We start from the raw sequence: 57671 nt of genomic DNA, 5'->3' as shown, positions 1-57671 counted from the left end.
CACGTGCGACAGCATCTGTTGCCGGGTGAGCACCTGGCCCGGGTGCCGCATCAGCAGTTCCAGCAGGGCGAACTCGCGTGCCGTCAGGTCCGTCGCGGTCCCGTCCACCGCCACCCGGCGGGTGCGCAGGTCCAGGGAGAGCCCGCCCGCCTCCAGCACGGTCAGGGCGCCGGGCCGCTCGGTCCGCATCCGGAGCCGGACCCGGGCCAGCAGTTCCTCGAAGCGGAACGGTTTGGTGACGTAGTCGTCGGCGCCGGTCTCCAGTCCGGTGACCGTGTCGCGCACGCCGTCGCGGGCGGTGAGGATCACCACGGGGATGTCCACCCCCAGCGCACGCACACGGCGCAGGACGTCGAAGCCGTCGGTGTCGGGCAGCCCCAGGTCCAGGAGCATGAGGTCGAACCCCCCGGTGACCGCGTAGTCGACGGCCTCGCTCCCGGTACCGACGACCGTCGCGGTGAAGCCGCTGGCGGTCAGCCCCTTGCGGACGAAGGAGGCGATCCTCTCCTCGTCCTCGACGATCAGGACACGGCTCACGCGAGCTCCTTCCGGCGGGGGATGACCAGGGTGAAGGTGGATCCGGCGCCGGGTGCGGAGCGCAGGTCGACGCGCCCCTGGTGGGCCTCGGCGATGGCGCGGACGATCGCCAGTCCCAGGCCGGCGCCCCGGTCGCCGCGGGCCGAGCCGCCGCCCCGGGAGAAGCGCTCGAAGATCCGGCCGTGCTCCTCGGCGGGGATCCCCGGGCCCTGGTCGGCGACCCAGAACAGGACGTGGTCACGGTCGAGCGCGGAGCCGATCCGCACGGCCGACCCCGGCTCGGTGTGGCGTACCGCGTTCGCGGCGAGCTGGACGACGGCCTGGGCCACCCGCTGGGCGTCGAGGTCGCCGTGGCCCTCCGCGACCGACTCCAGCCGCCAGTCGCGGTCGCCGAGCCTGCGCACGTTGGCGTCGATGTCGCTGGTCAGCTCCGCGAGGGAGACCGGTGCCGCGCGCACGAAGTCGGGCTGCTGGGCCTTGGCGAGCAGGAGCAGGTCCTCCACGATCCGGCCCATGCGGTCGAGTTCGTCGGTGACCAGGCGGACGACCTCGCGGCGCTCGTCGGGCCCGTCGCCCATCAGCTCCAGGTGGCCGCGCACGATCGTGATGGGGGTCCGCAGCTCGTGGCCGGCGTCGTCGACGAATCTGCGCTGCTCGGTGAACGCGCCCTCCAACCGGTCCAGCATGCTGTTGAACTGTTCGGCGAGCGCCGCGATGTCGTCGCGCCCGGACACGGCGATGCGCCGGGTGAGGTCCTCCTCGGTGATGTGCGCGGCGGCCTGGCGGACCAGGCGCACGGGGGCCAGGACCCGGCCCGCCACCCACCACGCGGCGGTCGCCGCGGCGAGCAGCCCGACCGCGCTGACCAGGGCGACCGTGCCCGTGGTGGACGCGACGACCTCCCGGTCTTCCTGGGTGAAGTAGCCGATGACGAACCAGCCGTCGGCGCCCTCGTCCGGGAGCACGACGCGGATCCGTTGCCACTCCACGGTCCCCGCGGGGGTCTGTGTCCGGCCGCGGGCGTCGGGGGCGCCGAGGATCTCGGCGACCATGTCCGGCTCGGCGGACAGGTCGAAGGGCGGTTCCTGTCCCTGCCGGATCCGCCCGTCCCCGTCGGCGGGTGGTCCGCCCGTACCGTGGGCGGACCCGGGCGCGTCGCCCACCCAGCCGAAGAGGATCTCGGAGTCGTCGGGGTACTGGTGGGCCAGATAGGCGCTGAGCAGGGTCGGGACGTCGGTGAAGGGCGCACCGGATTCGGGGTCGGTGCCGGCCTGGGCGAACTCCTGGAACTCGCCGATCTCCTGGTTCAGGGCGCGGTCGACGCGTTCGCCGACCTTCGCGTCGACCGCGCGCCAGGTGATGACGGTGACCAGGGCCAGGACGGCGGCCATGAGCAGCACCACCCAGGCCGTGATGAGCAGCCGGGCCGGGATCCGGCGCCGCTGGCGCGGTTCGGGCAGGGGCCCGCGCAGGACCATGGTGGGAAAGAGCGCCGTGTCGCTCGCGTCGGTGCCGGGCGCGGACTCAGTCGTCATCGTCGTCCGCTCCGCAGTCGTCGTCATCCTCGTCGTCATCGTCGTCGTCATCGTCGTCGCACACGGGAGCGGGCGGACCGGTCGCGTCCGGGCCGGAACCGGTCGGCCGGTCGGTGGCGCCGGACGGCTCCGTGCCGTCGGTGACCGGGGGCGGCACGGGCACGACGCCACCGCCCGGACCTCCGGGAGAGGGCGGACGGGGGTCGCCCGGGCCGGACCGCTCCTCCCCGGACGACTCACCCACCACGACCTCCTCCGGAAGGCTGGACACGGACTCCGACGGGGCCAGCCACCACGCCAGCGCCGCCACGGCCACGAGGGCCGTGACGGCCACCGCGAGCAGCGGCAGGAAGGGTGATCTCATACTCGCCGAGCCTGCCGCACGCCGTCGGCGCGCAGATGAAACGAGGATGAGGCTTCCTTCATCTTCGCAGCTCGGGGCCGGAGGATCAGGCCGACGGCGGTGCAACGGAGGCGCGCGGCCGATCGCGCCGACGGCGGAGGAGCCCGATGGCCGCGTCCACGGCGAGGAAGCACAGCAGCGACACCCCCAGCACCGGGACCAGGACGCCGACCCCCACCGCGCACACGGCCACCAGGACCAGGCACCACCAGGGCAGGGCGCGTCCGGCACCCCGCGGGACCGGGCGGCCCAGCGCGAGGGCGCCGCCCCGGGCCGGGCGGCGCTGCCACCACATCCGGTAGCCCCAGAACACCATGGCCAGCACGGACAGGGCCAGGGCGGTCAGGAGCAGCTGGTTGGGGAGGCCGAACAGCACCCCCATGTGGAAGCCGATGCCCCAGTTGGTGAGCTTGGCCATGAGCGGGAAGTCGTCGAAGCGCAGTTCCTCCACGACCGTGCCGTCGGTGGCGTCCACCGCCACCTGGTCCTGCTGGACCGGCCAGCTGCGCACGGTCTCCTTCACCGTGTAGGGCGCGCCCTCCGCGATGGGGACGCCGATCTCGACCGGCCCGTCGAGTCCGGCCGAGCGCGCGGCGGCCAGTGCGCCGTCGAGGTCGGTGGCGGACGCGCCGTGGTCCTCGTGGCCGCCGTGCTCGGAGTGGTCCTCGTGGGCGGCGTGCTCGGTGTCGGCCGCCGCGGACATGGCGGGAGTCTGCCAGTGGAAGGCCTCGCGGATCTGCGAGATGTTGCCGCCCGCGTACTGCGACCAGGTCAGACCGGTCGCGGTGATGAGCGCCAGCCCGGCGAGGGCCCAGACGCCGACGGAACCGTGCCAGGACAGGGTGCGCGCCCGCCCGGTGGCGGAGGTGTCCGGGAGCAGGGTCCGGCGCAGTCGGCGCTCGCGCCGCCGCCGGGTGGTCCACAGGACCACGCCGCCGAGGGCGACGACCCACAGCCAGCTCGCGGCCAGCTCGCTGTACAGACGGCCGGTGTCGCCCAGGTGGAGGCTGCGGTGGAACTCGGCCAGCCACGACCGCACGGGCAGGGAGCCGGAACTGCCGTAGCTGGTCAGGTCGCCCAGGACCGCGGCGTCGTGGGGGTCGACGAACACCGCGAGCAGGTGGCCGTCGGGCAGGCCGTCGGCGTGCATGAGCACGCGGGTGCTCTCGTCGGGTGCCGTGGCCGGCCGGACGGCGCTCAGCTCCGCCTCGGGGTGGGCCTCGGCCGCGGCGGCGGCCTGCCGCTCCAGGGAGACGGCGCCGTCCGCGGGTTCGACGCGCAGCTGCTCGGCGTAGAGGAGCTGTTCCAGCTGCGGTGTGTAGACGTACACCAGCCCGGTCAGGGCGGCGACGACCACGAACGGGGCGACGAGGATCCCCGCGTAGAAGTGCAGGCGCAGGAGCAGGCGGCGCAGCGCGGACCAGGTGGGGCTGGCTCCGGGCTGGGGGGTCGCGGCCTCGGGCATCGCCTCGTCCGGCCGGGCGCCGGCGGCGGGCGGTTCGGGGTGTTCGGGGGTTCTTGTACTCACGGGTGCGTTCTTCCTGGACAGGACACCGAGCGGCGCGCGGGCCGCCGGCACGGGTGGGGACGCGTCGGCGGGTACGCCGACGCGGGGCCGGGCGCACGGCCCGGCCGGGTGGTGGTGTCTCAGATCGGGAAGGGCGCGGGTGGACCGCGCAGGACGCGCACGTGGCGCAGGAAGAGCACTCCGCCGAAGACGGGGCGGACCGGTGCTCGCGAAGGGACGACCGGCCGTGGCCGGGGCGGTGTCGGGGACGGCCGGGCGAAGAGCCGCCGGAACAGGCCGCGGAGCAGTCCGAGGAGGTCGAAGGCACCGCGCTCGCCCTGGCGCAGCCACCACGCGCACGCCAGGCCGGCCGCCGCGTGGGCCAGGAGCATGCCCGGCCCCAGACCGGCTCCGCCGAGGCCGCCGACCGGGCCGGCGGCCTCGTGCCCGGCGGCGTGCGAGCCGGTCACCGCGGCCGCCGGGCCCGTGACGGAGAACAGGACGTGCAGCGCCAGCTGGCACCACAGCATGAGCGCGGTGACGGCGCCCAGGCCGCGTTCGCGCTGGGCGAGCCCGTGGGCGGCGGCCAGCACGAGGGCGAAGCCCGCCACGAGACCGGCCGGGGCCACACCGTGCCCGGAGGAGAGCGCGTGGCCGCTCGCGGAGACACCGACGCACACCCCGGCGAAGACCGAGGCGCGTGGCAACCGGAGGGGGGCGGGTGCGGGCACCCCGTCAGTGTGCCCCACACCCATGAGCGTGCCCACCCCCCTGTGGACGACCCGAGAGCACCCGCACCCACCGCTCGCGGGCCACGCGGCCGCACGGGCTCCGGCCGCCCCTGGAGGGACGGCGGCGGGCCCTCGGCGCTGTGGCGACCGGCCCGCGGTGGGCGGCGCCCGAGCGGGGGACCTTTCCTCAGGGCCCTCGTGGTGGGGCCCGCCGGTACCGCCGTGGTGGGACCGCCGGTACCGCCGTCCGCCGCTGTGGGCGGCGGGCGGCGGTACCGGCCGGGAGGCGGTGCTCAGCCGTTGCGCACGGGCGGGCGCAGGTGGGCCAGGTCCTCCTCCGTCCAGCACCGCACGCCCGTGACATCGGGCATGCGGTCCCTGGTGAAGAAGGGGTCCAGGCCCTGTCCGCGCTGCTGGACGAAGTCGGTGAGCAGACGGCACGCGACCGGAGCCAGCAGAGCCAGCGCGGCGAGGTTCACCAGCGCCATGATGCCCATGGTGGTGTCGGCCAGGCTCCAGACCATGCCGCCGGAACCGATCGCGCCGAGGAAGACCACCACGACCACGAGCAGGCGGAAGACGGTCATCACGTGCGGGCTCGGCGTCAGGTAGGCGATGTTGGCCGCCCCGTAGAAGGTGTTGCCGAGCACCGACGTGAAGGCCACCAGCAGGATGATCAGCGTCAGCACGTGCAGCGCCCAGGCACCGAGGTTGGCCTCCAGCGCGTTCTGTGTCAGGACCGGACCGGCCTCCTCGGTGTAGGTCGGATCGGACAGCAGGACGATGAACGCGGTGGTCGAACAGACGACGAGGGTGTCGAAGTAGACCCCCAGGGTCTGCACCAGGCCCTGCTTGACGGGGTGGCTGACCGCGGCGCTCGCCGCGGCGTTCGGGGCCGATCCCAGGCCGGCCTCGTTGGAGAACATGCCGCGGCGCATGCCCTGCAGGATGGCCGTGCCGAGTCCGCCGGCCGCGATCTCCCGCAGGCCGAAGGCGTGGGTGACGATGTCCGTCAGCACGGCGGGGATCTGGTCGATGTTCAGGGCGACCACGGCGAGCCCCATGGCCAGGTAGACCGCGGCCATGAACGGCACCATCAGGGCCGAGGCCCGGGCGATACGCCGGGCGCCACCGAAGATGACGACTCCGGTGGCGAGCGCGAGCACGACGCCGACCGCGGGGGCGATCCACGCGGGGCTCTCGGCTCCGGAGACGGTGGAGACCGAGGTCGACACGGCGGACGAGATCGTGTTGCTCTGCACACTCGTGAACACGAAACCGAAGGTCACGGTGATGATGATGGCGAAGAGCACGCCCATCCAGCGCGATCGGAGCCCGTACTCCATGTAGTAGGCGGGGCCGCCGTGGTATCCCTCCCTGCTTCCGACCTTGTAGAGCTGGGCGAGGGTCGACTCGACGAAGCTCGCCGCACCGACGAGCAGCGCCATGGCCCACATCCAGAAGACGGCTCCGGGGCCGCCGAGGGCGATCGCCGTGGCCACACCGGCGATGTTGCCGGTGCCGATGCGGGCGGCGGCGGAGACGGCGAAGGCCTGGAAGGCCGAGATCGGTCGGCCACCGTCGCGGGCCAGGCCCGGATCGCTTCGCATGGCTCTGAACATGTCGGGGATCATCCGGAACTGCACGGCGCCGGAGCGCACCGTGAAGTACGTGCTCAGGATGATCAGGGCAGGAATGAGCAGCCAGGCCCAGAGCCCGTCGCTGAAGGCGACGATGCCCGCGTTGACGGCATCCACAGGGGGCTTTCCCTTCGTCGTCGGCGGAGACGGCGTTGTCTCGCTCCGCGACCGGTCGGTGTTCCGCGTGGGCAGGGCGGATGTTCGGTGCTGGATGTGTGTGGTCTGTCGTGTCCGGACACGGGGGTGGCGCGATAGGCGAGATTGTCGCCTGTGGGGGAGTCTGGCGCGAAGTGGGGTGTAACGAGCCGTTGACCAGATAAGGCGAAAAACGCCCGGAATGCAAGATGGCTCACAGTAGAATGGGATTCGGAATTCGTGTTCGGTGTCCGTTCGCGTGGCGGCGGCGAACGGCGTGGCGCGTTCGGGCGGCGGGGGTGGACAACATCGGCGGGGCCCCGGGTCAACGTTGTTGACCTGGGGCTTCGCTCCTTCGTGCTGTGCGGGTGGCGCCGGTGGTGTGGTCCGGTGTTCCGCGCCGAAACTGGAAGGGCGCCTTGTGGTTCATCTCACTGGGGAGGGTGCCGCCGACCGGTTCACGGACGCCTTCGGCGGCCGTCGGGTGAGTGGCGCAATTCCGACGTTATGTAAATGAGACATGTTGCGCCTGTGTTAACTCATTCGCTACTGTCGCCGCCGTGGTACAACTTCGTATAGCTCTGGCCCAGATCAACCCGATTGTCGGAGATCTGGAAGGTAATTGCGACAGCGTCGTCGCTCACGCTCGCCAGGCGAGTGACGCTGGAGCCCATCTCGTCGTGTTCCCCGAGATGGTCGTCACGGGATACTCGGTCGAGGATCTCGCCCTGCGGGACGGTTTCGTCTCCGCTTCCACCAAGGCCACCCACAACCTCGCGGCCCGGCTCGCCTCGGAGGGTCTCGCGCACCTCCCGGTCGTCGTGGGCTTCCTCAGCCGAAGGAAGGGGCCCGGGCCCCGGTTCGGCCAGCCCTCCGGCGCCCCGCAGAACTCCCTCGCGGTGTTGCACGAGGGCCGGATCCGGCTCGTCTCGGCCAAACACCACCTGCCGAACTACGGTGTGTTCGACGAGTTCCGGTACTTCGTTCCCGGAGACACGCTGCCGCTGCTCCAGCTGCACGGGGCCGACATCGCCTTCGCGATCTGTGAGGACCTGTGGCAGGACGGCGGCCCCGTCGCCGCGGCGGCCGAGGCGGGTGCGGGCATGCTGATCACCCTCAACGGCTCGCCCTACGAGAGGCACAAGGACGACGTGCGGCTGGGGTTGTGCCAACGCCGCGCACGCGAACTCGGCGCCGCCATCGGCTACGTGAACATGACCGGCGGCCAGGACGACCTCGTCTTCGAGGGGGACTCGCTCATCGTCGACGCCGACGGGGAGCTCGTAGCCCGCGCCGCGCAGTTCGATGAGGAGCTGCTGGTCACCGACGTCGTCCTGCCCCGGGCGGAGAACACCCTTGGACAGGCGGACGAGGCCGGCGGATTCCGCGTCGTCCGGTACACGGTCTCGGACCGCGCTCCGGCGCCGTACGAGACGCGTCCGCCGTCGCTCGCACCGCGCCGCAACCCCCTGAACGACCTCGGCGAGGTCTACTCCGCCCTCGTGGTCGGCGTGCGCGACCACGTCCGCAAGAACGGCTTCACCTCGGTCCTGGTCGGCGTCTCCGGCGGAGCCGACTCCGCGCTGGCCGCCACGATCGCCGCCGACGCGGTGGGGGCGGACGCCGTCCACGCGCTCGTCATGCCGGGTCGGGGCTGTGACCCCGCCGCCCTGGACGACGCCGAGGAACTGATCAAACGGCAGGGCCTCACCCGGCGCCTGTATCCCGTGGACACGCTGCTCGACGCCCTGGAGTCGACGATCACCGTCGCCGGCGCGGGGAGCGGGGAGGACCTCCTGGAGCAGTCCAGGGGTGTCCTCCTCAAGGCCCTCTCCCGAGAGGAGGGCCACCTGATCCTGGCGACCGGGGACAAGAGCGAGCTGGCGATGGGCCTGTGCGCTCACCACGGAGACGGCGCGGGAGCCTACGCGCCGCTCCGGGACTGCTGGAAGACACTGGTCCGGGAGCTGGCCCAGTGGCGCAACGCCCAGAAGCCGAACACGGACGGGGCCCCGCCCATCCCGGAGCGGGCACTGGTGCGGGACCCGGCTCGGGGGTGGGACGCCGTCGGATCGGCGCCGGAGCAGCCCGGGTACGAGGTCCTCGACGGGTTGCTGGACGCCTATATCGGGACCGACCACGGCGCCTCGGCCCTGACCGCGGCCGGCTTCCCGCCGGACCTCGTCCGGCACGTCGTCCGGCTGGTCGACCGGGCCGAGCACCAGCGCCGTCAGTACCCGCCCGGCCCCAAGATCACCAAGCGCACCCTCGGACGTGACCGGCGGCTGCCGATCACGAACCGCTGGTTGCTCTGACGCCCTGCGGCCGCCTCCCCGGCGTACCGGCCGGGGGCGGCGGCCACCCGGCCGCACCGGCTCGCGGCGGCGGCCATCGCCCTCGAAGCGACGAAACACAACGCAACGAAACCGGGAGGCCCCGGCCGGGGGCGGTGTACGGAGAAACGTTATGCGGCCGGTTCGGGATCCGGCGCCTCCGTCGGGGCCCCGTTCTGCGGCACCGTGAGCAGGCGGATGCCGTACGCGGCGAGCAGCGCGCACACCGCGGCGACCGCGCCGCCCCACCAGCCTCCCGCGTAGGCCTCGCCCATGAAGGCCACGCCCACGACCGCCGCGGCGACCGGGTTGGCGATGGTGGTGATGCCCAGCGGAGCCCCGAGGTCCATCCCCTGGTAGGCCGCCTGGGCGAGGAACAGCCCGAACACCGCGATCACCGCCGTCGCCAACACGGACGGGTGCAGCATGCCGACGGCTCCGGTGTCGCCGAAGACCGCGACCGCGGTCTTGACGGTCGCCGACGAGACGCCGAACGCCACCCCCGCGGCCCCGGCGAGCAGGTAGCTGCGCCACGCCGCCGTGCGGGTCCGGCCGGCCGCCCACGCCGTCAGCGCCAGCAGGCCGACCGTGCCCAGGCCCACAACGATCGAACCGGTGTCGCTGAGCACCCCGCCCTGCCCGCCGGTGACCGTCACCGCGAGCAGCACGCCCAGCGCCACCACGGTGAAGGCGGCGCCACGCCACTCCTCGCGGCCGACCCGGCGCCCGCCCAGCCGGGCCGACCACGGGATACCGAACACCAGCACCAGAACGCCCAGGGGCTGCACCACGGTCAGCGGAGCGAAGCTCACGGCCGCCACCTGGAAGCCCGCGCGTCCGCCGTTGAAGACCAGGGACACCCACCACAGGGGATGGCGCAGCAGCGCGGCCAGCTCACCGCGGCGCGTCAGCGGCGCCCGGACGCGGACGGCGAGCCTGCGCTGCGCCACCGCCGCGGCCGTGTAGGCCGCGCACGAGAGCACACCGAACACGATTCCCAGCCAGATCCCCATGCCCGCCATCATGCCGGTCGGGCCCGCACGATCCGCACGGGGTGGCGCGTCCCCACACCGCGGCGCCCGCCGTCCGTTCCGCCACCAGCGGGAGCAGCCGGGCGCCGGGGGGCCTTCCGCGGTGGTGCGCGTCCTATCCGGCAGTGGCGGCCGAACGCCGGTACAGGGCGGCGACCACGCTCTCGATGTCGGGCTCGCGCAGCGTCAGGTCCGCGACCTCGTGCCGCCGGGTCACCTCGGCGATGACGCGCGCCGGGTTGTCGGACAGCTCCAGCCACTGCCGGGGGCCGTCCACGCGTACACACCGGGCTCCCTCGACCGTGAGCGGCGCGGCGGGCCCGACCAGGTCCACGACCAGGACGCGGGGCGAGGGCACGCTCGCGCGCAGCCCGGCGAGGCCGCCGTCGTAGGCCAACCTCCCCTGGTCGATCACCACCACCCGCTCGCACAGGCGTTCCACGTCGCCCAGGTCGTGCGTGGTCAGCAGGATCGTCGTGCCCTCCTCGGCGTTGAGCCGCAGCAGGAACTCGCGGATGGTCGACTTGCTGACCACGTCCAGCCCGATCGTGGGCTCGTCGAGCACCAGGAGGCGGGGCCCGTGCAGCAGGGCCGCCGTCAGATCGCCGCGCATGCGCTGGCCCAGGGAGAGCTGGCGCACCGGGGTGGACAGGAACGGGCCGAGTTCCAGCAGCGCGGTCAGCTCGGCGAGCCGTCGCGCGTGGTCGGCGGCCGGGACGCGGTACATGTGCCGCGTGAGCTCGAAGCTGTCGCGCAGCGGCAGGTCCCACCACAGGGTGGAGCGCTGCCCGAACACGACCCCGATCCGCGCGGCGAGCCGGGTGCGCCGGCGGGCCGGCTCCAGACCGGTGACCCGCACCCGGCCCTGGGTCGGACTGAGGATGCCGGTGAGCATCTTCATCGTCGAACTCTTCCCGGCCCCGTTGGGCCCGAGGTAGCCGACGATCTCCCCGGGGAACACGGTCAGGTCCACGTCGCGCACCGCGCTGACGGTGCGCCGCCGGCGGCGCAGGAAGGGGCCCTCGCTGACGGTGAAATCCCGGCCCAGGCCGACCGCCTCGATGATCGGTTCGACGCAGGCGCGGGCGGGGACGGCGGTGGTCTTCGGCGGCATCGGTCAGCTCCCGGTGGATCGGTAGTGGCGCAGCCCGAACCGCCAGGTGGCGGCGGCCAGGGCGCACAGCAGGACGGCGACGAGGGGGGTGGCCAGCCGCAGGGCGTCCGGCAGGCCCGTGGGATCGGGGCGGCCCAGCAGGTAGAGGGCGGGCTGCCAGCTGACGAAGGACAGCGGCACGACGAACGTGGCGGCGCGCACGACTCCGCGCGAGTAGACCGACAGCGGATACTCCACCAGCGCCTGGCCGCCGTAGGTCACCGAGTGGGCCGCCTCCCGGGCGTCGGGGAGGACGAACTGCAGGCACGCGCCGATCACCCAGATCGCGCAGGCGATGGCGGTCCCCGACACCAGGAACACCGTCAGCGCCAGCACCCGGCCGGGGGTCCAGTCGATGCCGGCGGCGGCCAGGGCGTAGGCCGTGACCCCGGCGGCGGGCAGGATGCGGCCCAGACGGCGGGGCGCGAAGCGGTCGGTGGCCATCTGCACCAGCGGGGAGACGGGCCGGACCAGCATCGCGTCCAGGGTGCCCGTGCGGATGTGCTGTCCCAGGCTCTCGACCGACCCCATGAGCATGTTGGCGCAGCCGAACGCGGTGGTGGCCAGCCCGGCGATGAGCAGGCCCTCGTGCACGTCGAACCCGGCCAACCGGCCGGCGTGCGTGTACACGACCAGGACCGCGCCGATCTCCGCGATCGCGCCCAGGGACGTGGCCAGGCTCATCAGGACGAGCGACGCCGGGTACTGCGCCATGGCCCGGCACCACGTCCACGCCAGGCGGAGGTAGGTGCGCACGGGGGTACCGGCCGGGTTCCGGCGGGGGCGGACGTCCCTGCCGCCGCGCACGCTTCCGAGGAGGTCAACCACCCTGGACCACTACCCGGGCGGTCGCTCGGGAGGTGGCCCACGCGGCGAACGCGAACAGGGCCAGGGCCCATCCGGCCTGGACCGCGAGGCCGCTCAGGACGGTGCCGCCAGGGAGGGTGTCCTTGCCGAGGAAGACCTCCGCGGGCAGCTGCACGATGGACGCCCAGGGCAGGAGCCGCAGCACCTCGCCCACGCCCGCGGGGAACAGGGGCAGCGGCAGCAGCATGCCCGCGGCGATCGGACCCAGCAACCCTGCGACCGTCTGGACGCCGCGGGTGTCCATCAGCCAGAACCCGGCCAGCTCGTACAGGTAGCGCAGCGCGAAGGAGACGAGCGTGGCCAGCGCGATCGACACCGCCACCGCCGCCCACCGCCACGGGTCGGTCGGGATGAGCAGGTCGAACAGGAACGCCCCGACGGCGAAGACGGGGATGCCCCGGAACACCAGGTGGAAGGCGGCGCGGCCGAGGTCGTCGGCCAGCCACCACCCCAGGAGCGAGACCGGGCGCAGCAGGTCGGTGGCCACGGCGCCGGTACGTATCCGCTCGCCGAGTTCCAGGGGCGAGCCCATGATCGCGACCACCGCGATCAGGCCCTGGGCGACGAAGACCTGGGTGACCGCGTCCTCGGCGTCGTAACCGTTGATCTCGGGGCGGGCCGCGAAGAGGGCGAGCAGCACCATCGCGTTGATGACGCCGAAGACGCTGTTGGTGAACAGCCCGGCGGCCACGGCCGCGCGGTAGGTGGAATAGCGGCGCAGCCCTCGGGCGGCCACCGCGCAGTAGACACGCACGAGCGCGTACTCCCTGGCAGATCGAGACCGTGCAGAAGATGAACGACCGGTCTCGGAACGGGAGCGGGGCCTGGGGACAGGAACCGCCCCCGGAGGAGACACGGGGGTCCGGCACGTCCCTGATGCGGACACAGGTCCGGGTCGCCGCGAGGAAGCGACGCTAGCACATCCGGGGACCGGTACCGGCCCTCGCGCCCGGCGGGCGGTACCGTTCCACGACGGCCGCTCCGGACCGCGACCGGCCGGGGCGGCGAACACGCTGGTGGACGAGGGGAGACCGCGGGTGGCGGAGGCGAGGGCGGAGACGGCCGGGCGGGGCGTCGTGGTGCTGACGGGAGCCGGATCGGGGCTGGGGCGGGCCACCGCGGGGCGGCTGCTCGGCGACGGGTACGCGGTGGTGCTGGCGGGCCGCCGGCGCGCAGCTCTGGAGGAGACCGCCGACGGCCACCCCCGCGCGGTGGTGGCCGAGGCCGACGTGACCCGCGCCGACTCCGTGCGCGCGCTGTTCGCGCTGGTCCGCGAGCGGTTCGGCCGGGTGGACGTGCTGGTGAACAACGCCGGGGTGTTCGGGCCGAGCGCCGCCGTCGACACCGTCTCCGACGACGACTGGCAGAGCGTCCTGGCCACCAACGTCACCGGGTCGATGTACTGCGCGCGCGAGGCGGCCCGCCTGATGAAGGAGCAGGACCCCCGCGGCGGCCGGATCATCAACAACGGGTCCGTGTCGGCGCACGTGCCGCGCCCGTCCAGCGTGGCCTACACCGTGAGCAAGCACGCCGTCTCGGGGCTGACCGCGTCGATGAACCTCGACCTGCGGGGCCACGGGATCGCCTGCACGCAGATCGACGTGGGCAACGCGTCGACCGCGATGGTGGCGGGGTTCGGGGCCGGCGCCGTCCAGCCCGACGGCTCGGTGCGCGCCGAGCCCGTGATCGACCCGGCGCACGTGGCGTCGACCATCGCGCACATCGTCTCGCTGCCGCCGGACGTCTCCGTGCCGCAGGTGACGGTGATGGCGCGGGAGATGCCCTACGCCGGACGCGGGTAGTGCGAGGGGCGGGCCCGTGGGCCCGCCGGGTGCACGGGTTCACGAGCCCACGGGCGCACACGGTGGTTCGCGTCCGGCGGTACCCCCCGTGTCACGGGGGCCACGGCCAGCGGGTCGGAGACGGCGTCGCCGCGCGGTGTCGCGGCGACGGCGGAGGCGGCCGTGACGAACAGGGGCGCGCACGCCGGGACCGCGTGGACTGGGCGCCGAGGTCGAATGCCTGGTCGAGGGCGTGGAATCCTGCGGCGACCCCGCTCCGTGACCAGTGTCACGCTCTGTCGTTACCGGCCCGTCACAGAGTGAACGATCCCCGCAACGTCGGCTTGGCACTGTCGTGGCATGGACGCTTCCGAGGGTGATTACGGAACCGACGACCACACGCGCCCCGGCTTCCTCGGCCGCGAGGCGCTCGACCTGGGAATCCTTCTGCTCGCGGCCGGGGCGGCGCACGTCGTGGTGCTCTCGCTCGGCCACAGCGACGGCGGGGTCGGCGTGCTGATCGCCGTGGGCGTACTCCTGCTCGCGGTGTCCGGAATGCACCGGTGGCACCGCCAGCGCGCCGCGCACGCGGCCCGGCGGCGGCTCCGGCGCGGCGGGCCCACCGGGCCCACGGGGTCCACCGCGCCCGTCGACCCCCTCCCCGCGCCCCTGCACGACCACGCCGACGACCGGCTGTGGAGCGTCCGGGTGACCGTCGCCGACGTCCCCGGCGGCCTGGCCGCGCTCACCTCGCGGTTCGCCGCGCTCGGGGTCGACATCCGGCTCATGCAGGTCCACCCGGGCGGCCCCGAGGCCATAGACGAGTTCTTCGTCAACGCCCCCGCACGGGTGGACGAGGGCGACCTGTACAGCGCCGTGCAGGGGGCGGGCGTCCGGGACGTGATCGTGCGCCCGGCCGACGTCCACGAGCTCAGTGACACCACGAGCCGCACGCTCGCCCTGGTCAGCGCTCTGATCACCGGCGCCACGACCCTGGAGCGGTCGCTGATGGCGCTGTCGGCGGCGCAGGACGTCCAACTCCTCGCGCGTGCGCCGGAGGGCATGGGCCGCGAGGACCTGTCCGGCACGACCATGACGCTCCCGGCACCCGGCGGCGGTGTCCTCGTGGTGCGCCGCGAGGGCGGCGCCGCGCCGTCCGCGGGCGGCGGCGGGCGGCGTGGCGGTCCGCCCCGGCACGGAGACCCGGCGGGCGGCGGCGGTCGGCGGGTGGGCGTTCCGTTCACCGCCCTGGAGTTCGCCCGCTGCCGCGCGCTGGTCCACGTGGCGCTGTCCCTGCGCGCGGACGCGCGCCGCTGAACGACGGCCTCCTTCACCTGGTGGAAGAGCCGCCGTCACCCCGTGTTCGCGGCCTCCTGGTTGGCTTCGGCCCGAGCGTGATCGCGCTCGGTTCCCCCGAAACCACCAGGAAGCCTCATGCGCAAGACCATGGCGGTCACGGCCGCCGTCGCCGTCACCCTGACAGGGGCCGCGTCGATCGCCCACGCCGATCCCGGACACGGGCGCGGACACGGACACGGGCATGGGCACGGACGCGGACCCGTCGGCATCGAACTGTCCGTGCTCGGCACCCACCACTCCGACGTGTTCGACGCGTCCGCGGCCGAGATCGTCGCCCACGACCCGCACACCCAGCGCCTGTTCGTGGTCAGCGCCGCGTCCGCCACCGTCGAGGTCCTGGACGTCTCCGACCCCGAGGCACCGGTCAAGCTCTTCGACCTGGAGACCGCCGGCGCGACGGCGGCCGACGGGTCGACGATCGGCGGGGGCGCCGTAGCCAACTCCGTGGCGGTGCGCGACGGGGTCGTGGCGGTGGCGGTAAAGTCCACCGTGAGGACCGAGTCCGGCTGGGTGGTGTTCTTCGACGTCGAGGGCGCCGTGCTCAACGCCCTCCGGGTCGGCGCACTGCCGGACATGGCGGCCTTCGGACCCGACGGCGGGCCCCTCCTGGTGGCCAACGAGGGCGAGCCGAACGACGACTACACCATCGACCCCGAGGGCTCGGTGAGCGTGATCCGCATGTCCGGCGACCCGGCGGACCTGAGCCAGGACGACGTCTCCACGGCCGACTTCCGCGACTGGGACGGGGACCGTGAACTCCACCCCGACGTGCGGGTCCACGGGCCCGACCTGTCCACCGGGGAACCCGGCACGCCGGGCCGGGTGGCGCGCAACCTCGAACCGGAGTACGTCTCCGCCGTGGACGACGGCACCGCCTACGTCGTGCTCCAGGAGGCCAACGCCTTCGCCGTCCTGGACGTGGAGTCCGCCTCGTTCACCGACATCGTGCCGTTCGGCACCAAGGACCACCTGGAGCCGGGCAACGGGTTCGACGCCTCCAACCGGGACGACGAGATCCGCATCGAGAACTGGCCGGTCCAGGGGATGTACCAGCCCGACGGGTTCGACACCTACTCCTGGCGGGGCCGCACCCTGCTCGTGACGGCGAACGAGGGCGACTCGCGCGGCTGGGACGGCTACTCCGACGAGTCCCGGGTGGCCGACCTGACCGAGGACACGCCCCTGTGCGAGGACTCCCCCCGGCTGGCGGGCTTCCTGGAGGACAACGACCAGGGGATCGGCACGGTCGAGGAGCTGACGGACGAGACCAACCTCGGACGGCTGCACGTGTCCGTCGAGGACGGCCTGCGCGCGGACGGCAGCTGCTACGAGGACCTGTACTCCTACGGCGGCCGGTCGTTCTCGGTCTGGACGGCCGACGGCGAGCAGCTCTTCGACTCGGGTTCGGACTTCGAGCGGATCACCGCCGAGGTCGAGCCGGAGTTCTTCAACTCCAACAACGACGACAGCTCCTTCGACGCGCGCAGCGACGACAAGGGCCCCGAGCCCGAGGCCGTCGTGGTGGGGAAGGTGTCCGGCCGCACCTACGCCTTCGTCGGACTGGAGCGCGTGGGCGGTGTGATGGTCTACGACGTCACCGACCCCCGGTCGGCGTCGTTCGTGCAGTACCTGAACAACCGGGACTTCGCCGCCGAGCCGGACACGCGTGCGGCGGGCGGCCTCGGCCCGGAGGGCCTGGCCTTCATCGAGGCCGGCGACTCCCCGGTCCCGGGCGTCCCGGTCCTGGCGGTCGCCCACGAGGTGAGCGGGACCACGACCCTGTTCCGGGTCGACCGGATGGTGCCCGGCCGCGGCTGACGCCGTTCCCCGTCGCCCGCCACCACCCGCGACGGACGGCCTGACGGCCGCCTGCCCTTCCTCCGTTCGTCCACAGATGCGGAGGAAGGGTGGGGAACGCCGTGCGGGTGGGTAAAGGAGACGTATGGTCACCCCCTTGTCACTCCCTCGACGGTTCCGCCCGCGCCTTCCCACCCGCGCGGCGATCACGGCCGCGGTGATGGTGTGCGCGCTGGTCGCGGCGCTCACCGCGACGGCACGGCCCGCCGCGGCGGTCGCCGCCACGGAGCTGCGCCAGGGCTCCTCCGGGCCGGCGGTGTCGGAGGTCCAGGAGCGCCTGGTCGAGCTGGGCTACTGGATCGACGGCGTGGACGGCATGTTCGGCTTCAACACGGCCCAGGCGGTCACGGCGCTGCAGAAGGCGGCGGGGATCGGCCGCGACGGCATCGTCGGCCCCGAGACCCGGGCGGCGCTCGACGAGGGCGTGCGGCCCTCCGCCACCTCCTCCTCGGGCGACGTTTTGGAGATCGACCTGGAGCGCCAGCTCCTACTGGTGGTCTCCGGCGGCGAGGTCGAACGCGTGCTCAACACCTCCACCGGATCGGGCCGGCCCTACGAGGGCTCCGACGGCACCGAACGGATCGCGACCACGCCGACCGGCACGTACTCGGTCTTCCGCGAGGTGGACGCGTGGGACCCGGGCCCCTACGGCGCCCTGTACAGACCCAAGTACTTCAACGGCGGCATCGCCGTGCACGGCTACCCCAGCGTGCCCCCGCAGCCCGCCTCGCACGGGTGCGCCCGGGTGAGCATGGCCGCGATGGACTGGCTGTGGGAGAGCGGGAACATGGAGGTGTACGCCACCGTCGTCGTGCGCTGACCCCGGCCCGGTTTCGCCGGTCCGCCCTGTGGCGTGCGCGGACCACGTCCGGGACTGCCGCTCGGCGGCGCGGCCACCGCGAAGACCGGCGCGGCGACCGCCGTCCCGATCTTTTCCTTCCGGTGCCCCGATTCGGCCGGGGGAGTGGTCGGACCTCGCGTCCTCTCGCAGGGGCGGAGCGGAGTGTTTCGGTCGAGCCCTATATGGAAAATCGGATGCGCGAAAAAGAGGCGCGTGATCCGACGAACCTCTTTTACCAGGCGCAACAGCAAGGAATCAATGCGTCGTAATAGGGACGTATTCACTCGGCTTCCAGATGACCTTTGAGGTGCTTTCTCAGGAATAATCCTGAGCGTTCACCGGGGTGTGCCCGCGTCACACCCTGGGGTGTCGCACGCCTCTACACCGCCCACACCGCGGGCGCTTTCGTGTGTCACGTTCTTCCGGTAGATTTCCCCGTAGCCGATCAGTCGGAGTTATCTCGGCAACACCCCTCCTCTGGCCGTCGGTGTTCTCCCGCACCCTTGTTCGCGTATGCGCCGTTCGCGCGTGCGCTGTGACGAACACGCACGATCCTGGTCGAATCCCCATCCCGCGGAGACTCATTGAGTACGACGGCCGTTCTCGAACCGACCGGTCCCAACACCTCCCTGCGCGCCACCGGCTGGCTGGACCGCCTGCTGTCCACGCCCGTCGACACCACCGTCGAGCGGATCGGTCTGCTGCGAGACCTGGACGGCTACGACGAGCGGCCCGACCCCCGCACGGCCCGCAGCACCGCCGCCTTCCTGCTGACCATGCGCCGCTACCTCGTCTGGGCGGGCGACTGGTCCTACCTGGAGCTGGAGTACCTGTGCGGCGGCGCGGTCAAGGCGGCCACCTTCCGCGAGGTCCTCGAAGGCACCGAGCTGCCCAGGTACGTGTTCCTGATGGCCTTCGTCACCGCGTGCGCGGGCGAGGACGCCGCGGAGCGCGAGCGGTGGGTCTCGGCCTGGCGGGAACTCCGGAGCGCCGAGGGGCACTGACCGGCGCCCACGGACACCGGCGCGCGCCGATCCGGGAACGGACGCCGAGCGGCCCTGACCCGGGCCAGCCCGCCGGACTACGATCGACGGGTGTCCGAAACCCCCACAGCGTTCGCGACCGCATCCTGGCCCGGCGAGCTGCGGCCCTACCAGCGCACCGCGCTGGACGCCGTCGCCGCGCGCTGGGCGGACGGCCACCGGCGCACCTGGGTCGTGCTGCCGCCCGGCGCAGGGAAGACCCTCGTCGGTGTGGAGGCCGCCCGCCGCCTCGGCCGCCGCACCGTCGTCTTCGCCCCCAACATCGCCATCCAGGGGCAGTGGATCACCCACTGGGAGGCCTACGACCGCCCGGACGGCGGCACGGCCGGTACCGACCGGACCCTGGACCACGACGTCAACGTGCTGACCTACCAGTCGCTCGCGGTCTTCGACCCCGAGGCCGAGTCCAGCGGGAGCGGGTCCGTCCGCGACCGCCTCCACGCCAACGGCGAGGCCCTGGTGAGGGCCCTGCACGACGCGGGCCCGCTCACCGTGATCCTCGACGAGTGCCACCACCTGCTCCAGGTGTGGGGCCGCCTCCTCGCCGAGATCCTGGACGAACTTCCCGACGCCCACGTCATCGGACTGACCGGAACACCCTCCGCAAGCCTGACCAGAACCGAGAAGACGCTGGTGGAGCGCCTCTTCGGAGAGCCGATCACCGGCGCGTCCGTCCCCGCGCTCGTCCGGGACGGCTACCTGGCCCCGTTCGCGGAACTGGCCTACATCACCGTGCCCAACGCGTTGGAGCGCGAATACCTCGCCGAGCAGGGTCTCCGGTTCACGGAGATGTGCACGGAACTGCTCACTCCCGGATTCGCCGAGACCGACTTCCTGCCGTGGATCGACGTGCGGTTCGTCGACCGCTTCACCGCCGGACACGACCAGGCCGACTGGGACCGTCTGGCGGACGAACGCCCCGACGAGGCCGACGCGGTCCTGCGGCTCCACCACGCCGGACTCTGCGCGCTCCCCAGGGGCGCCCGCCTCGCGGAACGGCACCGCCACCCGCCCGACGCCGACGACTGGGTCGCGCTCCTGAAGGACTACGAACGGCACTGCCTCGACCCCGGCACCGAACGGAACAGGGCCGCGCGGCAGAGCATCCGGGCGGCCCTGCCGACGGTCGGGTACCAGCTCACGCGGCGGGGCATCCGCGCCACCACCTCGCCCGTGGACCGCGTCCTCGCCCGCAGCGCCGCCAAGTCCCAGGCGACCGTGGAGATCGTGGACACCGAGTCCGACGCGCTCGGCGACCGGCTGCGCGCCCTCGTCCTGTGCGACCAGGAGCGCGCCCGCACCCCGCGGTCCCTGCGCGGCGTCCTCGCCGAGGACGCCGGGTCGGCGTGGCTCCAGCTGGCCCTGCTCGCGGAGGACCCGCGCACCGCCTTCCTCAACCCCGTCATGATCACCGGGCGCACGGTGGCCACCAGCCCGTGGACCAGCGACGCGCTCATCGGCTTCGTCCTCGCCGAGCGCCCCGACCTCGACCTGTCCGTCCGGGAGGTGGACGGACTCCACGTCATCGAGGGCACGTGGCCGCCGCGCACGCGCGTCGGACTGGTGACGCGCTTCCTGGACTGGGCCGGGTGCAGCGTGCTGGTCGGGACCAGGGCGCTCCTCGGCGAGGGCTGGGACGCGCGGGGGATCAACGTGGTCGTGGACCTGACCACCTCCACGACGGCGACGGCGGTCCTGCAGGGCCGGGGCAGGGCCCTGCGGCTGGATCCCTCCTGGCCCGAGAAGACCGCGCACACCTGGACGGTCGTGTGCGTGAGCCACGACCATCCCAAGGGAGACGCGGACTGGAACCGGTTCGTCCGCAAACACGAGGGCTACCTGGCCCTGGGCACCGACGGCGGAGTGGTGAGCGGGGTGGCGCACGTCGACGCCCGCCTCTCCCCGTACGAACCGCCGCCGGAGGGTGAGACGGACGCGGTCAACGTGCGCATGCTCATCCGGGCGGGCGCCCGGGACGAGACCCGCGAGCAGTGGCGGCTGGGGGAGCCGTACGAGGACACGCTGACCGCCGCGCTGCGGGTCTGGGAGAGGCAGGTGCCCCCCGTGCGGGCCTCCACCCTCAGGCCGTCGACCACCGTGCCGCCTTCCGCGCCGTCCACCGCGTCGACCATGACGCCGCGCACCATGCCGCCCATCGCCCTGCCGGCCGCCGCGGGCGCGGTCGGAAGGGCGGCGGGCGTCCGGCGGCCGAGGCCCGCCGGGCGCGGACGGAGCGCAGCAGTGGGCCAGGCGCTGGCCGTCCTGGCCGCCGTCCTCGTGGTGGGCGCGTTCCTCGGCCCGTGGCAGGTCGCGGCGACGGCGGTCCTGGCGGTCGCGACGGTCTGGGGGGTGGCGGCGGCCGGAGCGGCGCGCGCGGAGCGTGTACGGGTCGCCGGGCGCCTGCTCGCACAGGCCAGGGAACCCGTCGGGATCGACTGGTTCGCGAACGCCGTCGCCGACGCGCTCCTGTTCGCCGGGCACTCCGCGGTGGGGGCCGAGGGCGTCCGTGTCCACGTGGACTCGGCCGGAGTGCACCAGTGCACCCTGACCGGCGCGGGGCCCGAGGCCGCCGAGAAGTTCGCCGTCGCGTTGGAAGAGGTGATCAACCCGGCCGTCGGCGACGAGCGGGCCGGGCCCGGCGGGCACCGCCGCCGGTGCCTGGCGGTCCGGTACGAGCTGCCGGTCCCCGGCTCGGCGCGGGAGGAGCGCGACCGGGCCCGTGCCCAGGCCCGGGGCCGCTCCGCGCCGAACCGGAGGGTCTGGCACGCGGTCCCGGCCGTGTTCGAGCGCGAGCCCCAGGGCCCCCACGCCTTCGAGCGGGGCTGGAACAGGTGGGTGAGCCCGGCGCCGCTCGTCCACCTGAACTCCGCCGGGGTCGCAGGGGACGCCCTGGCCGAGTACCGGGAGACGGTCACCGGAGTGACCACCGGGTTCGGGCTCATCTGGAGCTGACGACGGCGGGCCGGGGCACGGCACCGCCGCACGCCGACCTCACGCCCGGGGGAAGAGGGCGTCGGTGAAGGCGTTGCGGAACTTCCCGTGCGGGTCGAGATCCCGTGCCAGGCGACCGAAGTCCGCGCCGCGCTCGTACATGCCGATGACCTCCGCCGGGTTCAGCGCGGTGAGCTTGCCCCAGTGCGGTCGCGCGCCCAGCGGCACCAGGCGGTCCTCCACGGCGGCGAGGAGGGGCAGCACGGTCGCCGGGTCCCTGCGCCAGGTGAAGTGGAAGGCGACGGTGTCCCGGTGGTGGGCGGGGCTCAGCCACAGGTCGTCGGCGCGGATCGTGCGCACCTCCGAGACGTGCAGCACCGGGGCGATCAGGGATCCGATCTCCCGGAGCGCCGCGAAGGCGGCCGGGGCCGCGTCCCGGGGGAGGTAGAGCTCGGACTGGAGTTCGTCGCCCGCGCTCGGGGGCAGCTCGGGCCGGAAGTGGGGCAGGCGCTCGAACCAGGGGCCGACGGTGCCCAGCTGCTCGGTGCTGGGTTCGGGCGGCATGCCCGGAACGGGGTGCATCGGGCCGGGGGCGGGCCGCCCGCCCTGCCACTCGCCCTCCGGCTGGTCGGTGCGGTTCTTGAGCCACACGTCGCCCTCGCCCGCGTGCCAGTCCGTGAAGAGGCTGACGCTGGTGGCGGCGCCGAACACGTCGTCGATCCGTTCGGCCACCTCGTCCAGGGGCACTCCGACCCGCACCCGCTGGGTCATCTCGTAGGCGGGCTCGATCTCCAGGGTGAGCCGTGTGACGACGCCGAGCGCGCCGAGGGCGACCACGGCTCCGGGGAAGACCCCGGGATCGGTGTCGCGGGACAGCCACCGCAGGTCGCCGTCCGGTCCGACCAGCTCCAGCGCGCGGACCGCCGCGGACAGGCAGCGCTGCCCGTCACCGGACCCGTGGGTGCCGGTCGCGCAGGAACCAGCGACGGAGATGTGCGGCAGGGAGGCCAGGTTGGCCAGCGCGTAGCCCTCGCGGTGCAGGGCGGCGGCCAGTTCGGCGTAGCGCAGGCCACCGGAGACGGTGACGGTCGAGGCGGCCGGGTCGACCTCGGTCACCACGGGCAGGCCGTCCAACCGGACCAGGTCGCGGTCGGAGTCGGCGACGAGGTTGAAGGAGTGGCCGCTGCCGAGGGCGCGGATCCCGGCGCTGTCCCGCACGAGTCGGCGCAGGGCGTCGACGGTCGTGGGCCGGTGCACCCGCGGACTGGCGAAGGTGACGTTCCCGGCCCAGTTGCGGAGCGGTGCGTGCGACGTGGGCATGAGCCCTCCGGAGGAGAGAGTGTCGTGTCCCGGTTCCCGAGGCGCCGCCGCGGGGGGACGGCCTCCGGGAGGATAGCGGCCGGGCGAGACCGGTCCGACGGCCGGGGCCCGGTCATGTGAGCGCTCACATGTCCGGCAGCTCGTGTCGCCGCATGACCACGGGCGGCCGGATCCGTACGTTCTGCCCGCCGGCGGCCACCCGGACGCGCCCTCCGTCAGCGCGCGAACTCCAGGCAGAAGGGGTGCCCCGCCGGATCGGCGTAGATCCGGAAGAGGTCGTCGGGATCGTCCTCCACCCGCGCCAGCCGGGTGGCGCCGAGTTCCAGCACGCGCGCCTCGGCCGTGGCGATGTCGTCGACCCACACGTCGAAGTGCATCTGCTGGGGCCGCTCCGGGTCGGGCCAGGCGGGCGGCCGGTGGTCGGGGGCCCGTTGGAAGGCGATCCGGGGCAGGTCGTCCCCGGCGAGCACCACCCAGTCGTCCACGCGCTCGATGACGGGCAGGCCCAGGAGTTCGGCGTAGAAGCCCGCCAGGGCCTCCGGATCCGGGCAGTCGATGGCGACGGTGCGCAGGCGTCCGATCATGGGGGCCAGGATTCCACCCGGCACCCCGCTCAGGAAGGACCCACGCTGTCGGTGCGGGCGGTGCGGGCGGTGCGGGCGGTGCGGGCGGTGCGGGCGGTGCGGGCGGTGCGGGCGGTGCGGGCGGTGGCGCAATCCGGCTACGGCTCCGTTCCGGACCGGCCGGTCCGCCCGGGATCCTCCGAATGCGCTGACACGCGGCCTTGGTACCCTTCGGGTGCCAGTCGTACCACGCCAGTGGTCAGGGAATCCGGTGCGAATCCGGAACTGACGCGCAGCGGTGAGGGGGACGGGCGGGGTACTTTGCGCCACTGGGGCGAGCCCGCGGCGACCACTGCGTCGACGCGGAACCGGCCTGGGAAGGCATCCCGTCCGGGTGAACCCGAGTCCGAAGACCTGCTGGCCCCTCCGCGTCGAACGCGCGGAGGGCATCCATGCCAGGCTCCGCGTTCGAGCCCCGACATCCGAGGCACACCCATGCTGCGTTCCGCGCTCCGCCCCCTCGCCCTCCTCCTCGCGCCTCCCCTCCTCCTGACCGCCTGCGGTACGTCCACGGACGGCCAGGACGGCGGGACGGGCTCCGACACCGGCGCCACCACGACGATCGACAACTGCGGGCACGAGGTGAGCGTCGACGCCCCGCCCGAGCGCGTCGTCTCCCTCAACCAGGGCACCACCGAGATCCTGCTCTCCCTCGGACTGGAGGACCGCGTCATCGGTACGGCCACCTGGACCGACCCGATCATGGAGGGCCTGGAGGAGGCCAACGAGGACATCCCCCGGCTCGCCGACGACAACCCCTCCTTCGAGGCGGTGCTCGACGTCGAACCGGACTTCGTGACCTCCTCCTTCGTCTCCACCCTCGGCACTGGCGGCGTCGCCACCCGCGAACAGTTCGAGGAACTGGGCGTGCCCACCTACGTCTCCCCGACCGACTGCGCCGCGGGCAAGGACAACGAGAGCGGGGGCGACGGCTCCCGCAGCGAACCGCTCACGCTCGACGCCGTCTACGGCGAGATCCACGACCTCGCCCGGATCTTCGGCGTCGAGGAGCGCGGGGACGCCCTCGTCGCCGAACTCGAAGGCCGGGTGGACGCGGCGACCGCGGACCTGGACGCCTCCGACGCCTCCCTCATGTACTGGTTCGCCAACTCCGAGTCGCCCTACCTCGCCGGCTGCTGCGGCGCCCCCGGCGCCATCACCCGCGCGGTCGGCGCGCAGAACGCGTTCGACGACACCCACGACGAGTGGCCGCAGATCAACTGGGAGACCGTGGCCGAACGCGACCCCGACGTCATCGTGCTCGGGGACCTGACCCGCGAGTCCCAGACGGCCGAGTCCGCCGACGCCAAGATCGAGTTCCTGGAGAACGGCCCCGCCACCCGCAACCTCACCGCGGTCCGGGAGGGCCGGTACATCCTGCTCAGCGGCCAGGCCATGAACCCCTCCATCCGCACGGTCGAGGGGATCGAGCTCGTCGCCGACGGTCTGCGGGACCTCGGGTTCACCCAGTGAGGGGCGTCCGCCAGGCGCTGCTCACCGTCGGCGGACTCGCGCTCCTGGGGGCCTCGATCGCGGTCGCCGTGACCATCGGCCCCGCCGACATCACCACGGCCGAGGTCTGGCACTCCGTCTCCGCGCGCCTGGGAGCGGGCGCCAGCCCCCTGTCGCCGCTGCGCGAGGGCATCGTGTGGAACCTGCGCATGCCCCGGGCCCTGCTCGCTGCGGTGTGCGGCGCCGGGCTGGCCCTGTGCGGCGCCGTCATGCAGTCCCTGCTCCGCAACCCGCTGGCCGACCCCTTCGTGCTGGGGGTCTCCTCCGGTGCCTCGACCGGGGCGGTGGCCGTGATCGTCCTCGGATGGGGCGCGGGCGTGATGTCGCTGTCGGCCGGAGCGTTCGTCGGCGCGGTGCTCTCCTTCGCGCTGGTCGTGCTGCTCGCCCAGAGCCTGGGCCCGACCATGGACCGGGTGGTGCTGTCCGGGGTCGCGGCCATGCAGCTGTTCGGGGCGCTGACCTCGTTCATCGTGCTGACCTCCGCGGACGCCGAGACCACCCGGGGCATCCTGTTCTGGCTCTTGGGCTCGCTCGGCGGCGCGGGATGGACGGACGTGGCCCTGTGCGCGGCGGTGCTGGCCGTCGTGCTCGCCGTCTGCCTCGCCCACACCACCACCCTGGACGCCTTCGCGTTCGGCGAGGAGGCCGCGGCCAACCTCGGCGTCCGGGTCGCCCGGGCCCGCCTGCTGCTGCTGACCGCCACGGCCCTGCTCACCGCCGCCCTGGTCAGCGCGTCCGGGGCGATCGGGTTCGTCGGGCTCGTCCTGCCGCACGCGGCCCGAGCGCTCACCGGGTCGGCACACGCCCGGCTCCTGCCCGTGACGGCGCTGAGCGGCGCCGTCTTCCTCGTGTGGGTGGACACCGCCGCGCGCACCGTCCTGGACCCCCAGGAGATCCCGGTGGGCGTGATGACCTCCCTCATCGGCGTACCCGCCTTCATCGCCGTGCTGTACAGAGTCAGGAGGACGACATGACCGACGCCGAACCGGCCGTGGCCGACGCCCAGCACACGGGGCTGCGCGCCGAACGCGTGAGCCGGCTGATCGGCGGCCGGCTGATCCTCGACGGCGTCACCCTGGCTCCGCGCCCCGGCGAGACCGTCGGCCTGCTCGGCCCCAACGGTTCCGGGAAGTCGACCCTGCTGCGGGCGCTCAGCGGCGTCCTCACGCCCTCCGCTGGCGTGGTCACCCTGGACGGGCGCCCGCTCGCGCGGACCGAGCGCCGCGCGGCGGCGCGGCGCGTGGCCGCCGTCGAACAGCACGCGCACACCCAGACCGAGCTGACGGTCCGCGACGTCGTGGCCCTGGGCCGGATCCCGTACCGGCGCGCCTGGACGCCGATGTCGGCCGCCGACCTGGCGGCCGTGACGGCGGCCCTGGAGCGCGCCGGCCTCACCGGCCTGGCCGACCGGTCCTGGCACACGCTCTCGGGCGGGGAGCGCCAGCGCGCCCAGATCGCCCGCGCCCTGGCACAGGAGCCGACGGAACTGCTGCTCGACGAACCCACCAACCACCTCGACATCCAGTACCAGCTCGACCTGATGGAACTGGTCGCGGGACTGCCGGTCACCACCGTCATCGCCATGCACGACCTCAACCTGGCCGCCATGTACTGCGACCGGCTCGTCGTGTTGCGCGGCGGGCGGGTCGTCGCCGAGGGCACACCCGACGCGGTGCTGACCCCGTCCCTCATCGGCGAGGTCTACGGCGTGCGCGCGGAGGTCGACGCCGGACCCGGGTACCCGGTCATCCGTTTCCTGCGCTGAGGCGGCTCGGGAGTCACCCGCCACAGCGGAACCGGCGGCGGAACGTTAAGGTGTGGATCCTCCGTTCGAGGCGCAGGAACCCGGTGCGAGTCCGGGGCGGTTCCGCCACTGTGACACCCCCGCCAGGGGCCCAGCCAGACACTGGCCACGAACGTTCCTACCGCCGATGGGGCGAGAACCCCGAGGGAGGATTCCGGCCATGACGGTACGGATCGCTCTGCTGTCCACGTCCGACACCGACCTGCTCTCCGCGCGCGCCAGCGGGGCCGACTACGCGTGGGCGAACCCGTCCCGCGCCTCCGACACCGAGCTCACGGCCGCCGTCGAGGGCGCCGACCTCGTGGTGGTGCGCCTGCTCGGCTCGCCGCACGACCTGTGGCCGGGCCTGTCCGCCGTCCGCGAGCGGGGCACGCCCCTGGTCGTGCTCAGCGGCGAACAGCAGCCCAGCGCCGAGCTGATGGAGCACTCCACCGTCCCCATCGGCCTGGCGGCCGACGCCCACCGCTACCTCGCGCAGGGCGGTCCCGCCAACCTCGGGCGCCTGCACGCCTTCCTGTCCGACACCGTGCTGCTGACCGGCGAGGGCTTCGACCCGCCCGCGCCCGTCCCGCAGTGGGGCCTCGCCGAGCGCGAACAGCCCGCGGACGCGTCGCTCCCGCGCGTCGGCATCCTCTACTACCGGGCACACGAGGCCGGCGGCAACACCGCGTTCGCGCACGCCCTGGCCGACGCCGTCGACGCGACCGGGCAGGCCGTGGGCGTCCCCGTCTTCGCCGGCTCCCTGCGCTCGGCGCCCGACGAGCTCTACGAGGCTCTGCGCGCCTTCGACGTCCTGATCGTCACCGTCCTGGCCGCCGGCGGCAGCGTGCCCGCCTCCGCGAGCGCCGGCGGCGACGACGAGGCGTGGGACGTGGAGCGGATGGCGGCGCTGGACGTCCCCGTCCTCCAGGGGCTGTGCCTGACCAGCTCGCGCGCCGAGTGGGAGGCCTCCGACGACGGCGTCACCCCGCTCGACTCGGCCAGCCAGATCGCCATCCCCGAATTCGACGGCCGCATCATCACCGTGCCCTTCTCGTTCAAGGAGATCGACCACGACGGGCTGCCCCGCTACGTCGCCGACCCGGAGCGCTGCGCCCGCCTGGCCGGGATCGCGGCCGCCCACGCCCGGCTGCGGCACGTGCCCCCGGCGGAGAAGCGGATCGCGGTCGTTCTGTCGGCCTACCCGACCAAGCACTCGCGCATCGGCAACGCCGTCGGCCTCGACACCCCCCGCTCGCTGGTCCGCCTGCTGCGCCGGCTGCGCGAGGAGGGCCACGACCTGGGCGAGCCCGGCGACCTGCCCGGACTCGACCTGGAGGACGACACCGAGGCCGGGGACGCGCTGATCCACGCCCTGATCGCCGCGGGCGGCCAGGACGAGGACTGGCTGACCTCCGTCCAGCTCACAGACGCCCAGGTGCGGATCACACCCGAGCAGTACGCCGCCTGGACCGAGGGCCTGCCCGCGCCCCTGAAGGACGCGATGACCGAGGCGTGGGGGCCCGCCCCCGGCCGCCTGTACGTCAACGACGAGGGCGAACTCGTCCTCGCCGCGATGCGCGCCGGCAACGTCGTCGTCCTGGTCCAGCCGCCGCGCGGCTTCGGCGAGAACCCCATCGCGATCTACCACGACCCCGACCTGCCGCCGAGCCACCACTACCTGGCCGCCTACCGCTGGCTGGAGCACGGTTTCGGCGCACACGCCGTCGTGCACCTCGGCAAGCACGGTTCGCTGGAGTGGCTGCCCGGCAAGAACGCCGCGCTGTCGGCGTCCTGCGCCACCGACGCCGTGCTCGGCGGGCTGCCGCTCGTCTACCCGTTCCTGGTCAACGACCCGGGCGAGGGCGCCCAGGCCAAGCGCCGCGCCCACGCCACGGTCGTCGACCACCTCATCCCGCCGATGGCCCGCGCGGAGAGCTACGGCGACATCGCGCGCCTGGAGCAGCTCCTCGACGAGCACGCCAACATCGCGGCCATGGACCCGGCCAAGCTGCCCGCGGTGCGGGGCGAGATCTGGTCCCTGATGCGCGCGGCCGAACTCCACCGCGACCTGGGCCTGGAGGAGCGGCCCGACGACGAGGAGTTCGACGACTTCCTGCTCCACGTCGACGGCTGGCTGTGCGAGATCAAGGACGCGCAGATCCGCGACGGCCTGCACGTGCTCGGCGAGGCCCCGGCCGACGAGGCCCGGGTCAACCTGGTCCTGGCCGTCCTGCGCGCCGCCCAGGTCTGGGGGGGTGTCGGGGCCGCGGTGCCCGGGCTGCGGTCCGCCCTCGGACTCAAGGAGGACGCCCCGGCCCGCGAGGTCGACGAGGTGGAGGCCGCCGCGCGCGCCCTCGTCGAGCGGATGGAGGCCGCGGACTGGGACCCGGCCGCCGCGGCCGGCCTGCACGACGACCCCGGCGTGCGCGCCGTCCTGGAGTTCGCCGCCACCCAGGTGGTACCGCGCCTGGGCCGCACCACCGACGAACTCGACCACACCGTGCACGCCCTGTCCGGCGGCTTCGTCCCGGCAGGGCCGTCCGGGTCCCCGCTGCGCGGCCTGGTCAACGTCCTCCCGACCGGCCGCAACTTCTACACCGTCGACCCCCGCGCCGTCCCCTCCCGCCTCGCGTGGCAGACCGGGCAGGCGATGGCCGACTCCCTGCTGCGCCGCCACCTGGAGGACACCGGGACCTACCCCGAGTCGGTGGGCCTGTCGGTGTGGGGCACCTCGGCGATGCGCACCTCCGGCGACGACATCGCCGAGGTACTCGCCCTGCTCGGCGTCCGCCCGGAGTGGGACGAGGCGTCCCGCCGGGTCTCCAAGCTCGACGTGGTCCCGCTCGAGGAGCTGGGCCGCCCGCGCGTGGACGTCACCGTCCGCATCTCCGGCTTCTTCCGCGACGCGTTCCCCCACGTGGTCGCCATGCTGGACGACGCCGTCCGGCTCGTCGCCGACCTCGACGAGCCCGAGGACCAGAACTTCGTCCGCGCCCACACCCGCGCCGACATGGAGGAGCACGGCGACCACCGCCGCGCCACCACCCGTGTGTTCGGCTCGGCGCCCGGCTCCTACGGCGCGGGCATCCTCCAGCTCGTCGAGTCCGGGACCTGGCGCGACGACAACGACCTCGCCGAGGTCTACACGGCCTGGGGCGGCTTCGCCTACGGCCGCGGCCTCGACGGCACCCCGGCCGCCGACGACATGCGCGCCAACTACCGCCGGATCAAGGTCGCCGCGAAGAACGTCGACAGCGCCGAGCACGACATCGCCGACTCCGACGACTACTTCCAGTACCACGGCGGCATGATCGCCACCGTCCGCGCCCTCACCGGCACCGACCCGCGCGCCTACGTCGGCGACTCCACCTCGCCCGACGCGATCCGCACCCGCACCCTCAGCGAGGAGACCGCCCGCGTGTTCCGGGCGCGCGTGGTCAACCCGCGCTGGATCTCCGCCATGCGCCGCCACGGCTACAAGGGCGCGTTCGAGCTGGCCGCCACCGTCGACTACCTCTTCGGCTTCGACGCCACGGCCGGGGTCGTCCACGACTGGATGTACGAGAAGCTCGCCGCCGAGTACGTGATGGACGAGGAGACCCAGGAGTTCCTGCGCCGCTCGAACCCGTGGGCGCTGCACGGCATCGTCGAGCGGCTGCACGAGGCCGCCCGGCGCGGGCTGTGGGCCGAGCCGGACCAGGCGACGCTCGACGCCCTCACGGAGGTCTACCTGGAGGTCGAGGGCGACCTGGAGGACCGCGCCGAATGAGGGTCCGGATCCTGGGCATCGGCATGGGGCCGCGGCACCTCACCCGGGAGGTCGCCGAGGCCCTGCGCGGCTGCGACTACGCGGTGGCCGCCCGCAAGCGCGACGACGACGGGCTGCTCGCGCTGCGCCGGGCGGTCTGCGACGCCCACGGCGTCCCCCTGGTCGCCGTGCCCGATCCGGAACGCGACCGGGACGACCCGGCCGACTACCCGGCCGCGGTCGGCTCCTGGCACGAGGCCCGGGTCCTCGCCTACGAGCGGGTGCTCGGCGAGCGCGGCGGCACCGCGGCGTTCCTGGTGTGGGGCGACCCCTCCCTGTACGACTCCACGCTGCGGATCGTGGACCGGATCGCCGCGCGCGGGGCCGTGCCGGTGGACTATGACGTGCTCCCCGGCGTCGCCGCGCCGCAGCTCCTGGCCGCGCGGCACCGCCTCGTGCTGCACGAGGTGGGCCGCCCGGTCCACGTCACGCCGGCGCGGCGGCTGGCGGAGGCCGTCGCGGCCGGGCAGGACAACATCGTCGTCATGCTCGGCGGCCGGCCGGCGTTCGAGGGCCTGGAGGAGTGGTCTGTGTGGTGGGGCGCCAACCTGGGCACCGACACCGAGGAACTGGTCGCCGGGCGGGTGGGCGACGTGCTGCCCGCCATCGAGGCGGCCCGCGCCCGGGCCCGGGACCGCGCCGGATGGGTGATGGACACCGCGCTGCTACGGAGGACCGTATGAGGGCGGCCGACGACGGTCGAGACGGCGGCCGGACCGCACCGCAGGCGTGGGGCGGGGACCGGGTCGCGCCGGAGGCGCCGGGCGGTGGCGGGCGGGACAGGGCCGCGGCCGGCCCCGAGACGCCGGGCGGGACCGCGCGCGGAGCGGGCCTCCTGGTCGCCGGAACCACCTCCGACGCGGGCAAGAGCGTCGTGACCACCGCCCTGTGCCGGGCGTTCGCGCGCCGCGGTCTGCGGGTCGCGCCGTACAAGGCGCAGAACATGTCGAACAACTCCATGGTCTGCCGGGGTCCCGACGGCCGCATGGCGGAGATCGGCCGGGCCCAGTGGGTCCAGGCGGTGGCGGCCCGCGCCACGCCGGAGCCCGCCATGAACCCCGTCCTCCTGAAACCGGGCACCGACCGGCGCAGCCACGTCGTCCTGCTCGGCCACCCCGCAGGGGACGTCTCCTCCGCGAACTGGGAGGAGGGGCGCCGCCACCTCGCCGAGGCCGCGCACGGCGCCTTCGACGACCTCGCCGGCCGCTACGACCTCGTCGTCGCCGAAGGCGCGGGCAGCCCGGCCGAGATCAACCTCCGCGCGGGCGACTACGTCAACATGGGCCTGGCCCGCCACGCGGACCTGCCCGTCGTGGTCGTCGGCGACATCGACCGCGGCGGCGTTTTCGCGGCGCTCTACGGAACGGTGGGCCTGCTGGAGCCCGCCGACCAGGAGTTGGTCGCGGGGTTCGTGATCAACAAGTTCCGCGGGGACCCCGGACTCCTCAAGCCGGGCCTGGCCGACCTCGAACGGCTCACCGGGCGCAGCGTGTACGGCACCCTGCCGTGGGACGCCGGACTCTGGCTCGACTCCGAGGACGCCCTCGACCTGGAGGGTCGCCGGTCCCCGGGCACCGGCCGCCGCGTGGCGGTGGTGCGCCTGCCCCGGATCAGCAACTTCACCGACGTGGACGCCCTCGGCCTGGAACCCGGCCTCGACGTCGTCTTCGCCTCCGGGCCGCGCGACCTCGCCGACGCCGACCTGGTCGTCCTGCCCGGCACCCGGTCGACCCTCGCCGACCTGGCCTGGCTGCGCTCCCGCGGCCTGGACCGGGCGATCGTCGAACACGCCCGCCGCGGTCGGCCCGTGCTCGGGATCTGCGGCGGCTTCCAGATGCTCGGCCGCACGATCGCCGATCCGGACGGGGTCGAGGCCGCCCCGGCCACCGCGGACGGCCTGGGCCTGCTCGACGTCCGGACGGACTTCACGGCCGAGAAGACCCTGCGCCTGCCGACCGGCACGGCCCTGGGCGCACCGGCGCACGGCTACGAGATCCACCACGGGCGCGTCACGCCCGAGGAGTTCCTGGTCCGCGAGGGCCGGGTCTTCGGCACCATGTGGCACGGCAGCCTGGAGGGGGACGCCTTCCGGGCCGCCTTCCTCGCCGAGACCCTGGGCCTCGAACCGTCGGGGACCCGCTTCGCGGACGCCCGGGAACGGCGCCTGGACCTGCTCGCCGACCTCGTGGAGGAGCACCTGGACGTCGACGCCCTGCTCACCCTCGCCCGCGAGGGTCCGCCGCCCCTTCCCCTGCTCGCGCCGGGAGGCCCACCCGTCGCCCACCACCGCTCAGGGGGCCGCTTCGCGGCGGAGGAGCCCCCTCAACGGACGCCTTCGGCGCAGCCCTCTTCGGTGAGACTCCTGCTCCTCGGTGGAACGTCCGAGGCCCGTGAGCTCGCCGCGCTGCTGGTCGAGTCCGGCGTCGACGTCACCACGTCCCTCGCGGGGCGCGTCGCGCGCCCCCGCCTGCCGGTGGGGAAGATCCGGATCGGCGGGTTCGGCGGGGTGCCGGGCCTGAGGGCGGCGCTCGCCGACTACGACGCGGTGGTCGACGCCACGCACCCCTTCGCGCTGGGCATGACCGCCAACGCGGCCGCCGCCTGCACGGACGTCCCCCTCCTGCGCCTGGAGCGCCCGGGCTGGGACCCCGACCCGGCCTGGCACTACGTCGACACGCACGAGGAGGCCGCGGCCGCCGCCGCGTCCCTCGGCGACCGCCCCTTCCTCACGGTCGGCCGCCAGGAACTCGCGCGCTTCGTCCCGGCCCTCGACCGCCACGAAGCCCTGGTCCGGGTGGTGGACGTCCCCGACCTCGCACCGCCCGACGCCTGGCGCCTGGTCACCAGCCGCGGGCCCTACGCCCTGGACGGCGAACTCGGCCTCCTGCGGGAGCACCGCGCCGACGTCCTGGTCACCAAGGACTCAGGCGGCACCTACACCTGGCCCAAGATGGCCGCCGCCCGGCGGCTGGACATCCCGGTCATCGTGGTCCGCCGCCCCCCGGGCCCCGAGGGGGTCCCGACCGTCCACGACGTCCGGTCCGCCCTGGACTGGGTCACCGGCCTCCGGGCCCGCCGCTGACGGCGTGTGCGAAGCGGGCGGCGATCCCGGGGTGCCCGGCCCAGTGGACGTGCAGGTAGGAGGCGTGCATGGTCGGTGAGGCGAACCCCTCCGGTGTGCCGTCGATCTCCCACGCCGGGCTGTCGACGGACGCCCCCGGGGTGAGGCGGGTGCGGTGGAACTCGTGCCCCGTGACCTTCTCCCCGGCCCGGGTCAGCAGGGTGTCCCCGAGTGAGGTCGCCTCCGGATAGCGCAGGGTGAGCCGTTCCGACATCCGGGCGTGCGCGGGGACGGCCCCGGCCATGGGCGCGCCGTCGAGCGTCTCGGACAGGTAGAGCAGACCCGCGCACTCGGCGACGGTCGGCACCCCGTCCCGTACCGCGTTGCCGAGGTCCGCCGACAGGCTCCGGTTCTCGGCGAGCCGGTTCGCGTACACCTCGGGAAAGCCGCCACCGAGGTAGATCCCCCGTGTACCGGCGGGCAACTCGGTGTCGGAGAGCGGATCGAAGCCGACGACCTCGCATCCGGCGGCCGTGAGCAGCTCCTCTGTCTCCGTGTAGCGGAACGTGAAGGCCCTCCCGCCCGCCACCGCGACGACCGGGCGGCGGACGTCGCGGGACTCCGCCATCTCCCGCTCCGGATCCCAGGGCGCGGTGTCCAGGGCGGGCGCGGAGCGGGCGATGTCGAGCAGGGCGTCCAGATCCACCTGGCGCGCGATGTGCTCACCGAGCCGTTCGACGGCCTGCGCCGACTCCGCCCGCTCGGCCGCCGGGACGAGCCCGAGATGCCGTGACGGGGTGGCGAGGTCCTCGTCGCGGTGGACGACGCCGAGCACGGGCAGGTGGACCGCTCGGACGATCTCGGCGACGTTGCGGGCGGAACCCGCCTGGTTGAGGATCACCCCGGCGACCTCGACGGCCGGGTCGTAGGCGGCCATGCCCGCCACCAGCGCGCCCACCGACCGGGACATCCGGGACACGTCCACCACCAGGATGACCGGTGTCCTGGTCAGGGCCGCCACGTGCGCGGACGAGGCGAACCCGTCGGTGCCGAGCCGCCCGTCGTGCAGGCCCATCACGCCTTCGACGACGGCGACACCCGCGCCCCGGGCGCCGTGGAGGAGCAGCGGCGCGACCCGGTCCTCGCCGACCAGGTGCGGATCGAGGTTGCGGCCGGGGCGTCCGGTGGCGAGGGCGTGATAGCCGGGATCGATGTAGTCGGGGCCCACCTTGTGGCCGCTCACGACGTGCCCGGCGGCGCGGAGCGCGGCCATCAGCCCGGTCGCGACCGTGGTCTTGCCCTGCCCGGTCATGGGCGCGGCGATCATCAGCCTGGGCAGGGCCGAGGACCCCGGCCGGTCGCTCGGTCCAGAGGTCCTGGACACGGCGGACGCCCCGGCCGCTCCTGGCACGGCCGAGACCCGAGCTGTTCCCGGCACCCCCGGCACCCCAGATCCCCCTTGAGCCCCCGAGGACCCCGGTTCTCCCGACGCCGTGGCTGTCCCCGGTACTCCTGGTATCCCCGGTGCCCCCGGTTCCCCGGGAGCCCTCGATGCCCCCGGTCCCCCCGGTCCCCCCGGTACCCCTGGTGCCCCGGACGTCTCCGATTCCCCTGGAGCCCCGGAACTCCCTGCGGAGGGTTCGGGGGAGGTCACCATTCGATCCCTCGCTGGCCCTTCCTGCCGGCGTCCATGGGGTGCTTGACCTTCGTCATCTCCGTGACGAGGTCGGCGGCCTCCAGCAGCAGCGGATCGGCGCGGCGCCCGGTGATCACCACGTGCTGGCGGCCGGGGCGCTCCCGCAGGGCCGCGACGACCTCCTCGGCGTCGACCCAGCCCCAGGCGATCGGGTAGGTGAACTCGTCGAGGATGAGCAGGTCGTGCGTCTGGTCGGTGAGTCGGCGCCTGATCTCCGCCCACCCCTCGACGGCGTCCGCCTCGTGGTCCTCCTCGCTGCCCTTGCGGCGGCTCCACGACCAGCCGGAACCCATCTTGTGCCACTCGACGGGACCGCCCTCGCCGGTCTCCTCGTGCAGCTTGCCCAGGCGCTCCAGAACGGTCTGCTCGCCGATGCGCCACTTCGCCGACTTCACGAACTGGAACACGCCGATCCGCCAGCCCTGGTTCCACCCGCGCAGCGCGAGGCCGAACGCGGCGGTCGACTTGCCCTTCCCGTCGCCGGTGTGGACGGCGAGCAGCGGCTGGTTGCGGCGCTGCCGCGTGGTGAGTCCGTCGTCGGGGACGACGAGCGGTTGTCCCTGAGGCATCAGGCGGCCCTCTCTCGTACGGCGCTGCCCAGCGCGTCGGCGCTGACTTCACTGACGGGCAGGTGGTCGGCGCCCAGACGGGCGGCGAGTGTGGCGGCGAGGCCCAGTCGCATCGGGCCGGTCTCGCTGTCCACCACGACGGTGGTGACGCCCAGGCCCGCGACGTGGTCGGCGGCGTTCATCGCGCGTGCGACGGCGCCCCGGCCACCCGTGGCCCGGCCGTCGGTGACGACGACGAGCAGCGGGCGCAGCTTCGGATCGCGCAGCCGTTCCCGCCGCAGGACGCGGGCCGCCTCCACGAGCCCCTCGGCGATCGGGGTACGGCCACCGGCGGGCAGGTCGTCGAGGCGGGCCGCGGCGACGTCGACGGAGCGGGTCGGCGGCAGCGCGAGTTCGGCGGTCCGGCCTCGGAAGGTGACCAGGCCGACCTTGTCGCGGCGCCGGTAGGCGTCGAGGAGGAGCGACAGGACCGCGGTCTTGACCTCGCTCATGCGCTTGCGCGCCGCCATCGATCCGGACGCGTCCACGCAGAAGAGGATCAGGTTGGTCTCCTGCCCCTCCCGAACCGCGACGCGCAGGTCACGGGGCTGGATCCGCAGTCGCCCGCCGCCCAGGGGCAGGTCCCCGCCCCGCGGTCGGGACACGGCGGCACGCACGGTCTCGACCAGGTGGAGCGACGTGCCGGGCCCCTGACCGGGCGGGGTCGCGCCGATCCGGCGGCCCCGGGTACCGATCGCCCGGCTGCGCCTGCCGTCGGAGCCCTCGCCCGCGCCCCGCACGGTGAGCGTCCGGGGCCGGTACGGAGCGGTGGCCCTGGACATGACCGACGAGCCGGAACCGGAGTCGGAACCGTCGGTGCCGCCCTGTTCCGCCCCCTCGGGCGCGGGGGCCTGCTCCTCGTCCGCCGACCCGTCGCTCGCCTCCTGGCCCGCGTCGTCAGCGGAGGCCTCGGGGCCGGAACCGCCGTCCACGTCGGACGCGTCGGCCGCGGACGGGTTCTCCGCTCCGCCTTCCGCGGGGTCCTCCGCCTCGGGGGTCTCAGCCGTCTCGGGGTCCCCCTCGGTCGCTTCCGCCTGCTCCGCCTCGTCTGAGCCATCCGACGGGTCGGTCGGGTCCGGCGGCGGTTCCTCGTCGCCCAGCACCCGGTCGAGAAGGTCCTCGTCGAGCCCCGGAGCGTCGAACGGGTTGCGTCGGCGCCGGTGCGGAAGGGCGAGCAGCGCGGCTCGGCGGATGTCGGCCAGCGTGACGGAGGTGCGGCCCGCCCAGGCCGCGTGCGCCACCGCCGTGCGCGCGGTGACGATGTCGGCCCGCAGGCCGTCCACCCCGAACGCCGCGCACACCTCGGCGATCTTCAGCAGCGCGGCCTCGGACAGCCGCACCCGCCCGAGCAGCTCCCTGGCCTCGGCGATGCGTGCGGCGAGCGCCTTCTCCGTCTCGTGGAAGCGCGCCGAGAACGCGGCCGGATCGGCGTCGAAGGCCATGCGCCTGCGGACCACCTCGGCACGCGACGCGGGATCGCGCGGCGCGGCGATCTCGACGGTGAGCCCGAACCGGTCGAGGAGCTGGGGGCGCAGCTCGCCCTCCTCGGGGTTCATCGTGCCGATGAGCAGGAACCGGGCCGCGTGCTCGACGGAGAACCCGTCGCGCTCCACGGTCGCGCGCCCGGTCGCGGCGGCGTCCAGGAGCAGGTCCACCAGGTGGTCGTGGAGCAGGTTGACCTCGTCGACGTACAGCAGCCCCCGGTGCGAGCGGGCGAGCAGGCCCGGCTCGTAGGCCACCTGGCCGTGCGTGAGCGCCTGCTCCAGGTGCAGCGAGCCGAGCACGCGGTCCTCGGTGGCGCCCACAGGGAGTTCGACGAGCCGTACAGGGCGGCTCTCCACGGCCGTCCCCGGCCCGAACGGGCCGTCCGGCGATCGCTGGGAGGTGTCGGCCGGGTCCACGGAGAAGCGGTCGCCCTGGTAGACGTCGATGGGCGGGAGAAGGGAGGCCAGGGCCCGTACGGCGGTGGACTTGGCCGTGCCCTTCTCGCCGCGCACCAGCACGCCGCCGATCTCCGGCGACACGCTGCTGAGGACCAGGGAGAGGCCCAGGTCGTCGAGGTCGTCGGCGTCGCAGCCGACGATCGCGGAGAAGGGGTAGTGCGATGGCACCAATGGCATGTGAGGCTCCCGCTCGTGTCGCCATCCGTAAGGGCGGGCGCGAGGCCGGTCTTCGGACTTTCCGAGTCCTCCCTCACGGAGGCTCGGTTCACCGCAGCGGGCCTGTGCCGGAATCTCACCGGGCTTCCCAGATTCTCCCCTTCCGCCGTCCCCACCCTTTCCGATGGCTGGGCCGCAGGGGCACCTCGTGCCTGTGGCCACGATAGCGTCGAGGCCATGCAGGACGACCCGCCCCCTCCCACCGAATCCCGGATCACCGTCGTCGGCGTCGGTGCCGACGGCTGGTCCGGTGTGCCGGAGCGGCTGCGCCGGATCGTCCTCGAGGCGGACGCGGTCCTGGGCGGCCACCGGCACCTGGCCATGCTTCCGGAACGGCCCGGGCAGCGCCGGGAGACCTGGCCCTCGCCCCTGCGGGAGGGCCTGCCGGATCTGCTCGACTCCCTCGCCCGCGACGGCGCCACCACCGTGGCCCTCGCGTCGGGCGACCCGTTCGTGTCCGGGATCGGCACCACACTCGTCGATCTGCTGGGGGCCGGTGCCGTACGGGTGGAACCGGCCGTCTCCTCGGTCGCGCTGGCCCGGGCCCGGATGGGCTGGCCCGCCGAGCGCTGCGCGGTGGTGAGCCTGGTCGGGCGAGATCCCCGCCTGGTCCTGCGGCGGTTGGCGCCCGGACACCGTGTCCTGGTGCTCTCCTCCGACGGTGCGACCCCGGCGGCGGTCGCGGCCCTGCTGGCTGGCGCCGGCTACGGCGCCAGCCGGATGACCGTCCTGGGCGACCTGGGCGCCGTATCAGGGGCGGGACCGGGCCCGAACCGGAGATCGGAGTCCCGGCTGTCGGCCACGGCCGACGCGTGGCTGTCGGACCCGCCGGAGGCCGTCCCGGCGCTGCACGTCCTCGCGCTGGAACTCGTCGGCCCGCCCGGGTACGGCCTGACCACGGGCCTGCCCGACGACGCGTTCGAGCACGACGGCCAGCTCACCAAGCGCGACCTGCGGGCGTCGGCGCTGGCCCGGCTGGCGCCCTCCCCTGGAGAGCACCTGTGGGACGTGGGCGCCGGTGCGGGTTCGGTGGGGATCGAGTGGATGCGCGCCCACACGACCTGCACCGCCACGGCGGTCGAGTCCCACCCCGCACGCGCCGCGCGGATCGACCGCAACGCGGGCCGCCTCGGTGTCCCGGGACTGTCGGTCGTGACCGGTCGGGCGCCGGACGCGCTGGCCGGGCTGCCCGCGCCCGACGCGGTGTTCGTCGGTGGCGGAGCGACCCGGCCGGGCGTACTGGAGGCCTGCTTGGGGGCGCTGCGGCCCGGCGGCCGACTCGTGGTGCACGGTGTGACGCTGGAGACCGAACACCTGCTCGCGGACGCCTACCGGCGCCACGGCGGCGAGCTGACCCGGATCGCCGTCGAAACCGCCGCGCCCATCGGCACGTTCACCGGCTGGGCCCCCGCCCGTACGGTCACCCAGTGGTTCCTGGCGTCCTGACCCCCTGACGGGACGCCATTCCGGGAAGGACCGGGCCGCGAACGCGCGGCCGACCGACCGTCTCTCGGCCCCGCATTGACCTCGACCACGGACCGACCGTCCGTCACCCGGGCTCGCACCGGCCTGAACCGCGGACCGACCGTCGGTCACCCGGGCTCGCACCGGCCTGAACCGCGGACCGACCGTCCGTCACCCGGGCTCGCACCGGCCCGCACCAACGACAGGCCGTCGCCGTGGTCCGATCGCAGACGGGCCGCCCCGCCGACCACGGTCACGGGCCGACCACGGGCGGGACCGTCACTGACCGGCGTCGGTACCCCTGGGCCGGTCCCGGTCATAGAGGAAGGACTCGCCGCCCCTCCCGGCGTCCAGCGCCCACCCCACCAACACGACCGCCGCCTGCCGGAACCCGGCCTCCTCCACCGCGTCCGCGATGGTGGCGACCGTGCCCCGCAGGACCGCCTCACCCGGCTGGCTGGCGCGGTGCACGACCACGACCGGGCAGTCGGCGCCGTACTCCGGTCCGACCTCCGCCATCAGCTCCCGCACCCGCCTGATCGCCAGGTGCAGCACCAGCGTGGCCCGGGTCGCCGCGAACGCGGCCAGCGACTCGGTCTCCGGCATGGCCGTCGAACGGGCCCGGGTCCGCGTCAGCACCACCGACTGCGCCACCAGCGGCACGGTCAGCTCCCGTCCCACCAGGGCCGACGCGGCGGCGTACGCGGGCACACCGGGAGTGACGTCCCAGGGAACACCGTGCGCGTCGAGCCGACGCGTCTGTTCGGCCAGCGCCGAGTAGATCGACGGATCGCCGGAGGTGAGCCGGACGACGTCCCGGTCCGCGGCGTGCGCGGTGACCAGGCGGTCGGTGATGCGGTCGAGGTCCAGGCCCTGGGTGTCCACGAGTTCGGCGTCGGGCGCGCAGTGCGTGAGGACCTCCGGGTCCAGGTACGTGCCCGGGTAGAGCACCACGTCGGCCGCGGCGAGCATCCGCGTGGCCCGCACCGTCAACAGGTCGGCGGCGCCGGGGCCCGCCCCCACGAAGTGCACGGTCACGGCTTCACCCACCGGGGGGTCCAGACCCGGCCCGCGCCGGAGACCCGGGTACCGGACGCGCCGACGATCACCAGGCAGCGCATGTCGATCGCGGCCGGATCGAGGTCGGCGAGGGTGGTCACCGTCAGAGACTCGCCGTCGCGTCCGACGTCCCGGCCGACCACGACCACCGTGTCGGGCTTGCGGTGCTCCAGCAGGATCCGGCGGGCGGTGACGATCTGCTCTGTCCGCGACCGGGAGGCCGGGTTGTAGACGGCCAGGGCCAGGTCGGCCTCGGCGACGGCCCGCAGTCGTCGCTCGATCACCTCCCACGGCTTCAACCGGTCGGAGAGGCTCATGACCGCGAAGTCACCGCCGACGGGGGCGCCCGCGCGGGCCGCGACCGCCTGCACCGCGCTCACTCCGGGCAGCACCCGGACCGGGACCTCCCGGTAGGCGGGATCCTCGGCCGCCTCGAACACGGCGGTCGCCATGCCGAAGACCCCGGCGTCCCCGCCGGAGACCACGGCGACGCGCTCACCGCGGCCAGCCAGGTCGAGGGCGAGGCGGGCCCGGTCGAGTTCGACGGTGTTGCCGGAGGCGTGCCGGGTCAGCCCCGGCCGCTGCGGGACGCGGGCCACGTAGGGTCCGTAGCCCACCACGTGGTCCACCTCGGCGAGCGCGGTGGCGGCCTCGGGCGTGAGCCAGTGCTCGGGACCGGGCCCCAGCCCGATGACGAGGACTTCGCCCCCGCCTGCCACGCCTGTCACGCTTGTCACGCCTGGCGCACCTGTGGTGTGCTCCGCCAGGGCCGTGGTGCCGGCGGCGCCTTCGCTTCCGGCGGCCGCGTCCTGACCCTCTCGCCCAGCGGCGCCACCCTGCGCAGACTGCCCGGCCGTCGCGTCGGTCGCGGACGCCACCGCCGTGCTCCGCGACCGGCGTCCGTTGCGGCTGTCGCCGGTGACCAGCACCAGCGAGAAGTAGGGGACCGTCGCCGGGTCGACCTCCGCGACCGGCAGCCGGCGCTCGCCCTCCATCGAGGCCCGCTCCACGTACTCCGCGTGCTCCAGCCGTCCGGCGGCCTCCAGGGCGCGGCGAACGGCCGGGAAGGTGCGGCCCAGCTTCATGATCACGGCCGCGTCGGTGTCCGCCAGGCGGCGGGCCAGCTCCGGTTCGGGCAGGGTGCCGGGCAGCACGGTGAGGACGTCGGTCTGCCGGGCCAGCGGGGCCGCCGTGGCGGCGGCGAACGCCGGGACCCCCGGAACGACCTCGGTCTCGTACCGCTCGGAGAGCCGGTCGTGCATGTACATGTACGACCCGTAGAACAGGGGGTCGCCCTCGGAGAGCAGGACGACGTCGCGGCCGGCGTCGAGGTGCGCGGCGAGCCGGGCGGCGGACCGCTCGTAGAAGTCGGCAAGCGCACCCGCGTACCCGCCCGGGTGGTCGGTCGCGCCGGTGGTCACCGGGTAGGTGAGCTGCTCCTCGACCGCCGACGACGGGATCAGTCCCGCGGCGATGCGCCGGGCGTTGGACTTCTTGCCGACGCCGGCGTGGTAGGCGACGACGTCGGCGGCGGCGATCAGCCGGGCCGCCTTGAGGGTGATCAGCTCGGGGTCACCGGGACCGACACCGACGCCGTGGAAACGACCGGTCACTCCTCCTCCTTGGCGAGTGCGTTGAGGGCCGAGGAGGTCATCGCGGAGCCTCCGCGGCGACCGCGGGCGGTCACGTAGGGGACGTCGATGCCGAACCGCTCGGCGAATTCGGTCAGGGCCTGCTTGGACTCGGCCGCACCGACGAAGCCGACGGGACAGCCGACGATGGCGGCGGGGCGCGGGGCACCGTCGGCCAGCATCTCCAACAGGTGGAAGAGCGCGGTGGGGGCGTTGCCGACGGCGACGACGGCGCCGTCGAGCAGGGGCTCCCACAGGGACACGGCGGCCGCGGTGCGGGTGGTGCCCCACTCCCGGGCCAGGGCGGGGACCCGCTCGTCGTTGAGGAAGCAGAGCACGTCGTTGCCCCTCGGCAGGCGGTTCGCGGTCACGCCGGTGGCGACCATGGTGGCGTCGCACAGGATCGGCGCGCCGTCCCGGAGGGCCGCGCGGGCCGCCGGGACGAGATCGGGGTGGACGACCAGGTCCTCGGCGAGGTCGACCTGGCCGGTGCCGTGGATCATCCGCACGGCGAGGCGCTCGGCGTTGGCGGGCAGGTGCTCCAGCCGGGCCTCGCGCCGGATGATGGCGAAGGAGTCGACGTAGATCGCGGGCCCGTCGTCGATGTACTCGTAGAGCCGGCCGGGCCGCCTCGGTCGGCCCGACGGAGCCGAGCGATCCGGTGTGGGCGGTGCCTGCGGGTCGTGCGGGGCGTGCGGTGCTCGCGGTTCACGCGGTGCCGCCGACGCGTGCGGTTCGTGCGACAGGTGTGGTTCGTGCGACGCGTCCGTTCGCTCCTGCTGCTCCGGGATTCCGGATCGGTTCTGCTGGTTCATCTGCTCACGTCGGTCCGGGTGTTGCGCTGGCTCACGTCGGCCGGGTCGGCTCGGGAGGTCGAGCCGGTCCGGCCGGTGAGATGGGTTCGGTCGGTTCGCCGCGGTCACCGCGCCTGCCCGGGGACGAGGACGCCGCGCCAGGGCGTGATGACGAGTTCGCCGTGTCCCCCGCCTCCCGCGGTGAGTGCCTCCTCGGCGAGCGCTTCGGCGGCGGGCCGGTCCAGGCCCTCGTCGGGAACCGGGGCATGGCGACCGCCACCGGCCAGCGGTCCGTACGGCAGGGGCGGTGAGGCGTCCGGCAACCGAGGGTCCGGAGGCGCCGGATCGGTCAGCGGGTCCGGGAGTTCTGCGACGTGCCACGCGGCCGAGGGACCGTCGCCGCGCCGTGCCAGGAACGCGTCGGCGAGCCGCACGATCGCGGCGGGCGCGTCGTCGAGCGGCACGACCGGGCCCCAGCCGTCCCCGACCCTCAGCTGGCCGGTCCGTGCGTCGAGCGCGACCAACCCCAGGTCGCAGGATCGGTCGAGCAGGTCGCCGCGCCCGTCGTCCAGGACGAACAGGAAGCGGCCGGGAAGCCCGGCGCGGCCCGGATCGGAGCACAGCAGGCGGTCCAGCGCGGCGGCGAGCGGACGAAGGTCGGCGCGTCCGCCGGTACGGCCGGTGCACGGGGAGGCCATGATGTTGCGGACGAGGTCGTGGGCGGGTGAGGGCAGCAGACCGGTCCCCTCCACCGCGCGGAGCGCTTCGGGGGTCAGCCGCCCGTCGCGTCCGGGGAGCGCACGCAGCTGGAGGTTGGCCCGGCCGGTCACATGGACCCGGCCGTCGCCGAACTCGGCGGCCACGGCCGCCACGTCGCGCAGCGCGCCCGCGGGCAGCCGGCCGCCGACCAGCCGCAGCCGGACGAGGAGTCCGTCGTCGGCGGGCCACGGGCGCAGCGCGCCTGGGCAGCGGTCGCGCCGGGTACGCGGGGTACCCGCACCGGCGGAGGTGGCATCCTTCGGGGACACGTGCGTCCTTCGGGTCAGGGGCCCGTTTCGCGGGACCCGGATGACCTGGCGGCCCGTCACCGCCAGCGCCAGCAGGTCTTCGGACTCGGGATCGATCGGTGCGGAGCGCCTTCCCGGAGCCTGGTCCCGCTCCAGTGACTGCCCCGGGAACCGTCCCGGGGCGTGCCCGCCCGTCACCCTCACCGCTGCGCGTCAGTCCCGGATTCGCACCGGGTTCCCTGCCCCACGAGGTGGAGTTCAACTGGCTCGACGAGGGTACCTCGCAGCTCGCGGCGCTGGTCCGGCGGTCTCCGTCCAGACCGGAGTCCCACCGCCCTCCGTCCGTGCCGATCCCCGATGGGGCGGCCCGGTCCCGGACCCGCCGAACGCCGTCAGGTTCACCGGTTCCCCTTCCTCCCAGCGTCGGGGAAAGCGGCCATCGCACAACGTCAAAGGGGGCCACCGGCGTTATTCCATCGTCATCCGGGAGTGGCTGGACGGAATCCCCCCGAGGCTACTGTCGCAGCCGGTGGAACCCGGTTCCACTCACCCTGCGCAGGCATGTTCCGGCACGCCGAGCATGCCTTTCCTGTGTTGGACCGGGCACCCGACACCGCCCGTCATTCCTGGACGCCACGAGCGGCCAGAAGCGACTCGAACGAGGATTCCCTTGACGTTCCCTTCCCCCATATCCGCCCGCCGCGTGTTCCGAGGGGGCCTCGCCTTCGCCGCGCTCGGCGCGTTCGGTGCCGCCACCGCGGCGCCCGCCCATGCCGACACCGCCGACAGCGCCGAGATCGGTTACGCGGAGGCGAGCGCGACCGAAGGAGAGGGCCGGATCCACGTCCTCCACCAGCGACAGGGCGACTTCCACGGCACCAATCGGTACCAGTACGACGAGGAGATCTTCACCGGAGCCAGGACCGGTGCCGTGACGGACGTGGACAGAGATCTGGTCGACGCGACTGTGAAGATCAACGAGCTGCGGATCGAACTCACCGAAGCCGACGTGGCGGCCATGCGCGCGGCGGCCGAGGGCGGCGTGTCCCAGCCGGGCCTGGAGAACGCCGAGCCCGAGGGCGATGCCTCGGACGAGGTCGTGCTGCGGGCGGTCTACACCGACGCGGAGATCTCGGTCGCCCAGAACTGGACCGGGACCGGGGCGGAGTACGTCTACGAACCGGGGGACGAATCCGTGGAGGTGAACGAGCTCGGCGCCGAGCTCTCCCTCTCTCCCTCGGAGTCGTCGTGGGAGGAGACCATCAGCGGTGAGTCGCTGTGGGGGATCGGCCACGACCTCGACCTGGTCGTGAACCTCCCGGACGAGGGGTTCAGCGTCTCCTACGACGTGGCCCAGACCCGCGTGGGACTGGACCTCGACCCCGAGGCGGGTGACGACGGCGACGAGAACGACGGCCACGGCGACGACGGGACCGGTGGCGCCGACGAACCCGACGACGGTTCCGGCGGCGACACCGACACCGATGGCGACACCGACGGGGGCTCCGATCCGGGCACGGGCGACGATGGCCAGGACGGGGACGCCGGTGAGGGTGACTCCGGGACCGATTCCGATTCCGGTTCCACGCCCGAGGACGACGGCGCGACCGCCGGGCCGGGTTCCGCGCAAGGATCCGACGACCCGTTGGCCCGGACGGGCGCTCCGGTCATGGGTCTGGTCGCCACCGCCGTCGTGCTTGCTGCCGGCGGTGGTGTGATCACGTACCTGGCCCGTCGCAGGAAGTCCGCGTAGAACCGGGGCGGCGGCGGGACCGCGACCGGTCGCGCCGCCGGTGGCCGACCCGAAGGCCCCGCCCCCGCAGGAGCCGGGGCGGGGCTGCAAGCCCCTCAGGTGATGGGCGCGGTCCAGGCCGCCGACCACGTCTCGACCCCGATGAGGCCGTCCACACTGCCGAGGTCCTTCTCCCGTTGGAAGGCCCTGGTGACCGCCTCGGTCTGGTCGCCGTACAGGCCGTCGGGCGTGATGACCCACCCGCGGTCGCGCATCCTCCGCTGCCACCGGCGCAGGTCCTCGCGGTGCGAGTAGTAGCCGCTGACCTGCCAGTCCGGTCCGCTTCTCGGCCCGAAGGCATAGCCGCTCGGCAGGGGGAACGGCGGCGCGTCCGTCCCCGGCACGGGCGGCGGGGGCGGATCCGGATCGGGTGCGGGGCGCTCGTCTGCGTCGGGGGCGTCGTCGCCCCACTTCGCCGCTCTGCGGAACGTGCCGTCCCGCACCATGCCGTAGGCCTTCTCACCGGGACAGGAGGTCGACACGAAGTCGCGGTGCCCCCTGACCGTGCCGGAGATCGACGACTGCGGTTCCATGAGCCATTCCCGCAGCTGGCGGACGGCGTTGACCTGCGCGGCGGTGATCGGGTCCTTCGGCCCGGTCATCAGCGTGCACGAGTAGTAGGTCGAGTTCCCGCCCGGTTGCGCCGCCTGGACGCGGAACAGGCCGCGCCCCTCCATGACGTACCCGTGACCACAGCATCCCCACGAGTAGCCGATGTCCGCCCATCCCCGGCTCGGTCCGGTGTGGAAGGCACGCGTCCTGTTCCAGTACGAGACGCACGCCGCGTGCGGCTTGTCGGCGAGGCCCTGGTCGGTGCTGTCGTAGTGGACGACCAACCCGGAGCGCGGGTTCGCCGGCGCGGCGGGTGAGTACGGTGACCATCCGAAGTCGCTTCGCCACTGAAGCTTGTCGGGTTCGGGCATGGAGCCTCCAGGGCGGAAAGAAGGGAGAGTAGGGGAGTCGTCACGGTTCGTAAGCAAATGATACCCAGCGAGAGGCATCCATCACTGGCTGTCAGTGAATTGTCGTAACGACGCCTGTGATCAGCGCGCGGTCAACCGTCTGGACGCGCGAAGCGTCCAACCTGGCCATCCCCCAAGGCGAGGAGCCACCCATGCGTGCTGTACTGCCCCTGACCGCCGCCGTCGGACTGCTCTCCGTGACGGCGTGCGCCGGCTACGACCAGGACGCCCACCGTCAGGCCATGGAGGACCAGGGTGTCTCCGTGCCCGGAGACATGGACGAGGTCACCGCCGAGATGGAGTCGGCGTGCGAGGCCGACGATCCGGCCCTGTTCGTGTTCGGCTTCCTCAACGAGGGCGGCGATCCCGACGCGCTGCGCATCGGGATCGAGCACGTGTGTCCGGAACGCGCCGAGGAGTTCGAGGACGCCCTGACCATGTGACCCCAGGGGCGCAGGACGGGCCCGTCGTCGCATGCCGATACGGCCCGAACGGCCGACGCGGCCTTCCATCGCGAACGGCGGTGCCCGTCCCGCCCGAAGCATCGGGGCCCTGAACGGGTCTCTCCGAAGGGCGGTACAAAAGAAGCCGCCCGAGCTGCTTTCGCAGTTCGGGCGGCTTCTCCACTGTCTCAAGGTGGTGCACTCGGGAGGACTCGAACCCCCAACCTTCTGATCCGTAGTCAGATGCTCTATCCATTGAGCTACGAGTGCAGGCATTCAGTTGTGTGTCGCCCGTTCGGCGTTGGCCTCCCTGGCGACGTCTCCGACTGTATCACGGTGTCGGGAGGGGTTTGAGCATCTTTTTCGTGTGACCCCGGCCATGGGTGCACGACCTCCCCGGGTGCCCCGGCCATCGGCGCCGACCGCGGTGGTGCCGGGGGTCGCGCGACCCCCGGCACCACCGGGCGGCTTCTCCGGGTCAGGCGGTGGCCTCCTCCACGGAGGCGGCCCACAGGGAGACGGCGGTGTCCACCTGGTCGCCGGTGACGACCAGCGGCGGGATCATCCGGACCACGTTGCCCGCCGGGCCGCAGGTGAGCAGCAGCAGACCGTTCTCGGCGGCGGCCTGCTGGGCGCGCAGCGCGGTGGCCGCGTCGGGGGAGCCGTCGGCGGCGGTGAACTCGTTGCCCAGCATCAGGCCGCGTCCGCGCACGTCGCCGATGACCGGGTTGGCGCCCGCGGCCTTCTCCAGGCCCTGGCGCAGCCGGTCGCCCTGGCGGGCGGCGTTCTCCACCAGGCCCTCCTCCTGGATGACGTCCAGGGTGGCCAGGGCGGCGGCGCAGGAGACCGCGTTGCCGCCGTAGGTTCCGCCCTGGGAACCCGGCCAGGCCTTCTCCATGATCGCGTGGGGGGCGGCGATCGCCGACAGCGGGAAGCCGCTGGCGAGCCCCTTGGCGGTGATGACGATGTCCGGGCGCACCCCCGAGGGCTCGTGGCCCCAGAACGTGCCCGTGCGGCCGAAGCCGGTCTGCACCTCGTCCATGACGAGGAGGAAGCCGTGCTGGTCCGCGCGCTCGCGCAGGCCCTGGAGGAAGGCGTCCGGTACCGGGACGTAGCCGCCCTCGCCGAGCACGGGCTCGATGAACACGGCCGCGGTGTCCTTCGGGGAGGTCACGGTGGCGAACTGGTAGTCCAGCTCCTTGAGCGCGTACTCGACGGCCTCGGCCTCGGACAGGCCCAGCCGGTAGGCGTACGGGAAGGGCGAGACCACCACGCCCGGGACGAGCGGGCCGATCCCCGCGCGGATCTTGACGCCGGAGGTCGTCAGGGACGCCGCGCCCATCGTGCGGCCGTGGAAGGAGCCCTGGAACACCACGGCGTTCTGGCGGCCGGTGGCCTGGCGGGCCAGGCGCAGGGCGGCCTCGACGGCCTCGCTGCCGGAGTTCACGTAGAAGAGGCGGTCGACGCCCTCGGGCAGGACCTCGCCCAGGCGCTCGGTGAGTCGCAGCAGGGGCCGGTGCATCACGGTGGTGTACTGGCCGTGGATCAGCGTGGCCACCTGCTCCTGGGCCGCGGCCACGACCCTGGGGTGGCAGTGCCCCGTGCTGGTGACGCCGATGCCGGCGGTGAAGTCGAGGTAGCGGCGACCGTCCTCGTCGTAGATGTGGACACCCTCGCCCCGTGCGGCCACCACCGGGGTCGCCTGCTTCAGGGCCGGGGAGAGCTCCGCCATGCGCTGCCTCACTTCCGTCTTGCGAGTTCCGTAGGATTGTTGACAATCGACACTGCTATGGAAACATCCTCACCGGACGGTGTCCAGAGGGCGCACGTCGGGCAGTTCTGTCCACAGGCCCGTTCACGGGTCGATATATCGACTGGGGAGAAGCGAACATGTCGGATCGGGAAGCACGCGTCGTCGCGCAGGTGGACAAGAAGCTCTTCGTGGGAGGCGCCTGGACCGACGCCGCCTCGGGTGCCGTCCTCGCCGTCGAGGACCCCTCCACGCGCGAGACCCTCTGCGAGGTGGCCGACGCGGGCAAGGAGGACGCCCTGGCCGCGCTGGACGCCGCCCACAGGGCGCAGCCCGGCTGGGCCAAGGTCGCCCCCCGGGAGCGGAGCGAGATCCTCCACCGCGGCTACCAGATGCTCATGGAGCGCCAGGAGGACCTGGCCGTCCTGATGACCCTGGAGATGGGCAAGCCCCTCGCCGAGGCCCGTGGCGAGATCGCCTACGCCGCCGAGTTCCTCCGCTGGTTCGCCGAGGAGGCGGTCCGGATCGAGGGGGGCTTCTCCACCTCGCCCGACGGCAAGTCGCGCTTCCTCATCATGCGCCAGCCGGTCGGCCCCTGCATGCTCATCACCCCCTGGAACTTCCCCATGGCGATGGGCACCCGCAAGATCGGCCCCGCCATCGCCGCGGGCTGCACCATGATCCTCAAGCCCGCCCACCAGACTCCCCTGTCCGCCCTCGCCCTGGCCGGGATCCTCGCCGAGGCGGGACTGCCCGAGGGCGTCCTGAGCGTCCTGCCCACCACGGACCCCGGTGGCATCACCGAACCCCTGCTGAGCGACGGCCGGATCCGCAAGCTGTCCTTCACCGGCTCCACCGCCGTGGGCCGCAAGCTCCTCGAACAGAGCGCCGGGCAGGTCCTGCGCACCTCCATGGAACTCGGCGGGAACGCGCCCTTCCTCGTCTTCGACGACGCCGACCTCGACGCCGCGGTCGACGGAGCGATGCTCGCCAAGATGCGCAACATCGGCGAGGCCTGCACCGCCGCCAACCGCATCTACGCCCAGGCGGGGATCGCCGAGGAGTTCTCCCAGCGCCTCAGCGACCGCATGGGCGCGCTGCGCATGGGCCGCGGCCTGGACGACGGGGTCAACGTCGGCCCGCTCATCGACGACAAGGCGCGGAACAAGGTCCAGAGCCTGGTCGACGACGCCGTCAACCGCGGTGCGCGGGTCCTGGTCGGCGGCGGGCCCGGCGAGGGCGCCGGGCACTTCTACCAGCCCACAGTGCTCGCCGACGTCCCCTTCGCGGCGGAACTGTCCAACACCGAGATCTTCGGCCCGGTGGCCCCCGTGCTCACCTTCGACACGGAGGAGGAGGCGCTCCGCGTCGCCAACGACACCGAGTTCGGCCTGGTCAGCTACCTCTACACCAGCGACCTCAACCGTGCGCTGCGGGTCAGCGAGGCCCTGGAGACGGGCATGGTCGGCCTGAACCAGGGCGTCGTGTCCAACCCCGCGGCGCCCTTCGGCGGGGTGAAGCACTCCGGCCTGGGCCGCGAGGGCGGACGGGTCGGCATCGACGAGTTCCTCGACACGAAGTACGTGGGCATCGGCGGTATCTGAGTCCCCGGTCGCCCCGGGAGGGATGCCGTGCGGCATCCCTCCCGGGGCTGGCCCGGTGAAGGCCCGCTCCGCTGTTCGGGACCGCCTCCGTCAGCCGCCCGGGCCGGGCTCCGGGTCGTGGGCCGGCGCCGGGGCGGCCGCGCGCTCGGCGTTGATCCGCTCGACCGTGTCCACCATGTGCGACTCGATCAGCGCGAGCAGCCGCTCCTCGTCGCCCTCGACGATGGCGTCGAGCAGGCGCCGGTGCTCCTCCAGGATCTCCTCCGGCTCCGGGTAGACCCCCTGCATCACCGACAGGCACATGCGGGTCTCCACCAGCAGCGTCTGCGCCATCCGTTCCAGCCGCCGGTTGCCGGCGCAGCTGACGAGCGTCCGGTGGAAGGCCTGGTCCGCGTTGCTCATCGCGGTCCGGTCGCGGCCGGCGGCGGCCTCCGCGAGCACGTCCAGGGCCGGAGTGAGCCGCGCCAGCGCCTCGCCCCGGTTGCCCCGCATGATCAGCTCGCACGCCGTCCGCTCCACCGCGAGGCGTGCCACGTAGATGTCCCGGACGTCGCCGGGGGTGAGCTCGCGCACGAACAGGCCCCTGTGCCGCTCACTGCGCAACAGCCCTTCCTGCACCAGGCGCTGCATCGCCTCGCGGAGCGGACCGCGGCTCACCCCCAACTGTCCGGCCAGTTCGGCCTCACCGAGCTGGTCGCCCGGGGACAGCGAGCCGTACATGATCGCCTCGCGCAACTGGTCGGCGATGAGTTCGGCGGTCGACCGCCGGGGCACGGGTCTCAGCTGGCCTGGGGCGGACATACGTGATCTTCCTTCTTCTCCGGTTGTTCCAGTGGCACAGGGGACGTTTCCGTGGTCGAGGCTAGTGCGTGTTCCGTCAGGGCGTGCCCGGCCGGCGCTCGACCCCGTGAGCGGCCAGCGCGCTGGTGACCGCCGCCGACCCCGCCCGGAAGAGCGCCCCCGGCCCGCCCCTGGCGCCGGTCTCGCCCGCCAGCCGCAGCCCCTCCCACACGCTCACCTGGTTGGCGGTGAGGACCGGCTTGCCCAGCAGCGCCTCCAGGGGTTCGATGAGGCCGGCGCTGTGCAGGGCGGTGTCCGGGACCAGCACGGCCTCCGCGCGGGGGTGGTCGTTGGAGATGACGAAGTCGACGGCCTCGTCGGGGTCCAGCCGCCCCACCTCGGCGGCGGTGGCGATGCCGTGGCTGGCCAGGGACAGCACGCTCACCCCGGCCGCGGACAGGAACTCGACGAAGCGCCGCGCGACGTCGTCGGGGTAGGTCGCCGCGATGGCCACCCGCGAGACCCGCAGCTGGCTCAGGGCGTGCACGAACGCGAACGACGTACTCGACGCGGGCGCGCCCGCGGCCTCCCGCACGCCGCGGACCTGCTCGCGGGCGCCCTCCCAGCCGAACACGAAGCTGCCGCTGGTGCACGCCCAGACCGCCGCGTCGACCTCCATCCCGGCGAGCTTCACGGCGCCCTCGGAGAGCACGTCTCCGCCGCCCACGTCGAGCAGGGCGTCCACCCGGTGGGCGTCCTCACGCATGAGCGTGTGCACCACGGGGAGTTCGACGCCGTCGAGCATGGACTCGAACACCTTGTAGTCGTCCTCGGCGCTGAAGCCGGGGTAGAGGAATCCGACGCGGGTCATGTCCGTCCCTTCCGTTGGTCCTGCGTCCCTGGGCGCGTTCCGCGCGACCGCCTGCGCACCCGCGCGTTCACACCAGGGTGGTCGGCGCCGTCGCGTTGAGCAGGCGCTGGCCGCGCGCGACCGCGTGCCGTCCCGCGGCCCGCAGGACCGCCCACATGGTCACCTGGTTGGCGGCGATCACCGGCTTGCCGAGCTCCCGCTCCAGCGGCGCGATGATGTCGTAGGTCTGCACGTTGGTGCAGCTGATGTACACGGCCTGGGCGTCCGGGTGGTCCACCGAGTGCACGGCGCGGGAGACCTCCGCGTAGTCGACCTTCCAGATGTGGCTGAGCAGGCCCAGCCCCACGCTGGAGGTCACGTCGACGCGGTGTTCGCCCAGGTAGTCCAGCAGGCGGTCGGTCACGCTGTCGACGTAGGGCGTGACGACGGCGATGCGGTCGGCTTCGAGGGCGGTCAGCGCCTGGATGAGCGCGCCCGAGGTGGTGACCGCAGCGGGGGCCCCGGCGTCCATCATCGTCCGGTGCAGGCGGCGCTCGCCCTCAGCCCCGTGCACGAAGCTGCCGGAGGCGCACATGTAGCCGATGGACAGCGGTTCGGGGGCGAGCAGCGCGCGGACCGCGGGATCGACGTTCTCCTCCTGGCTCAGCGCGGCTGCCTGGTCGACGGTCACCGGAACGTGCACGTACGGCAGCCGCGTCACGTGCAGCGAGATGTCGTCGGGCGTCCACCGCCACAGCTCGCGGTCGAGCGCGAAGTCGTAGGGCGCGATCACGCCGACCCCCGACTGCCACGGCGTGCGCGTGGCGGCCGCCAGCTCGACGACCTCGTGGTCCGTTCCGGAGTCCTCGACGACCCTGCCGTCTCCGTCGGTTCGCATCGGTCACTCACCTCCCGGGATGTGTGTCGTGTGTGGGAAATGACGGCCGGGTACGGGGGCCGCGGTCGGTGGGACGCGTGGAGGACGACGGCCGCCCGGGGCGGGCTCGGCCGCGGTGGCCGCGGCCCGGATCAGCGGACCAGCCGCTCGTACAGGAGGCGCTCGCCGACACTGCCGGAGCGCCAGACGTCGTTGCAGGCCTCGGCCATGGCGGGCAGGTTCTCGACGACGGTGGCGAACACGTTCCCGGGGACCCAGCCGACGTCGCCGTTGAGCAGCAGGTTGTTGCGCCCGTAGAACAGGGCGAGATCGATGACTCCGGGGAGGTGGCCGATCCCCTTGTCCTCCTTGAACCCGCGGTCGAGCATGCCTCCGTCGAAGGAGAAGTACACGACGTCTCCGGGGATGGGGGTGACGGTGGGGTTCTCCTGGCCGGGTTCGGTCTCGGCGAACCGCGGCACCATCGTGTAGACCTCGTTGCGCGCGTACTTGGCGTGCTGCACGGCGTCGCCCTGGGGCAGCGCGTTCCACACCGCCTCACACGTGCGCGGCGCGTCCTTGTCCAGGAGTTCGGCCACGCAGGACACCCCGCGTTTGGGCAGCGTGATGGTGATGTACCTCGGCAATGTCGGGAGTCCCTTCGACGGGCGCCTGGTGATGACGGACTTTCGGGACGAACTGTGCGACAACGACGCTGTTGATTGTCGACAATCTTATGATCTACATGCCAGGTGCGGCAATAGATCGCGCGCGTGGGCTGGACCGCAGGCGTCAGAGTGGGATTGAGGTGGTGATTTGCCCTGGATCCGCCACTTTGTGGATTGTTGACAATCCCATGTCGGCTCCCTAGCGTTTCTCCTGCAGGGCGAACATCCCACCGCACACGACAGCACCGACCACGTCGCCAACGGAGTGCACGCCCGTGAACAGTTCCGCCCCGTCCACCACGTCCGCACCGGCCGCCCCCAGCGCCCCGGACCGGCCCAGGCTCCTGGTCCTGCACGGCGGCGACCTCCCCCCGGGGCACGAGCGGATCGACGCCGATCCGCGCCTCGGCGAGGTCGCCTACACCACGGCCGACGGCCTCGACGCCGCTCTGCCCGGTACCCACGCCCTGCTCGTCTGGGACCTGTTCTCCGAGGCGCTCGCCGCCTCCTGGGCCAAGGCCGACACCCTGTCCTGGGTCCACGCCGCCACCACCGGCGTGGACAACCTCATGTTCCCGGGCCTGGTGGAGAGCGGCACCGTCGTCACCAACTCGCGCGGGGTCTTCGACGAACCCATCGCGGAGTACGTGCTGGGCCAGGTGATCGCCTTCGCCAAGGACTTCCCCGGCACCTGGGGCCTGCAACGCGAACGCCGGTGGCGGCACCGCGAGACCGAGCGCGTCGCCGGGAAGCGGGCCCTGGTGATCGGCACCGGTCCGATCGGCCGCCACATCGCCCGCAAGCTCTCCGCCGTCGGCATGGACGTGCGCGGCGGGGGGCGCCGCGCACGCTCGGGCGACGCCGACTTCGGCACCGTGGCCGAGTCCACCCTCGCGGAGCGGGGCTCCGACTCCGGGCCCACCCTGGCCACCGAGCTCCCCGAGGCCGACTACGTCGTCATCGCCGCGCCGCTGACCGACGCCACCAGGGGCCTGGTCGACCACCGCTTCCTGGACCTGATGAAGCCCACGGCGCGGCTGATCAACGTCGCGCGCGGCCCCATCGTGGTCGAGTCCGACCTCGCCAACGCCCTGGAGCGCGGCGACATCGGCGGGGCGGCCCTGGACGTGTTCGAGCGCGAGCCGCTCAAGGCGGTCTCCCCCCTGTGGGGGCTGCCCGGCTCACTGGTCTCCCCCCACATGTCCGGCGACGTCGTCGGCTGGCGCGACGAGCTGGTCGACCTCTTCCTGGACAACCTCGCCCGCTACCTGGACGGGCGAGAACTGCTCTACGTCGTCGACAAGGACCGGGGCTACGTCCCCGGGTAACCCCTGACCAGGCATGACACAGGAGGCTGAAGTGACGATCGATCGGGCCGACACCGACCGGGCGCCGACGTCCGGGTCGGCGGCAGCCGGCGTTCCGCGGGCGCGCGCCGAGGCGCCCACCACACCGGCCGACCTGTCCGCGGAGCAGCTGCTCGCGGCCTACGCCGCCGGAGACCTCTCCCCGGTGGAGGCCGTCGACGCCGTCCTGGAACGGGTCGAGCAGGACAACCCCGCGCTCAACGCCTTCTGCCTGGTACGGCCCGAGGAGGCCCGCGAGGCCGCCCGCGCCTCCGCCGAACGGTGGCGACGGGGCGCCCCCGTGGGCGCGCTCGACGGCGTGCCCGCCGCGATCAAGGACATCCACCTCACCAAGGGCTGGCCCACGCTGCGCGGCTCGGTCACCACGCACCAGGAAGGGCCGTGGACCGAGGACTCGCCGGTGGTGGCGCGGCTGCGGGAGGCGGGCGCGGTGTTCTTCGGCAAGACCACCACGCCGGAGCTGGCCTGGAAGGGCGTCACGGACAGCCCGCTCACCGGGATCACGCGCAACCCCTGGGACATGTCCACGACGCCGGGCGGCTCCAGCGGCGGCTCGTCGGCGGCGGTCGCGGCGGGCATGGGTCCCCTGGCGACGGGAACCGACGGCGGCGGATCGATCCGGATCCCGGCGAGCTTCACGGGGACCTTCGGGCTCAAGCCCACCTGGGGCCTGGTGCCGCACTACCCGGCGAGCCCGTTCGGCTCGCTCGCGCACACCGGACCGATGACCCGCACGGTGGGCGACTCGGCCCTGATGCTGGAGGTCATCACCCGGCCCGACCCCAGGGACTGGGCGGCGCTGGCCCCGCCGGGCCCGGGACTGGCCGACGTGCGGCACCGCACGGACGCCGAGGAACTGGTGCGCGGGATGCGGGTGGCCTACAGCCCCACGCTCAACGGGCTCGACGTCCACCCGGAGGTGGCGAGGGCGGTCGCCGAGGCGGTCGCCGTCTTCGAGGAGCTCGGCGCCCGGGTGGAGGAGGTCGACCCCGACCTGCCGGAGTCGCGGGACGAGTTCCACGTGCTCTGGTACTCCGGCGCGGCCAAGGCCACGGAGAAGCTCACCGCGCGCGACCGTGACCTGCTGGACCCGGGGCTGCGGGAGATCATCGAGGAGGGCCTGACCTACTCCGCGCAGGACTACCTGACGGCGATGGCCCTGCGCATGGAGATGGGCGCGCGGATGGGGCGCTTCCACACCGAGTACGACCTGCTGCTCACGCCGACCATGCCGATCACGGCCTTCGAGGCCGGGCTGGAGTCGCCGCCCGAGATGGCGGGGGAGCGGTGGACCGCCTGGGCCGGGTTCAGCTATCCCTTCAACATGACCCAGCAGCCGGCGGCGAGCGTGCCGTGCGGTTTCGACGGTGCCGGACTGCCGGTAGGCCTGCAGATCGTCGGCCCCAGGCACGCGGACGCCCGGGTCCTGGCGGCCTGCCGCGCCCTGGAGATCGCGCGCCCGTGGGCGGATCGCCGCCCGTGACGGGATCGATACCGACCACCTTCTGAGATTCGCTCCCCGGGCGGGGGCTTTGTCCCTTTCCGGGACCTTCGTCCGAGGGCTTCCGTGCCCAATGGCCCGCGCGGTGTCGCCCGGTCGTACTACCGTCATCCTCGGAGTCGTGTCGAACCCGCGCAGGCACTGGGATTGAGGGTGAACGGATGAGCGGCGGTGGAACCGGCGAGGCGCGCGAGCGCATCAGGGTCTTCCTCGTGGACGACCACGAGGTGGTGCGCCGGGGCGTTGCGGCCATGCTGGAGACCGAGGACGACATGACCGTCGTCGGGGAGGCCGGAACCGCCGAACAGGCGCTGTCCCGCATCCCCGTGGTCCTGCCCGACGTCGCGATCCTGGACGTGCGCCTGCCCGGCGGCTCCGGGGTGCAGGTGTGCCGGGAGATCCGCTCGGACCATCCCGAGATCGCCTGCCTGATGCTCACCTCGTTCGCCGACGAGGACGCCCTGTACGACGCCGTCATGGCGGGCGCCGCCGGGTACGTGCTCAAGCAGATCCACGGCGCCGACCTGGTGGGCGCGGTGCGCACGGTCGCGGCGGGCGGATCGCTGCTGGACTCCGGCAGCACGGGCGCGATGCTGGAGCGCCTGCGCGGCGCCCAGGCCGAGCCCGACCCGTTGGCGGAGCTGACCACCCAGGAGCGCCAGATCCTCGACCTCATCGGCGAGGGCATGACCAACCGGCAGATCGGCGAGCGCCTCTACCTCGCGGAGAAGACCGTGAAGAACTACGTGTCGGCGCTGCTCGCCAAGCTCGACCTCAAGCGCCGAACCCAGGCGGCCGTGCTCATCGCCGAGCTCAGGGGCCGCCGCTACTGAGCTGTGGGCCCCGCCCCCGCCCCGCCCCCGCC

45 protein-coding genes, 1 tRNA gene, 1 pseudogene and 4 riboswitches (1 of these 51 running past the window's edge) are annotated in these 57671 nt (G+C 73.5%); of the genes and pseudogenes, 21 read left to right on the top strand and 26 right to left on the bottom strand.

All coding sequences use genetic code 11. The annotated features are described in order from the left end of the window. From ADL05_RS27040 to ADL05_RS27015, 6 genes are all read right to left on the bottom strand, one after another. Nucleotides 1–537, bottom strand: the 5' portion of a protein-coding gene (locus tag ADL05_RS27040; protein ID WP_053619845.1) for a response regulator transcription factor. It extends 123 nt beyond the left edge of the window; 537 of the gene's 660 nt are visible here — the first part of the coding sequence; it begins with the start codon at nucleotides 535–537; its stop codon lies beyond the left edge, outside the window. Then, nucleotides 534–2072, bottom strand: coding sequence for a cell wall metabolism sensor histidine kinase WalK (locus tag ADL05_RS27035; RefSeq protein WP_231640920.1), 1539 nt, complete (start codon nucleotides 2070–2072; stop codon nucleotides 534–536). Before ADL05_RS27035 ends, ADL05_RS27040 begins: the two co-directional genes overlap by 4 nt. Beyond that, nucleotides 2062–2436, bottom strand: coding sequence for a hypothetical protein (locus tag ADL05_RS27030; protein ID WP_053619843.1), 375 nt, complete (start codon nucleotides 2434–2436; stop codon nucleotides 2062–2064). The genes ADL05_RS27035 and ADL05_RS27030 overlap by 11 nt, the downstream gene beginning before the upstream one ends. An 85-nt stretch (nucleotides 2437–2521) precedes the next feature. Next, nucleotides 2522–3940: a PepSY domain-containing protein gene (locus tag ADL05_RS27025; protein WP_053619842.1), complete on the bottom strand. Its 1419-nt coding sequence runs from the start codon at nucleotides 3938–3940 to the stop codon at nucleotides 2522–2524. 182 nt (nucleotides 3941–4122) lie between these two features. After that, complete coding sequence (locus ADL05_RS27020; protein ID WP_231640918.1) at nucleotides 4123–4713, bottom strand: hypothetical protein; 591 nt, start codon at nucleotides 4711–4713, stop codon at nucleotides 4123–4125. 293 nt (nucleotides 4714–5006) lie between these two features. Next, the gene (locus ADL05_RS27015; RefSeq protein WP_053619840.1) at nucleotides 5007–6470 is read right to left on the bottom strand and encodes a sodium:alanine symporter family protein; all 1464 of its coding nucleotides are present in this window, start codon (nucleotides 6468–6470) and stop codon (nucleotides 5007–5009) included. A 578-nt stretch (nucleotides 6471–7048) separates the two neighbouring features. Between ADL05_RS27015 and ADL05_RS27010 the strand changes: the two genes are divergently transcribed. Continuing rightward, nucleotides 7049–8803: an NAD+ synthase gene (locus ADL05_RS27010; RefSeq protein ID WP_197285949.1), complete on the top strand. Its 1755-nt coding sequence runs from the start codon at nucleotides 7049–7051 to the stop codon at nucleotides 8801–8803. A 149-nt stretch (nucleotides 8804–8952) separates the two neighbouring features. Here ADL05_RS27010 and ADL05_RS27005 read toward each other — a convergent pair whose 3' ends face one another. The 4 genes from ADL05_RS27005 to ADL05_RS26990 form a co-directional block, all read right to left on the bottom strand. Then, nucleotides 8953–9834, bottom strand: a complete 882-nt coding sequence (locus ADL05_RS27005; protein WP_369801002.1) for a DMT family transporter — start codon at nucleotides 9832–9834, stop codon at nucleotides 8953–8955. Nucleotides 9835–9967: 133 nt separating this feature from the next. Beyond that, nucleotides 9968–10966, bottom strand: coding sequence for an ATP-binding cassette domain-containing protein (locus tag ADL05_RS27000; protein ID WP_053619839.1), 999 nt, complete (start codon nucleotides 10964–10966; stop codon nucleotides 9968–9970). A gap of 3 nt (nucleotides 10967–10969) precedes the next feature. After that, a complete protein-coding gene (locus ADL05_RS26995) occupies nucleotides 10970–11833 on the bottom strand; it encodes an ABC transporter permease (RefSeq protein WP_369801001.1) in 864 nt (287 codons plus the stop codon). Beyond that, nucleotides 11826–12626, bottom strand: a complete 801-nt coding sequence (locus tag ADL05_RS26990; RefSeq protein WP_053619837.1) for an ABC-2 family transporter protein — start codon at nucleotides 12624–12626, stop codon at nucleotides 11826–11828. Before ADL05_RS26990 ends, ADL05_RS26995 begins: the two co-directional genes overlap by 8 nt. A gap of 283 nt (nucleotides 12627–12909) precedes the next feature. Between ADL05_RS26990 and ADL05_RS26985 the strand changes: the two genes are divergently transcribed. The 6 genes from ADL05_RS26985 to ADL05_RS26960 all read left to right on the top strand — a co-directional run bounded on the left by ADL05_RS26985 (nucleotide 12910) and on the right by ADL05_RS26960 (nucleotide 21705). Continuing rightward, nucleotides 12910–13674, top strand: coding sequence for an SDR family oxidoreductase (locus tag ADL05_RS26985; protein ID WP_053619836.1), 765 nt, complete (start codon nucleotides 12910–12912; stop codon nucleotides 13672–13674). A gap of 339 nt (nucleotides 13675–14013) precedes the next feature. Next, complete coding sequence (locus ADL05_RS26980) at nucleotides 14014–14970, top strand: ACT domain-containing protein (protein ID WP_053619835.1); 957 nt, start codon at nucleotides 14014–14016, stop codon at nucleotides 14968–14970. A 117-nt stretch (nucleotides 14971–15087) separates the two neighbouring features. Then, nucleotides 15088–16830 (top strand): choice-of-anchor I family protein, encoded by a 1743-nt coding sequence (locus ADL05_RS26975; protein ID WP_053619834.1) that lies wholly within the window; start codon nucleotides 15088–15090, stop codon nucleotides 16828–16830. Nucleotides 16831–16954: 124 nt separating this feature from the next. Continuing rightward, nucleotides 16955–17689 carry a L,D-transpeptidase family protein gene (locus tag ADL05_RS26970; protein WP_053619833.1) on the top strand — a complete coding sequence of 245 codons (735 nt, stop codon included), beginning with the start codon at nucleotides 16955–16957 and terminating at the stop codon, nucleotides 17687–17689. Between the two features lie 605 nt (nucleotides 17690–18294). Further along, a complete protein-coding gene (locus tag ADL05_RS26965) occupies nucleotides 18295–18714 on the top strand; it encodes a hypothetical protein (protein WP_053619832.1) in 420 nt (139 codons plus the stop codon). A 90-nt stretch (nucleotides 18715–18804) separates the two neighbouring features. Beyond that, entirely contained in the window at nucleotides 18805–21705 is a 2901-nt protein-coding gene (locus ADL05_RS26960; protein ID WP_053619831.1) for a DEAD/DEAH box helicase family protein, read from the top strand. Between the two features lie 39 nt (nucleotides 21706–21744). On the opposite strand, the gene ADL05_RS26955 is transcribed toward ADL05_RS26960, so the two are convergent. Both ADL05_RS26955 and ADL05_RS26950 read right to left on the bottom strand, forming a co-directional pair. Continuing rightward, nucleotides 21745–23004, bottom strand: a complete 1260-nt coding sequence (locus ADL05_RS26955) for an FAD-binding protein (RefSeq protein WP_053619830.1) — start codon at nucleotides 23002–23004, stop codon at nucleotides 21745–21747. 215 nt (nucleotides 23005–23219) lie between these two features. Beyond that, nucleotides 23220–23588, bottom strand: coding sequence for a VOC family protein (locus tag ADL05_RS26950; RefSeq protein ID WP_053619829.1), 369 nt, complete (start codon nucleotides 23586–23588; stop codon nucleotides 23220–23222). A 201-nt stretch (nucleotides 23589–23789) separates the two neighbouring features. Next, nucleotides 23790–24004, top strand: a riboswitch (cobalamin riboswitch). A gap of 58 nt (nucleotides 24005–24062) precedes the next feature. Here ADL05_RS26950 and ADL05_RS26945 point away from each other — a divergent pair. The 7 genes and pseudogenes from ADL05_RS26945 (at nucleotide 24063) to ADL05_RS31385 (ending at nucleotide 33815) form a co-directional block, all read left to right on the top strand. After that, complete coding sequence (locus tag ADL05_RS26945) at nucleotides 24063–25100, top strand: ABC transporter substrate-binding protein (RefSeq protein WP_053619828.1); 1038 nt, start codon at nucleotides 24063–24065, stop codon at nucleotides 25098–25100. Then, nucleotides 25097–26113: an iron ABC transporter permease gene (locus tag ADL05_RS26940; protein ID WP_053619827.1), complete on the top strand. Its 1017-nt coding sequence runs from the start codon at nucleotides 25097–25099 to the stop codon at nucleotides 26111–26113. Before ADL05_RS26945 ends, ADL05_RS26940 begins: the two co-directional genes overlap by 4 nt. Beyond that, nucleotides 26110–26904: an ABC transporter ATP-binding protein gene (locus ADL05_RS26935; protein WP_053619826.1), complete on the top strand. Its 795-nt coding sequence runs from the start codon at nucleotides 26110–26112 to the stop codon at nucleotides 26902–26904. The genes ADL05_RS26940 and ADL05_RS26935 overlap by 4 nt, the downstream gene beginning before the upstream one ends. A 36-nt stretch (nucleotides 26905–26940) precedes the next feature. Then, nucleotides 26941–27069, top strand: a riboswitch (cobalamin riboswitch). Nucleotides 27070–27103: 34 nt separating this feature from the next. Further along, entirely contained in the window at nucleotides 27104–30694 is a 3591-nt protein-coding gene (cobN, locus tag ADL05_RS26930; RefSeq protein WP_053619825.1) for a cobaltochelatase subunit CobN, read from the top strand. Continuing rightward, the gene (gene cobF, locus ADL05_RS26925; RefSeq protein ID WP_053619824.1) at nucleotides 30691–31416 is read left to right on the top strand and encodes a precorrin-6A synthase (deacetylating); all 726 of its coding nucleotides are present in this window, start codon (nucleotides 30691–30693) and stop codon (nucleotides 31414–31416) included. Before cobN ends, cobF begins: the two co-directional genes overlap by 4 nt. Before the next feature lie 152 nt (nucleotides 31417–31568). Then, nucleotides 31569–33008: pseudogene (locus ADL05_RS30140) on the top strand (cobyric acid synthase); the annotation flags it as partial. 78 nt (nucleotides 33009–33086) lie between these two features. Beyond that, nucleotides 33087–33815 carry a cobalt-precorrin-6A reductase gene (locus ADL05_RS31385; protein ID WP_197285953.1) on the top strand — a complete coding sequence of 243 codons (729 nt, stop codon included), beginning with the start codon at nucleotides 33087–33089 and terminating at the stop codon, nucleotides 33813–33815. Here the strand turns inward: ADL05_RS31385 and ADL05_RS26915 are convergent. The 3 genes from ADL05_RS26915 to ADL05_RS26905 all read right to left on the bottom strand — a co-directional run bounded on the left by ADL05_RS26915 (nucleotide 33790) and on the right by ADL05_RS26905 (nucleotide 38218). Next, nucleotides 33790–35178: a cobyrinate a,c-diamide synthase gene (locus tag ADL05_RS26915; RefSeq protein ID WP_231640925.1), complete on the bottom strand. Its 1389-nt coding sequence runs from the start codon at nucleotides 35176–35178 to the stop codon at nucleotides 33790–33792. The two genes, ADL05_RS31385 and ADL05_RS26915, sit on opposite strands and share 26 nt — an antisense overlap. 266 nt (nucleotides 35179–35444) lie before the next feature. Further along, entirely contained in the window at nucleotides 35445–36059 is a 615-nt protein-coding gene (cobO, locus tag ADL05_RS26910) for a cob(I)yrinic acid a,c-diamide adenosyltransferase (RefSeq protein ID WP_053619822.1), read from the bottom strand. Next, entirely contained in the window at nucleotides 36059–38218 is a 2160-nt protein-coding gene (locus ADL05_RS26905) for a VWA domain-containing protein (protein ID WP_053619821.1), read from the bottom strand. Before ADL05_RS26905 ends, cobO begins: the two co-directional genes overlap by 1 nt. Nucleotides 38219–38258: 40 nt before the next feature. Continuing rightward, nucleotides 38259–38406, bottom strand: a riboswitch (cobalamin riboswitch). A 28-nt stretch (nucleotides 38407–38434) separates the two neighbouring features. On the opposite strand from ADL05_RS26905, the gene ADL05_RS26900 reads away from it, so the two are divergent. Next, the gene (locus ADL05_RS26900; RefSeq protein WP_053619820.1) at nucleotides 38435–39703 is read left to right on the top strand and encodes a bifunctional cobalt-precorrin-7 (C(5))-methyltransferase/cobalt-precorrin-6B (C(15))-methyltransferase; all 1269 of its coding nucleotides are present in this window, start codon (nucleotides 38435–38437) and stop codon (nucleotides 39701–39703) included. 297 nt (nucleotides 39704–40000) lie between these two features. On the opposite strand, the gene cobM is transcribed toward ADL05_RS26900, so the two are convergent. The 4 genes from cobM to ADL05_RS26880 form a co-directional block, all read right to left on the bottom strand. Beyond that, entirely contained in the window at nucleotides 40001–40771 is a 771-nt protein-coding gene (cobM, locus tag ADL05_RS26895) for a precorrin-4 C(11)-methyltransferase (protein WP_053619819.1), read from the bottom strand. After that, nucleotides 40756–42393 carry a precorrin-2 C(20)-methyltransferase gene (locus ADL05_RS26890; protein ID WP_053619818.1) on the bottom strand — a complete coding sequence of 546 codons (1638 nt, stop codon included), beginning with the start codon at nucleotides 42391–42393 and terminating at the stop codon, nucleotides 40756–40758. Before ADL05_RS26890 ends, cobM begins: the two co-directional genes overlap by 16 nt. Beyond that, a complete protein-coding gene (locus ADL05_RS26885) occupies nucleotides 42390–43016 on the bottom strand; it encodes a precorrin-8X methylmutase (RefSeq protein WP_053619946.1) in 627 nt (208 codons plus the stop codon). The genes ADL05_RS26890 and ADL05_RS26885 overlap by 4 nt, the downstream gene beginning before the upstream one ends. Before the next feature lie 314 nt (nucleotides 43017–43330). After that, entirely contained in the window at nucleotides 43331–44233 is a 903-nt protein-coding gene (locus ADL05_RS26880) for a nitrite reductase (RefSeq protein WP_053619945.1), read from the bottom strand. A gap of 52 nt (nucleotides 44234–44285) precedes the next feature. Further along, nucleotides 44286–44494, bottom strand: a riboswitch (cobalamin riboswitch). A 388-nt stretch (nucleotides 44495–44882) separates the two neighbouring features. Here ADL05_RS26880 and ADL05_RS26875 point away from each other — a divergent pair. Then, entirely contained in the window at nucleotides 44883–45965 is a 1083-nt protein-coding gene (locus tag ADL05_RS26875; RefSeq protein ID WP_082376923.1) for a hypothetical protein, read from the top strand. A 95-nt stretch (nucleotides 45966–46060) separates the two neighbouring features. Here ADL05_RS26875 and ADL05_RS30135 read toward each other — a convergent pair whose 3' ends face one another. Next, nucleotides 46061–46927, bottom strand: a complete 867-nt coding sequence (locus ADL05_RS30135) for an N-acetylmuramoyl-L-alanine amidase (protein WP_082376922.1) — start codon at nucleotides 46925–46927, stop codon at nucleotides 46061–46063. A 191-nt stretch (nucleotides 46928–47118) separates the two neighbouring features. Here ADL05_RS30135 and ADL05_RS26865 point away from each other — a divergent pair, with 191 nt between their 5' ends. Then, complete coding sequence (locus ADL05_RS26865) at nucleotides 47119–47409, top strand: hypothetical protein (protein ID WP_053619816.1); 291 nt, start codon at nucleotides 47119–47121, stop codon at nucleotides 47407–47409. A 194-nt stretch (nucleotides 47410–47603) separates the two neighbouring features. On the opposite strand, the gene ADL05_RS26860 is transcribed toward ADL05_RS26865, so the two are convergent. Both ADL05_RS26860 and ADL05_RS26855 read right to left on the bottom strand, forming a co-directional pair. Continuing rightward, a tRNA-Arg gene (locus ADL05_RS26860) sits at nucleotides 47604–47679 on the bottom strand. Between the two features lie 208 nt (nucleotides 47680–47887). Continuing rightward, nucleotides 47888–49141: an aspartate aminotransferase family protein gene (locus ADL05_RS26855; protein WP_053619815.1), complete on the bottom strand. Its 1254-nt coding sequence runs from the start codon at nucleotides 49139–49141 to the stop codon at nucleotides 47888–47890. 158 nt (nucleotides 49142–49299) lie between these two features. Here ADL05_RS26855 and ADL05_RS26850 point away from each other — a divergent pair, with 158 nt between their 5' ends. Continuing rightward, nucleotides 49300–50763 (top strand): NAD-dependent succinate-semialdehyde dehydrogenase, encoded by a 1464-nt coding sequence (locus tag ADL05_RS26850; protein ID WP_053619814.1) that lies wholly within the window; start codon nucleotides 49300–49302, stop codon nucleotides 50761–50763. Between the two features lie 90 nt (nucleotides 50764–50853). On the opposite strand, the gene ADL05_RS26845 is transcribed toward ADL05_RS26850, so the two are convergent. The 4 genes from ADL05_RS26845 to ADL05_RS26830 all read right to left on the bottom strand — a co-directional run bounded on the left by ADL05_RS26845 (nucleotide 50854) and on the right by ADL05_RS26830 (nucleotide 53905). Beyond that, nucleotides 50854–51564: a GntR family transcriptional regulator gene (locus ADL05_RS26845; protein ID WP_053619813.1), complete on the bottom strand. Its 711-nt coding sequence runs from the start codon at nucleotides 51562–51564 to the stop codon at nucleotides 50854–50856. A gap of 76 nt (nucleotides 51565–51640) precedes the next feature. Continuing rightward, complete coding sequence (locus ADL05_RS26840; RefSeq protein ID WP_053619812.1) at nucleotides 51641–52414, bottom strand: maleate cis-trans isomerase; 774 nt, start codon at nucleotides 52412–52414, stop codon at nucleotides 51641–51643. 67 nt (nucleotides 52415–52481) lie between these two features. Further along, entirely contained in the window at nucleotides 52482–53291 is an 810-nt protein-coding gene (locus tag ADL05_RS26835; protein ID WP_053619811.1) for an Asp/Glu racemase, read from the bottom strand. 131 nt (nucleotides 53292–53422) lie between these two features. Beyond that, on the bottom strand, nucleotides 53423–53905 hold the full coding sequence (locus tag ADL05_RS26830) for a DUF3830 family protein (RefSeq protein ID WP_053619944.1): 483 nt from the start codon (nucleotides 53903–53905) through the stop codon (nucleotides 53423–53425). Nucleotides 53906–54213: 308 nt separating this feature from the next. On the opposite strand from ADL05_RS26830, the gene ADL05_RS26825 reads away from it, so the two are divergent. The 3 genes from ADL05_RS26825 to ADL05_RS26815 all read left to right on the top strand — a co-directional run bounded on the left by ADL05_RS26825 (nucleotide 54214) and on the right by ADL05_RS26815 (nucleotide 57639). Continuing rightward, nucleotides 54214–55266, top strand: a complete 1053-nt coding sequence (locus ADL05_RS26825) for a D-2-hydroxyacid dehydrogenase (protein WP_053619810.1) — start codon at nucleotides 54214–54216, stop codon at nucleotides 55264–55266. Nucleotides 55267–55279: 13 nt separating this feature from the next. Next, nucleotides 55280–56788 carry an amidase gene (locus tag ADL05_RS26820; RefSeq protein WP_082376921.1) on the top strand — a complete coding sequence of 503 codons (1509 nt, stop codon included), beginning with the start codon at nucleotides 55280–55282 and terminating at the stop codon, nucleotides 56786–56788. A 179-nt stretch (nucleotides 56789–56967) separates the two neighbouring features. After that, nucleotides 56968–57639, top strand: a complete 672-nt coding sequence (locus ADL05_RS26815) for a response regulator transcription factor (RefSeq protein WP_053619808.1) — start codon at nucleotides 56968–56970, stop codon at nucleotides 57637–57639. Nucleotides 57640–57671: the final 32 nt, after the last annotated feature.

The sequence above is a fragment of the Nocardiopsis sp. NRRL B-16309 genome, assembly GCF_001279585.1.
Classification (GTDB): Bacteria; Actinomycetota; Actinomycetes; order Streptosporangiales; family Streptosporangiaceae; genus Nocardiopsis.
This window is presented reverse-complemented; position numbering and strand designations above follow the sequence as displayed.

Bases quoted from the DNA above. Each gene is read 5' to 3' on its own strand.
- ADL05_RS27035 (WP_231640920.1), bottom strand. From the start codon at position 2,072: ATGACGACTGAGTCCGCGCCCGGCACCGACGCGAGCGACACGGCGCTC.
- ADL05_RS27030 (WP_053619843.1), bottom strand. From the start codon at position 2,436: ATGAGATCACCCTTCCTGCCGCTGCTCGCGGTGGCCGTCACGGCCCTC.
- ADL05_RS27025 (WP_053619842.1), bottom strand. From the start codon at position 3,940: ATGCCCGAGGCCGCGACCCCCCAGCCCGGAGCCAGCCCCACCTGGTCC.
- ADL05_RS27005 (WP_369801002.1), bottom strand. From the start codon at position 9,834: ATGGGGATCTGGCTGGGAATCGTGTTCGGTGTGCTCTCGTGCGCGGCC.
- ADL05_RS27000 (WP_053619839.1), bottom strand. From the start codon at position 10,966: ATGCCGCCGAAGACCACCGCCGTCCCCGCCCGCGCCTGCGTCGAACCG.
- ADL05_RS26980 (WP_053619835.1), top strand. From the start codon at position 14,014: ATGGACGCTTCCGAGGGTGATTACGGAACCGACGACCACACGCGCCCC.
- ADL05_RS26975 (WP_053619834.1), top strand. From the start codon at position 15,088: ATGCGCAAGACCATGGCGGTCACGGCCGCCGTCGCCGTCACCCTGACA.
- ADL05_RS26970 (WP_053619833.1), top strand. From the start codon at position 16,955: ATGGTCACCCCCTTGTCACTCCCTCGACGGTTCCGCCCGCGCCTTCCC.
- ADL05_RS26955 (WP_053619830.1), bottom strand. From the start codon at position 23,004: ATGCCCACGTCGCACGCACCGCTCCGCAACTGGGCCGGGAACGTCACC.
- ADL05_RS26950 (WP_053619829.1), bottom strand. From the start codon at position 23,588: ATGATCGGACGCCTGCGCACCGTCGCCATCGACTGCCCGGATCCGGAG.
- ADL05_RS26945 (WP_053619828.1), top strand. From the start codon at position 24,063: ATGCTGCGTTCCGCGCTCCGCCCCCTCGCCCTCCTCCTCGCGCCTCCC.
- ADL05_RS26935 (WP_053619826.1), top strand. From the start codon at position 26,110: ATGACCGACGCCGAACCGGCCGTGGCCGACGCCCAGCACACGGGGCTG.
- cobN (WP_053619825.1), top strand. From the start codon at position 27,104: ATGACGGTACGGATCGCTCTGCTGTCCACGTCCGACACCGACCTGCTC.
- cobF (WP_053619824.1), top strand. From the start codon at position 30,691: ATGAGGGTCCGGATCCTGGGCATCGGCATGGGGCCGCGGCACCTCACC.
- cobO (WP_053619822.1), bottom strand. From the start codon at position 36,059: ATGCCTCAGGGACAACCGCTCGTCGTCCCCGACGACGGACTCACCACG.
- ADL05_RS26905 (WP_053619821.1), bottom strand. From the start codon at position 38,218: ATGCCATTGGTGCCATCGCACTACCCCTTCTCCGCGATCGTCGGCTGC.
- ADL05_RS26900 (WP_053619820.1), top strand. From the start codon at position 38,435: ATGCAGGACGACCCGCCCCCTCCCACCGAATCCCGGATCACCGTCGTC.
- ADL05_RS30135 (WP_082376922.1), bottom strand. From the start codon at position 46,927: ATGCCCGAACCCGACAAGCTTCAGTGGCGAAGCGACTTCGGATGGTCA.
- ADL05_RS26865 (WP_053619816.1), top strand. From the start codon at position 47,119: ATGCGTGCTGTACTGCCCCTGACCGCCGCCGTCGGACTGCTCTCCGTG.
- ADL05_RS26855 (WP_053619815.1), bottom strand. From the start codon at position 49,141: ATGGCGGAGCTCTCCCCGGCCCTGAAGCAGGCGACCCCGGTGGTGGCC.
- ADL05_RS26850 (WP_053619814.1), top strand. From the start codon at position 49,300: ATGTCGGATCGGGAAGCACGCGTCGTCGCGCAGGTGGACAAGAAGCTC.
- ADL05_RS26845 (WP_053619813.1), bottom strand. From the start codon at position 51,564: ATGTCCGCCCCAGGCCAGCTGAGACCCGTGCCCCGGCGGTCGACCGCC.
- ADL05_RS26840 (WP_053619812.1), bottom strand. From the start codon at position 52,414: ATGACCCGCGTCGGATTCCTCTACCCCGGCTTCAGCGCCGAGGACGAC.
- ADL05_RS26835 (WP_053619811.1), bottom strand. From the start codon at position 53,291: ATGCGAACCGACGGAGACGGCAGGGTCGTCGAGGACTCCGGAACGGAC.
- ADL05_RS26820 (WP_082376921.1), top strand. From the start codon at position 55,280: ATGACACAGGAGGCTGAAGTGACGATCGATCGGGCCGACACCGACCGG.
- ADL05_RS26815 (WP_053619808.1), top strand. From the start codon at position 56,968: ATGAGCGGCGGTGGAACCGGCGAGGCGCGCGAGCGCATCAGGGTCTTC.